Source organism: Streptomyces sp. CG 926, assembly GCF_003148825.1.
Taxonomy (GTDB): Bacteria; Actinomycetota; Actinomycetes; order Streptomycetales; family Streptomycetaceae; genus Streptomyces.
This window is the reverse complement of sequence record NZ_QGGZ01000006.1, coordinates 344330-399977: the sequence shown is the minus strand read 5'-3', so window position 1 is coordinate 399977 and position 55648 is coordinate 344330. Positions and strand designations below refer to the sequence as shown.

General features: G+C 72.1%; 54 protein-coding genes (2 of these 54 cut by a window edge). 22 read left to right on the top strand and 32 right to left on the bottom strand.

The annotated features are described in order from the left end of the window. The 4 genes from purB to BCL76_RS18740 all read right to left on the bottom strand — a co-directional run. Positions 1 to 1151, bottom strand: partial view of an adenylosuccinate lyase gene (gene purB, locus BCL76_RS18755; RefSeq protein WP_109780624.1) — the 5' portion only. Its footprint begins 283 nt before the window's first position; 1151 of the gene's 1434 nt are visible here — the first part of the coding sequence; the start codon lies at positions 1149 to 1151; its stop codon lies beyond the left edge, outside the window. A 71-nt stretch (positions 1152 to 1222) separates the two neighbouring features. Further along, positions 1223 to 2002, bottom strand: a complete 780-nt coding sequence (locus tag BCL76_RS18750) for an SGNH/GDSL hydrolase family protein (RefSeq protein WP_109780623.1) — start codon at positions 2000 to 2002, stop codon at positions 1223 to 1225. Positions 2003 to 2067: 65 nt separating this feature from the next. Continuing rightward, positions 2068 to 3093, bottom strand: coding sequence for a hemolysin family protein (locus tag BCL76_RS18745; RefSeq protein WP_109780622.1), 1026 nt, complete (start codon positions 3091 to 3093; stop codon positions 2068 to 2070). Next, positions 3090 to 4424 carry a hemolysin family protein gene (locus BCL76_RS18740; protein WP_109780621.1) on the bottom strand — a complete coding sequence of 445 codons (1335 nt, stop codon included), beginning with the start codon at positions 4422 to 4424 and terminating at the stop codon, positions 3090 to 3092. Before BCL76_RS18740 ends, BCL76_RS18745 begins: the two co-directional genes overlap by 4 nt. A 236-nt stretch (positions 4425 to 4660) precedes the next feature. Here BCL76_RS18740 and BCL76_RS18735 point away from each other — a divergent pair, with 236 nt between their 5' ends. Next, positions 4661 to 5083: a GNAT family N-acetyltransferase gene (locus tag BCL76_RS18735; protein ID WP_109780620.1), complete on the top strand. Its 423-nt coding sequence runs from the start codon at positions 4661 to 4663 to the stop codon at positions 5081 to 5083. A 160-nt stretch (positions 5084 to 5243) separates the two neighbouring features. On the opposite strand, the gene bioD is transcribed toward BCL76_RS18735, so the two are convergent. Genes bioD through bioB form a run of 3 tightly spaced genes read right to left on the bottom strand, consistent with a single transcriptional unit; the run spans position 5244 to position 8545 of the window. Next, the gene (bioD, locus tag BCL76_RS18730) at positions 5244 to 5978 is read right to left on the bottom strand and encodes a dethiobiotin synthase (protein ID WP_109780619.1); all 735 of its coding nucleotides are present in this window, start codon (positions 5976 to 5978) and stop codon (positions 5244 to 5246) included. 1 nt (position 5979) lies between these two features. Beyond that, a complete protein-coding gene (locus BCL76_RS18725; protein ID WP_109780618.1) occupies positions 5980 to 7302 on the bottom strand; it encodes an adenosylmethionine--8-amino-7-oxononanoate transaminase in 1323 nt (440 codons plus the stop codon). Continuing rightward, positions 7295 to 8545: a biotin synthase BioB gene (gene bioB, locus BCL76_RS18720; RefSeq protein WP_109780617.1), complete on the bottom strand. Its 1251-nt coding sequence runs from the start codon at positions 8543 to 8545 to the stop codon at positions 7295 to 7297. Before bioB ends, BCL76_RS18725 begins: the two co-directional genes overlap by 8 nt. A gap of 157 nt (positions 8546 to 8702) precedes the next feature. On the opposite strand from bioB, the gene BCL76_RS18715 reads away from it, so the two are divergent. Beyond that, entirely contained in the window at positions 8703 to 9884 is a 1182-nt protein-coding gene (locus BCL76_RS18715; protein ID WP_109780616.1) for an 8-amino-7-oxononanoate synthase, read from the top strand. A 104-nt stretch (positions 9885 to 9988) separates the two neighbouring features. Here the strand turns inward: BCL76_RS18715 and BCL76_RS18710 are convergent, their stop codons facing one another. Beyond that, the gene (locus tag BCL76_RS18710; protein ID WP_109780615.1) at positions 9989 to 10210 is read right to left on the bottom strand and encodes a DUF397 domain-containing protein; all 222 of its coding nucleotides are present in this window, start codon (positions 10208 to 10210) and stop codon (positions 9989 to 9991) included. 12 nt (positions 10211 to 10222) lie between these two features. Beyond that, complete coding sequence (locus BCL76_RS18705; RefSeq protein WP_109780614.1) at positions 10223 to 11107, bottom strand: helix-turn-helix domain-containing protein; 885 nt, start codon at positions 11105 to 11107, stop codon at positions 10223 to 10225. A gap of 196 nt (positions 11108 to 11303) precedes the next feature. On the opposite strand from BCL76_RS18705, the gene BCL76_RS18700 reads away from it, so the two are divergent. Further along, positions 11304 to 11753, top strand: a complete 450-nt coding sequence (locus BCL76_RS18700; RefSeq protein ID WP_109780613.1) for an ATP-binding protein — start codon at positions 11304 to 11306, stop codon at positions 11751 to 11753. Positions 11754 to 11813: 60 nt separating this feature from the next. Here the strand turns inward: BCL76_RS18700 and BCL76_RS18695 are convergent, their stop codons facing one another. Next, positions 11814 to 12206, bottom strand: a complete 393-nt coding sequence (locus BCL76_RS18695) for a VOC family protein (RefSeq protein WP_109780612.1) — start codon at positions 12204 to 12206, stop codon at positions 11814 to 11816. A 314-nt stretch (positions 12207 to 12520) separates the two neighbouring features. Between BCL76_RS18695 and BCL76_RS18690 the strand changes: the two genes are divergently transcribed. From BCL76_RS18690 to BCL76_RS18660, 7 genes are all read left to right on the top strand, one after another. Then, complete coding sequence (locus tag BCL76_RS18690; RefSeq protein ID WP_030011137.1) at positions 12521 to 12823, top strand: urease subunit gamma; 303 nt, start codon at positions 12521 to 12523, stop codon at positions 12821 to 12823. A gap of 16 nt (positions 12824 to 12839) precedes the next feature. After that, the gene (locus BCL76_RS18685; RefSeq protein WP_109780611.1) at positions 12840 to 13151 is read left to right on the top strand and encodes an urease subunit beta; all 312 of its coding nucleotides are present in this window, start codon (positions 12840 to 12842) and stop codon (positions 13149 to 13151) included. Beyond that, positions 13144 to 14865, top strand: coding sequence for an urease subunit alpha (locus BCL76_RS18680; RefSeq protein ID WP_109780610.1), 1722 nt, complete (start codon positions 13144 to 13146; stop codon positions 14863 to 14865). Before BCL76_RS18685 ends, BCL76_RS18680 begins: the two co-directional genes overlap by 8 nt. 28 nt (positions 14866 to 14893) lie before the next feature. Next, positions 14894 to 15568, top strand: a complete 675-nt coding sequence (locus BCL76_RS18675; protein WP_109780609.1) for an urease accessory protein UreF — start codon at positions 14894 to 14896, stop codon at positions 15566 to 15568. Positions 15569 to 15596: 28 nt separating this feature from the next. Next, positions 15597 to 16292 carry an urease accessory protein UreG gene (gene ureG, locus BCL76_RS18670; protein WP_109780608.1) on the top strand — a complete coding sequence of 232 codons (696 nt, stop codon included), beginning with the start codon at positions 15597 to 15599 and terminating at the stop codon, positions 16290 to 16292. A gap of 20 nt (positions 16293 to 16312) precedes the next feature. Beyond that, on the top strand, positions 16313 to 17122 hold the full coding sequence (locus BCL76_RS18665; protein ID WP_109780715.1) for an urease accessory protein UreD: 810 nt from the start codon (positions 16313 to 16315) through the stop codon (positions 17120 to 17122). Between the two features lie 182 nt (positions 17123 to 17304). After that, positions 17305 to 18978 carry an alpha/beta hydrolase gene (locus BCL76_RS18660; RefSeq protein WP_109780607.1) on the top strand — a complete coding sequence of 558 codons (1674 nt, stop codon included), beginning with the start codon at positions 17305 to 17307 and terminating at the stop codon, positions 18976 to 18978. A 36-nt stretch (positions 18979 to 19014) separates the two neighbouring features. On the opposite strand, the gene BCL76_RS18655 is transcribed toward BCL76_RS18660, so the two are convergent. The 6 genes from BCL76_RS18655 to BCL76_RS18635 all read right to left on the bottom strand — a co-directional run bounded on the left by BCL76_RS18655 (position 19015) and on the right by BCL76_RS18635 (position 24299). Further along, the gene (locus BCL76_RS18655) at positions 19015 to 19725 is read right to left on the bottom strand and encodes a lysophospholipid acyltransferase family protein (RefSeq protein ID WP_030767916.1); all 711 of its coding nucleotides are present in this window, start codon (positions 19723 to 19725) and stop codon (positions 19015 to 19017) included. A gap of 85 nt (positions 19726 to 19810) precedes the next feature. After that, positions 19811 to 19969 carry a hypothetical protein gene (locus BCL76_RS39005; RefSeq protein ID WP_030719054.1) on the bottom strand — a complete coding sequence of 53 codons (159 nt, stop codon included), beginning with the start codon at positions 19967 to 19969 and terminating at the stop codon, positions 19811 to 19813. A 32-nt stretch (positions 19970 to 20001) separates the two neighbouring features. Beyond that, complete coding sequence (locus BCL76_RS18650; protein ID WP_109780606.1) at positions 20002 to 20964, bottom strand: cytochrome c oxidase assembly protein; 963 nt, start codon at positions 20962 to 20964, stop codon at positions 20002 to 20004. 105 nt (positions 20965 to 21069) lie between these two features. Then, entirely contained in the window at positions 21070 to 22095 is a 1026-nt protein-coding gene (locus BCL76_RS18645) for a 6-phosphofructokinase (RefSeq protein ID WP_030767910.1), read from the bottom strand. A 216-nt stretch (positions 22096 to 22311) separates the two neighbouring features. After that, entirely contained in the window at positions 22312 to 23040 is a 729-nt protein-coding gene (locus BCL76_RS18640) for a type 1 glutamine amidotransferase (RefSeq protein ID WP_030767907.1), read from the bottom strand. A 20-nt stretch (positions 23041 to 23060) separates the two neighbouring features. Further along, a complete protein-coding gene (locus BCL76_RS18635) occupies positions 23061 to 24299 on the bottom strand; it encodes a MurT ligase domain-containing protein (protein ID WP_030719064.1) in 1239 nt (412 codons plus the stop codon). A gap of 123 nt (positions 24300 to 24422) precedes the next feature. Here BCL76_RS18635 and def point away from each other — a divergent pair, with 123 nt between their 5' ends. After that, entirely contained in the window at positions 24423 to 24989 is a 567-nt protein-coding gene (gene def, locus BCL76_RS18630) for a peptide deformylase (RefSeq protein ID WP_109780605.1), read from the top strand. A 207-nt stretch (positions 24990 to 25196) separates the two neighbouring features. Here the strand turns inward: def and BCL76_RS18625 are convergent, their stop codons facing one another. Continuing rightward, positions 25197 to 25841, bottom strand: coding sequence for a TetR family transcriptional regulator (locus tag BCL76_RS18625; RefSeq protein ID WP_109780604.1), 645 nt, complete (start codon positions 25839 to 25841; stop codon positions 25197 to 25199). Positions 25842 to 26057: 216 nt separating this feature from the next. Between BCL76_RS18625 and BCL76_RS18620 the strand changes: the two genes are divergently transcribed. Both BCL76_RS18620 and BCL76_RS18615 read left to right on the top strand, forming a co-directional pair. Then, entirely contained in the window at positions 26058 to 27287 is a 1230-nt protein-coding gene (locus BCL76_RS18620) for an acyl-CoA dehydrogenase family protein (protein ID WP_109780603.1), read from the top strand. A 171-nt stretch (positions 27288 to 27458) separates the two neighbouring features. Continuing rightward, positions 27459 to 28034, top strand: coding sequence for a GNAT family N-acetyltransferase (locus tag BCL76_RS18615; protein ID WP_109780602.1), 576 nt, complete (start codon positions 27459 to 27461; stop codon positions 28032 to 28034). Between the two features lie 26 nt (positions 28035 to 28060). On the opposite strand, the gene BCL76_RS18610 is transcribed toward BCL76_RS18615, so the two are convergent. Further along, positions 28061 to 28498: an SRPBCC family protein gene (locus tag BCL76_RS18610; protein WP_109780714.1), complete on the bottom strand. Its 438-nt coding sequence runs from the start codon at positions 28496 to 28498 to the stop codon at positions 28061 to 28063. 155 nt (positions 28499 to 28653) lie between these two features. On the opposite strand from BCL76_RS18610, the gene BCL76_RS18605 reads away from it, so the two are divergent. Next, complete coding sequence (locus BCL76_RS18605; protein WP_030011808.1) at positions 28654 to 28839, top strand: DUF5999 family protein; 186 nt, start codon at positions 28654 to 28656, stop codon at positions 28837 to 28839. Positions 28840 to 28991: 152 nt separating this feature from the next. Here BCL76_RS18605 and BCL76_RS18600 read toward each other — a convergent pair whose 3' ends face one another. After that, positions 28992 to 31091 carry an ATP-binding protein gene (locus BCL76_RS18600; protein ID WP_258309785.1) on the bottom strand — a complete coding sequence of 700 codons (2100 nt, stop codon included), beginning with the start codon at positions 31089 to 31091 and terminating at the stop codon, positions 28992 to 28994. A gap of 62 nt (positions 31092 to 31153) precedes the next feature. Next, entirely contained in the window at positions 31154 to 32164 is a 1011-nt protein-coding gene (locus BCL76_RS18595; protein ID WP_109780601.1) for a fibronectin type III domain-containing protein, read from the bottom strand. A gap of 238 nt (positions 32165 to 32402) precedes the next feature. Here BCL76_RS18595 and BCL76_RS18590 point away from each other — a divergent pair, with 238 nt between their 5' ends. Beyond that, positions 32403 to 32597, top strand: a complete 195-nt coding sequence (locus tag BCL76_RS18590) for a hypothetical protein (RefSeq protein ID WP_030767888.1) — start codon at positions 32403 to 32405, stop codon at positions 32595 to 32597. 127 nt (positions 32598 to 32724) lie between these two features. Then, entirely contained in the window at positions 32725 to 34290 is a 1566-nt protein-coding gene (locus BCL76_RS18585; RefSeq protein ID WP_109780600.1) for a hypothetical protein, read from the top strand. A gap of 47 nt (positions 34291 to 34337) precedes the next feature. Here BCL76_RS18585 and BCL76_RS18580 read toward each other — a convergent pair whose 3' ends face one another. Beyond that, positions 34338 to 35789, bottom strand: a complete 1452-nt coding sequence (locus tag BCL76_RS18580) for an amidase (protein WP_109780599.1) — start codon at positions 35787 to 35789, stop codon at positions 34338 to 34340. Between the two features lie 121 nt (positions 35790 to 35910). Here BCL76_RS18580 and BCL76_RS18575 point away from each other — a divergent pair, with 121 nt between their 5' ends. Continuing rightward, entirely contained in the window at positions 35911 to 36522 is a 612-nt protein-coding gene (locus BCL76_RS18575; RefSeq protein WP_109780598.1) for a TetR/AcrR family transcriptional regulator, read from the top strand. 60 nt (positions 36523 to 36582) lie between these two features. Here BCL76_RS18575 and BCL76_RS18570 read toward each other — a convergent pair whose 3' ends face one another. The 7 genes from BCL76_RS18570 to BCL76_RS18540 form a co-directional block, all read right to left on the bottom strand. Then, positions 36583 to 37722, bottom strand: a complete 1140-nt coding sequence (locus tag BCL76_RS18570; protein WP_109780597.1) for an LLM class flavin-dependent oxidoreductase — start codon at positions 37720 to 37722, stop codon at positions 36583 to 36585. 32 nt (positions 37723 to 37754) lie between these two features. Then, positions 37755 to 39143, bottom strand: coding sequence for an NtaA/DmoA family FMN-dependent monooxygenase (locus tag BCL76_RS18565; RefSeq protein WP_109780596.1), 1389 nt, complete (start codon positions 39141 to 39143; stop codon positions 37755 to 37757). Between the two features lie 59 nt (positions 39144 to 39202). Beyond that, positions 39203 to 40402, bottom strand: coding sequence for an LLM class flavin-dependent oxidoreductase (locus tag BCL76_RS18560; protein ID WP_375137942.1), 1200 nt, complete (start codon positions 40400 to 40402; stop codon positions 39203 to 39205). Between the two features lie 171 nt (positions 40403 to 40573). Continuing rightward, positions 40574 to 41689 (bottom strand): aryl-sulfate sulfotransferase, encoded by a 1116-nt coding sequence (locus BCL76_RS18555; RefSeq protein ID WP_109780594.1) that lies wholly within the window; start codon positions 41687 to 41689, stop codon positions 40574 to 40576. A 41-nt stretch (positions 41690 to 41730) separates the two neighbouring features. Then, positions 41731 to 42729 (bottom strand): ABC transporter substrate-binding protein, encoded by a 999-nt coding sequence (locus BCL76_RS18550; protein ID WP_109780593.1) that lies wholly within the window; start codon positions 42727 to 42729, stop codon positions 41731 to 41733. Positions 42730 to 42797: 68 nt separating this feature from the next. Beyond that, entirely contained in the window at positions 42798 to 43517 is a 720-nt protein-coding gene (locus tag BCL76_RS18545; protein ID WP_109780592.1) for an ABC transporter ATP-binding protein, read from the bottom strand. Then, entirely contained in the window at positions 43514 to 44293 is a 780-nt protein-coding gene (locus BCL76_RS18540) for an ABC transporter permease (protein WP_109780591.1), read from the bottom strand. The genes BCL76_RS18545 and BCL76_RS18540 overlap by 4 nt, the downstream gene beginning before the upstream one ends. 193 nt (positions 44294 to 44486) lie before the next feature. On the opposite strand from BCL76_RS18540, the gene BCL76_RS18535 reads away from it, so the two are divergent. Next, positions 44487 to 45056, top strand: coding sequence for a helix-turn-helix domain-containing protein (locus tag BCL76_RS18535; RefSeq protein ID WP_109780712.1), 570 nt, complete (start codon positions 44487 to 44489; stop codon positions 45054 to 45056). Here BCL76_RS18535 and BCL76_RS18530 read toward each other — a convergent pair. Both BCL76_RS18530 and BCL76_RS18525 read right to left on the bottom strand, forming a co-directional pair. Continuing rightward, positions 45040 to 49014 (bottom strand): nSTAND1 domain-containing NTPase, encoded by a 3975-nt coding sequence (locus tag BCL76_RS18530; RefSeq protein ID WP_181382606.1) that lies wholly within the window; start codon positions 49012 to 49014, stop codon positions 45040 to 45042. The two genes, BCL76_RS18535 and BCL76_RS18530, sit on opposite strands and share 17 nt — an antisense overlap. A gap of 150 nt (positions 49015 to 49164) precedes the next feature. Continuing rightward, positions 49165 to 49527, bottom strand: coding sequence for a hypothetical protein (locus tag BCL76_RS18525; protein ID WP_033220992.1), 363 nt, complete (start codon positions 49525 to 49527; stop codon positions 49165 to 49167). Between the two features lie 255 nt (positions 49528 to 49782). Between BCL76_RS18525 and BCL76_RS18520 the strand changes: the two genes are divergently transcribed. The 3 genes from BCL76_RS18520 to BCL76_RS18510 all read left to right on the top strand — a co-directional run bounded on the left by BCL76_RS18520 (position 49783) and on the right by BCL76_RS18510 (position 52815). Then, positions 49783 to 50331, top strand: a complete 549-nt coding sequence (locus BCL76_RS18520; RefSeq protein ID WP_109780589.1) for a DM13 domain-containing protein — start codon at positions 49783 to 49785, stop codon at positions 50329 to 50331. Positions 50332 to 50572: 241 nt separating this feature from the next. After that, positions 50573 to 51721, top strand: coding sequence for a right-handed parallel beta-helix repeat-containing protein (locus BCL76_RS18515; RefSeq protein WP_375137941.1), 1149 nt, complete (start codon positions 50573 to 50575; stop codon positions 51719 to 51721). 35 nt (positions 51722 to 51756) lie between these two features. Continuing rightward, positions 51757 to 52815, top strand: a complete 1059-nt coding sequence (locus tag BCL76_RS18510; RefSeq protein WP_033220996.1) for a methyltransferase — start codon at positions 51757 to 51759, stop codon at positions 52813 to 52815. A gap of 82 nt (positions 52816 to 52897) precedes the next feature. On the opposite strand, the gene BCL76_RS18505 is transcribed toward BCL76_RS18510, so the two are convergent. Together BCL76_RS18505 and BCL76_RS18500 are read right to left on the bottom strand one after the other, a co-directional pair. After that, complete coding sequence (locus BCL76_RS18505; RefSeq protein ID WP_109780588.1) at positions 52898 to 53149, bottom strand: acyl carrier protein; 252 nt, start codon at positions 53147 to 53149, stop codon at positions 52898 to 52900. Between the two features lie 13 nt (positions 53150 to 53162). Continuing rightward, entirely contained in the window at positions 53163 to 54347 is a 1185-nt protein-coding gene (locus BCL76_RS18500; protein WP_109780587.1) for a SchA/CurD-like domain-containing protein, read from the bottom strand. A gap of 106 nt (positions 54348 to 54453) precedes the next feature. Between BCL76_RS18500 and BCL76_RS18495 the strand changes: the two genes are divergently transcribed. Then, positions 54454 to 55648 carry the 5' portion of an FAD-dependent oxidoreductase gene (locus BCL76_RS18495; RefSeq protein WP_375137938.1) on the top strand. It continues 539 nt past the right edge of the window, so the window shows 1195 of its 1734 coding nt (coding positions 1-1195); its start codon is at positions 54454 to 54456; the stop codon falls past the right edge of the window.

The following is a 55648-nucleotide window of genomic DNA, read 5'->3' as shown; positions in this document are numbered from 1 at the left end:
GCCCGCACCGCGCCCATCAGGACCTTGGTGGTGGCGAGGAAGGGCAGGTAGCGGTCCAGCTCGCGGGCGACGACGGCCGGGAAGGCGCCGAACTCGTCGAGGACCGTCAGGAAGGTCTCCAGCAGACCGTCGAAGGCGAAGAAGGCGTCCGGCAGGGCCACGCGGCGGACCACGGAGCAGGAGACGTCGCCCTCGTTCCACTGGTCGCCGGCCAGCTCGCCGGTCATCGAGGCGTAGCCGCGCAGGATGACCATCAGGCCGTTCACGCGCTCGCAGGAGCGGGTGTTCATCTTGTGCGGCATCGCCGAGGAGCCGACCTGGCCGGGCTTGAAGCCCTCGGTCACCAGCTCGTGGCCGGCCATCAGGCGGATCGTCTTCGCGATCGAGGACGGGGCGGCGGCCAGCTGCACCAGCGCGGTCACCACGTCGTAGTCGAGCGAGCGCGGGTAGACCTGGCCCACCGAGGTGAAGGCCTCGGCGAAGCCGAGGTGGGCGGCGATGCGCTGCTCCAGGTCGGCGAGCTTGGCGGCGTCGCCGCCGAGCAGGTCGAGCATGTCCTGGGCGGTGCCGACGGGGCCCTTGATGCCGCGCAGCGGGTAGCGGCCCAGCAGGTCCTCGAGGCGGGCGTAGGCCACCAGCAGCTCGTCGGCCGCGGTGGCGAAGCGCTTGCCCAGGGTGGTGGCCTGCGCGGCCACGTTGTGGGAGCGACCGGCCATGACCAGCTCGGCGTGCTCGCCGGCCAGCTTGCCGAGGCGGGCGAGGACGGCGACCGTGCGGTCCCGCGCGAGCTCCAGCGAGAGCCGGATCTGCAGCTGCTCGACGTTCTCGGTCAGGTCGCGGGAGGTCATGCCCTTGTGGACGTGCTCGTGGCCGGCGAGGGCGTTGAACTCCTCGATGCGGGCCTTCACGTCGTGCCGGGTGACCTTCTCGCGCTCGGCGATGGAGGCGAGGTCGACGGTCTCCAGGACACGCTCGTAGTCGGCGAGGGCCTCGTCCGGGACCTCGATACCGAGGTCCTTCTGGGCGCGCAGCACGGCGAGCCACAGCCGCCGCTCCAGCGTCACCTTGTACTCGGGGGACCACAGGACGGCGAGCTCCGCGGAGGCGTAGCGGCCGGCCAGGACATTGGGGATGCGGGGCTTGGCAGTCACGTGGAGGGATTCTACTTGGGCCACGGCTGTGTCTTTACGCAGGTAGGGCGACCACTCGGGATTGTGCCTTGCTACGAGGCGGTGTCCCCGTACGGCAGCAGCTCGGGGCGCTTGGCCGGGCGGCCGTCCCCGGAGGAGCGGCCCGTCAGACGGCGGCCGATCCAGGGGAGCAGGTGCTGCCGGGCGAAGCTGAGGTCCTGGGCCCGGCGCACGCCCCAGCCGGGGGGAGCCTCGACCGGCAGTTCGGTGCGCCAGTCCAGTTCGGCGGGCAGGCCCAGTGACTGCCACACGGCCTCCGCCACCCGGCGGTGGCCCTCGGCGGTCAGGTGCAGCCGGTCGACGTCCCACATCCGGGGGTCCGCGAGCGCGGGGGCCCCGTAGAGGTCGACCACCACGGCGCCGTGCCGGGCGCCGAGCTCCTCGATGGTGGCGAAGAGCTCCTCCATGCGCGGGCGGAAGCGTTCCATCACCGGCCCGTTGCGCCCCGGGGAGCGCATCAGGACGAGGCGCTTGCAGGACGGGGCCAGGAGCTCCACCGCCGACTCCAGCTGGTCGCGGACCCGAGCCATGTCCACCTTGGGGCGCAGGGCGTCGTTGAGCCCGCCCACCAGGGTCACCACGTCGGCGCCCATCGCGGCCGCCACCGGGACCTGGTCCTCGACGATCTGGCCGATCAGCTTGCCGCGGACCGCGAGGTTCGCGTAGCGCAAGCCCGGCTCCCGGGCGGCGAGGCGGGCGGCCAGCAGGTCGGCCCATCCGCGGTAGGAGCCGTCCGGAAGCAGGTCGGACATGCCCTCGGTGAAGGAGTCACCGATCGCGACAAAACTGGTGTAAGAGGCATTCATCTCCATGGCGGAGTGATGTTACCGCGCGGTACCCCGGCCGCGCAGGGCCGGGGACCGCACACCTCCAACGATCACATGGACGCGGGCCTGCCGAACAGCTCCCGCAGTACGTCCTCCATCGTCACCAGGCCCGTCATGGCGCCGTCCGCCCCGAGCACCGCCGCGAGGTGCGTACGGCTGCGCCGCATCGCGGTCAGCGCGTCGTCCAGCGGGGTCTCCGCACGTACCTGGGCGATCGGCCGCAGCGCCGTCACCGGGAAGGGCTCGTCCCGCTCCTCGTCGTCCGCGTCCAGGGCGTCCTTCACATGCAGGTAGCCCAGGATCTTGTGCTCCGCGTCGATCACCGGGAACCGGGAGTACCCGGAGTCGGCCGACAGCAGTTCCAGGCCGCCCGGTGTGATGCCCTCGCGGGCCGTGACCACCCGGTCCGCCGGCAGCACCACGTCGATCACCGGCCGCCGACCCAGTTCCAGGGCGTCGTGCAGGCGCTCGCTCGCCCGGTCGTCGAGGAGCCCCGCGTCACTGGAGTCCTTGACCATCCGGGCCAGCTCGTCGTCCGTGAAGGTCGCGCCGACCTCGTCCTTCACCTCGACCCGCAGCAGCCGCAGCAGGGTGTTGGCGAAGGCGTTGATCGTGAAGATCACCGGTCGCAGCCCCCGGGTGAGGGTCACCAGCGGCGGCCCCAGCAGCAGCGCGGTGCGCACGGGCTCGGCCAGCGCCACGTTCTTCGGCACCATCTCGCCGAAGAGCATGTGCAGGTACGTCGCCAGCGTCAGCGCCACCACGAAGGAGATCACGTGGGTCACGCCCGCCGGTACCCCGACCAGGTCGAACAGCGGGGTCAGCAGATGGGCGATGGCCGGCTCGGCCACCACACCCAGCACCAGGGTGCACAGTGTGATGCCCAGCTGGGCCGCCGCCATCAGCGCCGATACGTGCTCCAGGCCCCACAGGACGGCGCGGCCGCGCCGGTCGCCCTGCTCGGCGTACGGTTCGATCTGGCTGCGCCGGACCGAGATCAGCGCGAACTCCGCGCCGACGAAGAAGGCGTTGACGACCAGGGTCGCCAGGCCGATCAGCAGCTGGATGACGGTCATCGGGCCTCCTCCGTTCCGTCGGCGGGTTCGGCCGGGGCGTGCAGCAACACACGCGAGGCCCGGCGCCCGACGGCGTCCACCACGTCCAGGCGCCAGCCGTTCAGTTCCATGCGGTCGCCGACCGTCGGGATCCGGCCCAGCTCGGTCGCTATCAGGCCGGCCAGGGTCTCGTACGGGCCGTCCGGCACGCGCAGTCCGATCAGCCGGAGCTGGTCGGTACGCGCCGCGCCGTCGGCGGAGTAGAGCAGGTTCCCGGCCTCGTCCGTACCGGCCGGGGCCAGGTCGGGCGTCTCGTGCGGGTCGTGCTCGTCGCGGACCTCGCCGACGACCTCCTCGACGATGTCCTCCAGCGTGGCCACGCCGGCCGTGCCGCCGTACTCGTCGATGACCACGGCCATCGTCTGCTTGCCGGACAGCCGGTCCAGCAGCCGGTCCACGGTCAGCGACTCCGGTACGAAGAGGGGCTCGCGCAGCAGCTGCGACACGGGACGGCGGCGGCGCTCCGCGGCCGGCAGGGCCAGGACGTCCTTGACGTGGACGGTCCCGACGACGGTGTCGAGGCTGCCCCGGTACACCGGGAAGCGGGACAGACCGGTGGCCAGCGTCGCGTTCGCCACGTCCTCGGCCGTGGTCTGCACGTCGAGGGCGGTGACCTGGACGCGCGGGGTCATCACGTTCTCGGCGGTCAGGTCGGCGAGGTTCAGGGTGCGGACGAACAGCTCGGCGGTGTCCTTCTCCAGCGCGCCCGCCTTGGCCGAGTGGCGCGCGAGCGCGACCAGCTCCTGCGGGGTGCGCGCGGAGGCCAGCTCCTCGGCCGGCTCCAGACCGAAGCGGCGCACCATGTGGTTCGCGGTGGTGTTGAGGTGGCTGATCAGGGGCCTGAACGCCCGGCTGAAGACCCGCTGCATGGTCGCGACGCGCTTGGCGATCGCGAGCGGCGAGGAGATCGCCCAGTTCTTGGGCACCAACTCGCCGACGACCATCAGGACGACGGTCGAGATTGCGGTGCCGAGGACCAGGGCGACGGAGGAGGCGGTGCCGGCCGACAGGCCCATGGCCTCGAAGGGGCCCTGGAGCAGGGCGGAGATCGACGGCTTGGAGATCATGCCGATGACCAGGCCGGTGACGGTGATGCCGAGCTGGGCGCCGGAGAGCTGGAACGTCAGGGTGCGGACGGCGGCCAGGGCGCTGTCCGCCCCGCGCTCGCCGCGCTCGACGGCTCGTTCGAGTTCGCTGCGTTCCACGGTCGTCAGCGAGAACTCGGCGGCGACGAAGACTCCACAGACGAGACAGAGCACGAATGCCGCGACGAGCAGGAGCACCTCGGTCATCGGTCGATCACCTCCGTCCCATGATCGGCCAGGAGGCGGGGGATCGCGCGATGTCGCGAAGGGGAAGACCGCGGACCGGTAGGTCGCGAACGGCTGTGTCGGGGACTGGGAGGCTCGCCCATGGGCGGACGCTCACACCTTTCACTCAAGAGGGACCTTTCACCACATGGTAAAGGAAGAGCAAAGGGAACGGATCATTCTTTTGGTGGAGCGCGGCCGGATGATGGGATTCAGCCATGAGTGATCTTCATATCGGCCCCGCGTCGACCACCGACCTGGCTGCGGTCCTGGACTTCTGGAAGGCCGCCGCGGAGGGAACGAGTATCAGCGACGATCTCGCCGGGGTCGAGCGTCTGCACGACCGGGACCCCGAGGCGCTGCTGCTCGCCCGGCGCGAGGGGGAACTCGTCGGCACGGTGATCGCCGGCTTCGACGGGTGGCGCTGCCACCTCTACCGGCTCGCCGTGCATCCGGGGCACCGGAGGCAGGGCATCGGGGCCGCGCTGCTGGCCGCCGCGGAGGAGCGGTTCGTGGCGCTCGGCGGGCGGCGGGGGGACGCGATGGTGCTCGACCGCAACGAGCGGGCGCACCGGGTGTGGGGCGCGGTCGGGTATCGGCCGGAGGAGCAGTGGACGCGGTGGGTGAAGCCGCTCGGCTAGCTGCGGCTGCGGCTGCGGTTGCGGGTGCCGGTGGGTGCGGGTGGGAGAACTGGGGCTCCGCCCCAGACCCCGCGCCTCAAACGCCGGCGGGGCTGGGGTTGGCGTCGGTGGCGCTGGGGTTGGCGCCGGCGGGGCTGGGATGGGCTCCGGGCTGTGGGCCTTAGGCGGTGAAGGGGGGTGGGGGCCAGGTGGTGAGGAAGGCGTTCGCCTGCCAGGTGCCCGAGAGGGGCTCCGCCAGCCAGGTCGGGGCCGCCGCGCGGAAGCGGTCCGGCGTGAGGGTTCCCGAGCCCTCCGGGACCGCGCCGAGCAGCGGCAGGCCCGAGGACTTCGTGAGGTCCGCCAGGTTGCAGCGGGCCGCCAGGTCCGGGTTCCGCGGCCAGCTGCCGACCACCACGCCCAGCCCGGTCAGGCCCCGGGCCCGCAGGGCCTCCGCCGCCAACGTGGTGGAGCTGAGCGTGCCGAGACCCGCCTGGGCGACGAGCAGCGTCGGCGCGCCGAGCAGGCGGGCCGCGTCGGCCAGCGTGTGGCCCGCCTCGTCGAAGCGCACGAGTAGTCCGCCCGCGCCCTCCACCAGAACCAGGTCGTGGTCCTGCGACAGCTGCTGCGCCGCCTCCGCGATCTGCGCCGGGGAGAGCGTCGCCAGCCCCGAGCGGCGGGCCGCCGTGTCCGGGGCCAAGGGCTCCGGATAGCGGGCCAGTTCCACCGCCGTGACCGAGGGGCCGGCCAGCCGGACCGCCTCCGCGGCGTCCCCCGGCTCCCGCGGGCCGACGCCCGTCTGCGCCGGCTTGAGCACGGCCACCGAGCGGCCGGCGGCCACCGCGGCGGCCGCGATCGCCGACGTGACCACCGTCTTGCCGATCTCGGTGCCCGTACCGGACACCATCAGTACGGACATCTCAACCTTCCTGCGCCGCCGCGCACACCGCACGGCAGATACGGGCCACGTCCTCGTCGCCGGTCACGAACGGCGGCATGACATAGATCAGGTCCCGGAACGGGCGCACCCACACGCCCTCGCGCACCGCCGCCCGGGTGGCCGCCACCACGTCGATCTCGTGGTCGAGCTGGACCACCCCGATGGCGCCCAGGACGCGTACGTCCTTCACCCCGGGGATGTCCGACGCCGCCGCCAGGCCTTCGCGCAGCCCCGACTCGATCCGCTTGACCTCCGTCGCCCAGTCCTGGCCGAGCAGCAGCTCGACCGAGGCCAGGGCCACGGCGGTGGCCAGCGGATTGCCCATGAAGGTCGGCCCGTGCGCCAGCACCGGGACCTCGCCCTGGGAGATGCCGCTCGCCACCCGCTCCGTGCACAAGGTCGCCGCCAGCGTGAGGTAACCGCCGGTCAGCGACTTGCCCAGGCACATCACATCCGGGGTGATCCCCGCGTGGTCGGCCGCGAAGAGCGCGCCCGTACGCCCGAAGCCCGTGGCGATCTCGTCCAGGATCAGCAGGACCCCGTACTCGTCGCACAGCTCGCGCAGCACCCGCAGGTGGCCCGGGTGGTGGAAGCGCATACCGCCCGCACCCTGCACCACCGGCTCCACGATGACCGCGGCCAGCTCGTCCGCGTGCGCGGAGATCGTGGCGCGCAGGTGGTCGGCGTACGCCGGGTCCACGGGCGTGTCGAAACCGGCGGGCGGCGCGTCCGCGAAGACCTGCCGCGGCAGGTGACCCTGCCACAGCTCGTGCATCCCGCCGTCCGGGTCGCAGACGGCCATCGGCTGCCAGGTGTCCCCGTGGTAGCCGCCGCGCCAGGTCAGCAGCCGGGTCTTGCCCGTCCGTCCCAGCGAACGCCAGTACTGGAGGCACATCTTCACCGCGACCTCGACGGACACCGAGCCCGAGTCGGAGAGGAAGACGTGCTCCAGCCCCGGCGGGGTGATCTCGACGAGCTTGGCGGCGAGCCGGACGGCGGGCTCATGGGTGAGCCCGCCGAACATCACGTGCGACATCCGCCCCAGCTGCGCGGTGGCGGCCTCGTTGAGCACCGGGTGGTTGTAGCCGTGGATCGCTGACCACCAGGAGGACATGCCGTCGACCAGCTCTTCGTGACCGTGCCCCTGGGACGGGTCGGCGAGCCGCAGCCGGACCCCCGAGGCGGAGGCGATGATCAGCGGCTCCTGCCGCCCGGGCATCGGGCCGTACGGGTGCCAGACGTGCTGCCGGTCCAGCGCGAGCAGTTCCGCGCCGGCCGACAGCGGTTCACGCCGGTCAGGCATTGGGGGCGACGTCCGTTCCCGCGCCGCGTCGGCGCACGGCCACCAGCTCGGGGCGGACCTCGCCGGCCTCGGCCTGGACCGGCGCGGGCGTCGCGGCCGCCGGCGCGTGGCCGGAGCAGCCGCCGCACGCGGAGCCGCAGCCCGCGGCCTCGTCGCCCTCGGCGGACGCGCCCGAACCGCAGAGCGAGGCGCCGCCGTTCGAACCGCAGCCCCCGCCGGTGGCGGCGGCCAGGGCGTCGGAGCGGTGCGCGGGAAGGGTCGTCGTACCGGCGCCCTCCACCTCGAAACCGGCGTCCGCGATCATGTCGAGGTCGGCCTGACCGGCCTGGCCCTCACTGGTCAGGTAGTCGCCGAGGAAGATCGAGTTGACGATGTGCAGGGCCAGCGGCTGCATCGAGCGCAGGTGCACCTCGCGCCCGCCGGCGAGGCGGACCTCGACGTCGGGGCAGACGAACCGCGCCATCGCCAGGATGCGCAGGCAGCGCTGCGGGGTGAGGTTCCACTCCTTGGCCAGCGGGGTGCCCTCGAACGGGATCAGGAAGTTGACCGGCACCGAGTCCGCGTCCAGCTCGCGCAGCGAGAAGACGACGTCGACGAGGTCCTCGTCGCTCTCGCCCATGCCCGCGATCAGACCGGAGCACGCGGACAGACCGGCGCCGTGCGCCTTCTGCACGGTGTCGACGCGGTCCGCGTAGGTGTGGGTCTTGGTGATCTGCCCGTACGTCGCCTCGGACGTGTTGAGGTTGTGGTTGTAGGCGTCCGCGCCCGCGTCCCGCAGCCGCTCCGCCTGGCCGTCCGAGAGCAGGCCGAGGCACGCGCAGACCTCGACGCCCTCGTTCTGCTCCTTGATCGCCGCGATCGTCTTGCCGACGCGGTCCACGTCCCGGTCCGTCGGCCCGCGGCCGCTCGCGACCAGGCAGACCCGCTTCGCGCCGCCCGCGACACCGGCGGCGGCGGCCTGGGAGGCCTCTTCGGGCTTCAGCCAGGTGTACTTGAGGATCCCGGCCGTCGATCCCAGGCGCTGGGAACAGTAGGAGCAGTCCTCGGGGCACAGGCCCGACTTCAGGTTGACCAGGTAGTTCAGCTTGACGCGACGCCCGAACCACTGGCGGCGCACCTTGCCGGCGGCGGCCACCACGTCGAGCAGTTCGTCGTCAGAAGTCGCCAGTACGGCGAGCGCTTCTTCGCGGGTCGGCAGCTCGCGCCGCAGCCCCTTGTCCACCAGGGTGTTCAGCAGGTCCATGGACCCGATCCTGTCCCACACCCCCGCCCCCGGCCAAGGAGAGATCGCACAACATGGCCGGATGGGTGTGTGTGTATCACCACACCTGGCGCAGCGGTCGCGCGAGCTAGGGTCGGGGCAGGTCTGTGGACTGCCGACAAAACACGAGGACGTGCCGATGCCCCAGCTCACTCCCGACCCGGTGGACGTCTTCGCGTGGATCGACGACGCGGAGCGCGCGCGGGAGGAAGCCGGCCTCGTCCGCACGCTGCGCCCCCGGCCGTCCGTGTCGCCGCTGCTGGACCTCGCGAGCAACGACTACCTCGGACTGTCCCTGCACCCCGAGACCGTCCGCGGGGCGCGGGAGGCGGCCGAGACCTGGGGCGCCGGAGCCACCGGTTCGCGGCTCGTGACCGGTACCACCGAGCTGCACACCGAACTGGAGCGGGAGCTCGCGGCCTTCTGCGGGTTCGAGGCCGCGCTCGTCCTGTCCTCCGGCTACGCGGCCAATCTCGCCGCGGTCACCGCCCTCAGCGGCCGGGGCACGCTGGTCGTGTCCGACGCCGGGAACCACGCCTCGATCGTCGACGGCTGCCGGCTCTCGCGGGCCGAGACCGCCGTGGTCCCGCACGCCGACCCGGACACCGCGCGCAAGACGCTCGCCGCGCACGAGGGCCGGGCGCTGCTGGTCAGCGATTCGGTGTTCTCCGTGGACGGGGACGCCGCCCCGCTGGCCGGGTACGCCGCCGCCTGCCGGGACGAGGGCGCCGCCCTGCTCGTCGACGACGCCCACGGGCTGGGCGTGCTGGGCGAGGGCGGCCGCGGCGCGCTGCACGCCGCCGGGCTCGCGGGGGCGCCCTACGTGGTCGCCACCTTGACCCTCTCGAAGTCCCTGGGCAGCCAGGGCGGGGCCGTGCTCGGTCCGGCCAAGGTGATCAGGCACCTGGTCAACACCGCGCGCACCTTCATCTTCGACACCGGGCTGGCCCCGGCCGCCGCCGGCGCGGCGCTGGCGAGCCTGCGCCTGCTCCGGCGGGAACCGGAGCGCGCGGATCGCGCCCGCGAGGTGGCCGCCCAGCTGTACGGGCGGCTCACCGCGTCCGGCCTGACCGCGGCCCGGCCGGACGCGGCCGTGGTGTCGGTACGGGCCCCGTCGGCGTCGGCGGCACTGCGCTGGGCCGCCGACTGCCGCGAGGCAGGTCTGTTCGTGGGGTGCTTCCGTCCGCCGTCGGTGCCGGACGGCATCTCCCGGCTGCGGCTGACCGCCCGGGCCGATCTCACGGGGGACGAGATCGATCGGGCGGTCGGGACGATCCTGGCGACCGCACCCGCCGGAGCCACGGACGGCCAGGGCCGGTAGGCCGTATCGGCCGAAGTCCTGGGCGTTGCAGGGGTCCCGGTCACTACCGGGTGCTCCCGGCGTCTCCGGATGGTCCCGGCGTTTCCGGGTGGTCCCGGGCGGGGCTACGCGTACACGTCGACCCGTACCGAGGCGAGGAAGCCGGTCCAGGCGGGCCCGGTGAAGAGCACGGCCGGGCCGTCCGTCCGCTTGGAGTCACGGACGGCCAGCAGACCGCCGTCCAGGACTGCCGCTTCCACGCAGTTGTTCATTCCGGTGCTGCGGCTGCTCCGCCGCCACCGCGCGCTGATCAGAAGTCCGCTGCTGGATAAGGGGGTTGCGGACACGGGGGTGCCTCCTTACGCGTCGTCAGCGAGTGAGCTGATGAGTTCCGACGAGTCCTGGGGCGGGAGGGCGTGCGCCTGGATGGTGCGGAACGCGGCGCCGTACGCCTCAAGGTCTTCCTTCCGCTCCAGATAGAGGCTACTCGTCAAATGGTCGAGTACCACCACATCCAGATCAGCGATGTCCGGAAAAGAAAAAATAACGAACGGTCCGGTCAGGCCGAGATGCCCTCCGACGCTGAACGGGAGTACCTGTAGGCGCACTTGAGGCAGTCTCGACACCTCCGCCAGGTGTCGCAATTGCTCGGCCATCACCCCGGGCCCGCCGATCTGCCGGCGTAGCACCGCCTCGTCCAGTACGGCGCTCAGCTCCAGCGGCGGATCGGTCCGCAGCACCGCCTGCCGGGCCAGCCGTACCTCGACCAAAGCGTCCACCTTCGGCTCCGGCAGCCCGCCCAGCGCGGCCCGGGTCACGGCCCGCGCGTATCCGGGGGTCTGCAGCAGCCCCGGCACCACGGACAGCTCCACGGTGCGGGCCGACCTCGCCCCCGCCTCCAGGCTGATGAAGTCCCGGTACTCCTGGGGCAACAGCCCCCGGTAGTCGTGCCACCACTGGCGCCCGCGCCCGGTGTCGCCCGCCGGACCGGGGCCCGCGGCCGAGGCGGACAGCGCCTCCAGCAGCGCGCGCTGCTCGGGGCTCACGATCTCCCCGTAGGCGTCGAGGAGCAGCCGGATGTCCTCCGGCTTCACGCCGCTGCGGCCTGTCTCGATGCGGCTGATCTTCGACTGGTGCCACCCCATGATCCGGGCCGCCTCACCACTGGTGAGTCCGGACCGGTCGCGTAGGGCACGCAGTTCCTCGCCGAGCTTGCGTCGGCGCACCGCGGGACCGTGCTGCACACCCGCCTCCTTCCACCGGCACAGCTCGCACCAGTCTGCCGTCCAAATACGCTCTTCCGTAGCAGAGTTCACCGCAACGAGCGACAGATATATGCATATCTTGGGGGAAAGGCAGATGTGACGGCACGATGGGTGGCACTCTGGCGTCCAGCACAGATCCGGGGCTTTTCGCCCCGGTGGGAAAGGGACGGTCGCCATGGCAGATCACCAGGAAGCATCCGTCACTCTGCCGAGCGATCCCGCCTCGGTCGCCACCGCCCGACGCTATGTCGCAGAGGTGCTGAGCGAGTGGGGACTCCCCCATGACGCCGACACCGCCGACAGCGTCCGCCTGATCGTCTCGGAGCTGGCCACCAACGCCGTGCAGCACACCTTCGGTCGGTCGCCCACCTTCACCGTCGACGTCCGCCTGGAGCGCCAGGAGTGGCTGCGGGTCGGGGTGACCGACAGCCACCCGCGCTGGCCCAAGCGGCTCCCGGCCGCCGTCCAGCAGGACAACGGCCGGGGCATGGTCATCATCCGCTGGCTGGCGGCGGAGGCGGGCGGCCGGCTCTCGGTCACGCCGACCGAGGACGGCGGCAAGACGGTGTGGATCGCGCTGCCCTGGAGCGTCGGCGCCCCGGCACGGAGCGTCTTCGGCTGCTGACGCCACCGGCATCGCTGACACCACCGGCATCGCCGGTGCCGCCGACCTGCCCGGGACGGCTCAGAGGAGGCCGCGTTCGCCCGCGCTGCGCTCGATGCACAGCTCGTTGCCCTCGGGGTCGGCGAGTACGACCCAGCCCGCCACGCCGTCCGCGTCGCGGCGATCGTCGACGAGCTTCGCGCCCAGGCCGATCAGGCGGTCGACGGTCTCGTCCCGGGTGCCGGTGGGCGGCTGGATGTCCAAGTGGACCCGGTTCTTGACGGACTTGGCGTCCGGGACCCGGATGAACAGCAGGGCCGGCACCCCGGGCACGCCCGGCTCCAGCATGACCTCGTCGTCCCCTTCCACGTCGTCGGGGTGGAACGTGTAGCCGGTCACCGCGGACCAGAACTCGGCGACCCGGTAGGGGTCGAGGGCGTCGAAGGTGATGTGTCGGACGGGGTTGATGAACATCTGTCTCCTCGATGCGGCGTCCGCGTGCGGAGCCGTATACGGAATCGGGCGCGTGGGGCACCGGAGTTGAACCGGGTACCTGTCTGAAACGTTGGTTAACCCGGCGGAAAAGCGCAGCGCTTAGCGTGGCGGCCACGTTCGACCGCCAATGATCACCCATGATCCGGTAAAGCGTCGGTGGTCGGGGTGGAAAGCCTTTCCCGGTGTTGGGCAAGACTCGCTTGGTTCGGATATGCGCAGGTCAACAAAGTGTTGAAGGCCGGTAGGGTCGCCCCGCCCCTTGTCGATCTTGTCCCGGAAGCTTGGTGATACGAGTGCAACTGACACCGCACGAGCAGGAGAGACTGCTCATCCACGTGGCCGCCGACGTGGCCGAGAAGCGGAGGGCGCGCGGGGTCCGCCTCAATCATCCGGAGGCGATCGCGCTGATCACGTCGCACCTCCTGGAGGGGGCCCGCGACGGCCGGACCGTGGCCGAGCTGATGGCCTCGGGCCGCACCGTCCTGACCCGCGAGGAGGTCATGGAGGGGATCCCCGAGATGATCCACGACGTCCAGGTCGAGGCGACCTTCCCGGACGGCACCAAACTCGTCACGGTCCACGACCCGATCGTCTGAAACGGAGTACCCCCGCATGATCCCCGGCGAAATCGCCTACGGGGACGGCCCGGTGCTCCTCAACGAGGGCCGTCCCGTCACCCGACTCACCGTGCTCAACGCCGCCGACCGGCCGGTCCAGGTCGGCTCCCACTACCACTTCGCCGAGGCCAACCCCGGCCTCGACTTCGACCGCGCCGCCGCCCGCGGGCTGCGGCTCGACATCGCCGCCGGTACGGCCGTCCGCTTCGAGCCGGGTATCCCGGTCGCGGTGGACCTCGTACCGCTGGGTGGACTGCGCGTGGTCTCGGGGCTGCGCGGCGAGACCGGAGGGCCGCTCGATGGCTGAGCTCTCCCGCCAGGTGTACGCCGACCTCTTCGGGCCGACCGCCGGAGACCGGATCCGGCTCGCCGACACCGACCTCTTCGTCGAGATCGAGCAGGACCTCAGCGGCGGCCCCGGGCGGGCCGGCGACGAGGCCGTCTTCGGCGGCGGCAAGGTAATCCGCGAATCCATGGGACAGGCCCGCACCACCCGGGCCGAGGGCGCCCCCGACACCGTCATCACCGGCGTCGTCGTCCTCGACCACTGGGGCATCGTCAAGGCCGACCTCGGCATCCGCGACGGCCGGATCTGCGGCATCGGCAAGGCCGGCAACCCCGACACCATGGACGGGGTCGATCCCGCGCTGGTCATCGGCCCCGAGACCGAGATCATCGCCGGCAACGGGAAGATCGTCACCGCCGGCGCCATCGACGCCCACGTGCACTTCATCTCCCCGACGATCATCGAGGAGGCGCTGGCCTCCGGGATCACCACCCTCGTCGGCGGCGGCACCGGACCGGCCGAAGGGTCCAAGGCCACCACCGTGACCCCCGGGCCCTGGCACCTGGCCCGGATGTTCGCGGCCCTGGAGGCCTACCCGGTCAACATCGGCCTGCTCGGCAAGGGCAACACCATGTCCCGCGAGGGGATGCACTCCCAGCTGCGCGGCGGCGCCCTCGGATTCAAGATCCACGAGGACTGGGGGGCCACCCCCGCCGTCATCGACGCCTGCCTCTCGGTGTGCGAGGAGACCGGCGCCCAGGTCGCCATCCACACCGACACGCTCAACGAGGCCGGATTCGTCGCCGACACCCTCGCCGCCATCGCCGGGCGGACCATCCACTCGTACCACACCGAGGGCGCGGGCGGCGGGCACGCGCCCGACATCATCACCGTGGTCTCCGAGCCGAACGTCCTGCCCAGCTCCACCAACCCCACGCGGCCGCACACCGTCAACACCGTCGAGGAACACCTCGACATGCTGATGGTCTGCCACCACCTCAACCCGGCCGTCCCCGAGGACCTCGCCTTCGCCGAATCGCGGATCCGGCCCTCGACCATCGCCGCCGAGGACGTGCTGCACGACCTCGGGGCCATCTCCATCATCTCCTCCGACTCCCAGGCCATGGGCCGGGTCGGCGAGGTCGTCCTGCGCACCTGGCAGACCGCCCACGTGATGAAGAAGCGCCGCGGCTTCCTCCCCGGCGACGGCCCCGCCGACAACCACCGGGCCCGCCGCTACGTCGCCAAATACACGATCAACCCCGCCGTGGCCCAGGGGCTCGCCCGCGAGATCGGCTCCGTCGAGAACGGCAAGCTCGCCGACCTGGTCCTGTGGAACCCGGCCTTCTTCGGGGTCAAGCCCGAACTCGTCATCAAGGGCGGCCAGATCGCCTACGCGCAGATGGGTGACGCCAACGCCTCCATCCCCACCCCGCAGCCCGTCCTGCCCCGGCCCATGTTCGGCAGCCACGGCCGCGCGCCCGGCCTCAACTCGCTGAACTTCACCGCGCAGGCCGCGCTCGACGACGGACTGCCCGAACGCCTCGGGCTGGGCAAGCAGTTCGTGGCCATCGAGAGCACCCGCAAGCTGAGCAAGGCCGACATGCGGGGCAACGACGCCATGCCGAGGGTCGAGGTCGACGCCGACACCTTCACGGTCACCATCGACGGCGAGGCCGTGGAACCGGCGCCCGCGGCGGAACTTCCCATGGCCCAGCGCTACTTCCTGTTCTGATTCCTTTTCCGAGAAGAGGTCCCTGACGATGAGCCGCGCCGCGCTGCTCGTCCTCGCCGACGGTCGTTTCCCCGCCGGGGGCCACGCGCACTCCGGCGGGGCAGAGGCCGCCTGCAAGGCGGGCCGGATCCATGACGCCGCCACCCTGGAGGACTTCTGCCGGGGCCGGCTGCACACCGCCGGCCTCACCGCCGCCGCGCTCGCCGCGGCCGCCGCCCTCGGGCTCGACCCGGCCGTCCTCGACGCCGCCGCCGACGCCCGTACCCCCTCGCCCGCGCTGCGCACCGCGGCCCGGCGGCTCGGGCGGCAGCTGCTGCGCGCCGCCCGGGCCACCTGGCCCGCCACCGAACTGGAAGCCCTGGCCGCCGAGTTCCCGCGCGGCGCCCACCAGCCCGTGGTGCTCGGCGTCACCGCCCGGGCGGCCGGGCTCGGACCGCTGGACGCCGCGCACGTGGCGGCGTACGAGAGCGTCGGCGGGCCCGCCACGGCGACCGTACGGCTGCTGGGGCTGGACCCCTTCGAGGCGAGCGGGGTCCTGGCCCGGCTCGCCCCCGAACTGGACGCCGTCGCGGCCCGGGCGGAGCGGGCCGCGCTGCGCGCCCGCGCACAGGGCCCGGACGCGCTGCCCGCGGCCTCCTCGCCGCTGCTGGACATCTCGGCGGAGGTCCATGCCGGCTGGCCGGTCCGCCTCTTCGCCTCCTGAGCTCCTGACCTCCTGAAGGAGAACCCGCATGCACCTCGACCACGCCGTGACCTACCCCCGACGACACACCCACAGCGCCGACCCGCTGCGCCCCGACGGCACCCGGCGGGCCCTGCGCATCGGACTCGGCGGACCCGTCGGCTCCGGCAAGACCGCCACCGTCGCCGCGCTGTGCCGCGCACTGCGCGGCGAACTGTCGATGGCGGTCGTCACCAACGACATCTACACCCGCGAGGACGCCGAGTTCCTGCTGCGCGAGGCCGTGCTGCCGCCCGAGCGGATCACCGCCGTCGAGACCGGCGCCTGCCCGCACACCGCCATCCGCGACGACATCTCGGCAAACCTGGAGGCCGTGGAGGAGCTGGAGGACGCCTTCCGGGAGAACGGCCGACTGGACCTGATCCTCGTCGAGTCCGGCGGGGACAACCTCACCGCCACCTTCTCCCGCGGACTCGTCGATGCCCAGATCTTCGTCATCGACGTGGCCGGCGGGGACGACATCCCCCGCAAGGGCGGACCCGGCGTGACCACCGCCGACCTGCTCGTCGTCAACAAGACCGACCTCGCCCCCCACGTCGGCTCCGACCTCGACCGGATGGCCCGCGACGCCGCCGAGCAGCGCGGCGAACTCCCCGTCGCCTTCCAGTCGCTGCGCGGCCCCGAAGGGGTCGGCCCGGTGGCCGCCTGGGTGCGCGAACGGATCGCCGCCTGGTCCTCGCGGTGAGCGCCGCGATCACCGAGGAGATCGAGGACACCGAGGAGACGGAGGAGACCGAGGAGACATCCCCGACCCCTCCTTCGGGCCTACGGGCCACCGCCCGCATCCACGCCGTGGCCGACGGACGCGGCGGCACCGCCCTGCCGCTGCTGGCCGGGGAGGGCCCGCTCGCGCTGCGCCGCACCCGCTCCTCGTCACGGGCCGAAGCAGGGGTCGTGCTGGTCGGCGCGATGAGCGCCCCGCTCGGCGGGGACCACCTCACCGTCGAGGCCGCCGTGGGCCCCGGGGCGCGGCTCTCCTTCGCCTCGGCGGCGGCCACCTTGGCACTGCCCGGCCGGACCGGCGCGCCCGCGCGGTACGACGTACACCTCACCCTGGAGGACGGGGCGTCGCTGCGGTGGCTGCCCGAGCCGCTGGTCTCGGTACGCGGCAGCGACCTGAGGGTGCGCACCCGGGTCCGACTCGCCCCCACGGCACGCCTGGTGCTGCGCGAGGAGCAGGTTCTGGGCCGCACCGGGGAGCCTCCGGGCCTGCTGCGCAGTCGCCTCGCCGTCGAGTGCGGGGGCCGTCCGCTGCTGGACCAGGAGCTCGCCTGCGGCCCCGGCGCGCCCGGCGGCTGGGACGGGCCGGCGGGCCTGGCCGGGCACCGGGCCCTCGGCCAACTCCTCGTAGTGGACCCGGCCTTCGGCGGGAACCCGCCCGCCGCGGCGGTCCTGGGGGAGTACGCGGCGGTGACGCCGTTGGCCGGTCCTGCCGTCCTCGTGACGGCCCTTGCCGCGGACGCCCTGCGGGTACGCGAGCTGCTCGACTCGGCCTGCCGTAGGTACGGGTGGTGAAAGCGGGACGCAGCAGGCACCGCTCAGCGGTACACGCCTTTCCGGTTATCGGGTTGGCAAAGAAGTCGATCCGGCCCTGTCGCCGGGTCCCGGTCAGACGACAGGATCCCCCTGCACGCCGACGACCGAACCCGACCAACCCGGCCGCCCACGGCGGCACCTGACGCAGGGGGAACAACCACGTGATACGCAACGCGGCGCTGGGGAGCGCCGCCACACTGATCACCGGCACACTCGCGGCGAGCCTGCTGCTGGCCCCGCCGGCCGCAGCGGCCTCCGCCGGCAGCGAGGGCAAGCTGCCGGAGGCGCTGGGCGTCCAGATCGCCGCGGCCCGCGCCGCCCGCACCGGGATCGACTGGAAGGACTGCCCGGCGGACTGGGGCTTCGAGAAGCCCATCCAGTGCGGCTGGGTGAAGGTCCCGCTCGACTACGCGAAGCCCTACGGCAAGACCATCGACATCGCCGTCGACCGGATCGGGAGCACCGGCACCAAGGAGGAGCGCCAGGGCGCGCTCGTCTACAACCCCGGCGGCCCCGGCGGCTCCGGCATGCGCTTCCCGCGCCGCGTCACCACCAAGAGCCCGCTGTGGGTCAACACCTCCAAGGCCTACGACTTCGTGGGCTTCGACCCCCGCGGTGTCGGCCACTCGGCGCCGATCTCCTGCATCGACCCGCAGGAGTTCGTCAAGGCCCCGAAGGCCGACCCGGTCCCGGACTCCGAGGCCGACAAGCGCGCCCAGCGCAAGCTCGCCGCCGAGTACGCGGACGGCTGCAAGGAACGCAGCGGCGAGATGCTGCCGCACATGACCACGCCGAACACCGCGCGCGACCTCGACGTGATCCGCGCCGGCCTCGGTGAGAAGAAGCTGAACTACCTCGGCGTCTCCTACGGCACCTACCTGGGCGGGGTCTACGCGACCCTCTTCCCGACCCACGTGCGCCGCATGATCGTCGACAGCGTGGTGGACCCCTCGCAGGACAACATCTGGTACGAGGCCAACCTCGGCCAGGACGTCGCCTTCCAGATGCGCTGGAACGACTGGCAGGACTGGGTCGCCAAGAACGACGCCGTCTTCCACCTCGGCGACACCCGCGCCAAGGTCGAGGCCCGCTACCAGAAGCTGCGCGCCAAGGCCAAGGCCGCCCCGCTCGGCGGGGTCGTCGGCCCGGCCGAGCTCATCGGCTTCTTCCAGGGCGCCCCGTACTACGACTCCTCCTGGGTGCCCGTCGCCCAGACCTGGGCCGCGTACGAGGCCGGTGACGAGCAGGCGCTGATCGACGCCATCGCCCCGGACATGACGGACCTCAAGGGCAACGCGGCGTCCGAGAACAGCAACGCCGTCTACACCGCGGTCGAGTGCGCCGACGCCAAGTGGCCCACCAGCTGGTCCAAGTGGGACCGGGACAACACCAAGCTGCACCAGAAGTACCCGTTCCTGACCTGGTCCAACGCCTGGATGAACCTGCCCTGCGCGACCTGGAAGGCCAAGCAGAGCACCCCGATCAAGGTCGGCGCCGAGCGCGGGCTGCCGCCCGTGCTGATCGTCCAGTCCGAGCGGGACGCGGCCACGCCGTACAAGGGCGCGGTCGAGCTGCACCGCAGCCTCGCCGGCTCGCGTCTGATCACCGAGAAGGGCGCCGGCTCGCACGGTGTCACCAGCCTGGTGAACCCCTGCATCAACACCCGGGTGGACACCTACCTGCTCACCGGCAAGGTCGATGCCAAGGACGTGACGTGCGCTCCGCACGCCACCCCCGTGGCCCCGGCCCCGGCCGCGGCGAAGTCCCTGTCGTCCGACGCCCCGGCCTCCTCCTCGGTCCTGCCGGCGCCGGAGGAGCTCCCCGCCGTCCGGTAAGGACCGGCGGTAGCGAACGGACGAGCGGGAGAAGGCTCAGCGCGCGGTGCGCCGGGCCTTCTTCCGCTCTTCCTCCTCCTCGGCCTTGACCTCGGCCGCGTACCGGTCGACGTACTCCTGACCGGACAGTCCGAGGATCGCGTACATGATCTCGTCGGTGACCGCCCGCAGGACGGCGCGCTCGCCCTCCATCCCGGCGTACCGGGAGAACTCCATCGGCTCGCCGAAGCGGATCGTCACCCGCCGGATCTTCGGGAGCTTCTTGCCGGGCGGCTGGATCTCGAAGGTGCCGACCATCGCGCAAGGGATCACGGGCACCCCGGCGCCCAGAGCCATCGCGGCCACCCCGACCTTGCCCTTGTAGAGCCGCCCGTCGTGCGAGCGCGTGCCCTCCGGATAGATCCCGAGCAGCTCGTCCTTGGCCAGCACGCCCAGGCCCTCGCGCAGGGCCGCCTGTCCGGCGTTCTTGCCGGAGCGGTCCACGGGGATCTGACCGGCGCTGCGGAAGAAGAACGCGGTGAGCCGGCCCTTCACCCCGGGGCCCGTGAAGTACTCGGCCTTCGCCAGGAAGGTGATCCGCCGCTTGAGGATGGCGGGCATCAGGAAGTGGTCGGAGAAGGACAGGTGATTGCCCGCGACGATGGCGGCCCCTTCCGCGGGGATGTTCTCCAGACCCTCGATCCGAGGTCTGAACAGCAGCCGCAGCAGAGGGCCGAGCAACACGTGCTTGAGCAAGTGGTAGAACACCAGGCCGCTCCTGTCGATATCCCGTTGTCACCACCATTTTACGAACGGTGAGCCGCGGGTTGCAGGGGGCGGGTAGGGACCTTACTCAGACATTGCGTGTCGCGGCCATCCCGGCGGTCAGCAGCCCCAGCACCACCCAGCCGAACCACAGCCAGCCGTTGCTGCCGAGGGCCACGGAATACGCGGCGACGGCCACCAGAGCGGCGAAGGTCATGACGCACATCGCCTTAACGGATCCGGTCATGCCCCATGGTGGCGCGCGAAGGCGGTATCGCGCTACCGGCCACGCGCTTGGAGCGAGGCGAGATACGCGTTGTACGCGGCCAGCTCCTTGTCACCGCTGCGGTCCTCGGCCCGGTCGGACCGCCGCGCGGCCCGCTGCTCGGAGTGGTACCACTGGTAGACGAGGGCGATCAGGACCAGGACCGAGGGGATCTCGCTGAAGGCCCAGGCGATACCGCCGCCCCACTGCTGGTCGAGCAGCGGGTCGATGCCGAGGGACGCCGGCGGGTTCTCGTACGTCTTGATCATCGGCTGGCTCGCCATCATCAGGGCGATGCCGAAGAAGGCGTGGAAGGGCATGCCGGCGAACAGCTCCAGCATCCGCATCACGTAACCCGGCCGGTGCGGGCCCGGGTCGATGCCCATGATCGGCCAGAAGAAGATGAGGCCGACGGCGAGGAAGTGCACCATCATCGCGATGTGCCCGGTCCGGCTCTCCATCAGGAAGTCGAAGAGCGGGGTGAAGTACAGCGCGTAGAGGCTCGCGATGAACATCGGGATCGTGAAGGCGGGGTGGGTGATCACCTTCATGTACCGGCTGTGCAGCAGCATCAGCAGCACCTCGCGCGGCCCCTTGTGACCACGGGCGGCGGGCGGCAGCGCGCGCAGCGCCAGCGTCACCGGAGCGCCCAGCAGTACCAGGATCGGGGTGACCATGCTGATCACCATGTGCTGCACCATGTGCACGCTGAACATGACCATGCCGTAGTCGTTCAGCTTGGTGCACATCACGAGGATCACGGTCAGCACGCCCACGGTGAAGGCGATGGTCCGGCCCAGCGGCCAGGAGTCCCCGCGCCGGCGCAGCCGCAGCACGCCCCACCCGTACAGGGCGAGCCCGACCAGCGAGCCGATCAGGAAGAAGGCGTCGAAGGAGAACTCCAGCCCGCGCCCGAGAGTGAACGGCGGCAGGTCCATGTCCATGTGCATGTCCATGCCGTGCCCGCTGTGATCCATCTGTTCACTCCCTTGACCGTGATGCCCCACCACAGTAGTGCCGCCCCCGAGCGCCGGTGCGCGCGGGGGCGGCCTGTCACAAAAGGGACGTCGGAGAAGGGGACGTCACAGAACGGTCTGCGCCTCGTCGTACCGCTCGGACGGCACCGTCTTGAGGGTCGAGGTGGCCTCGGACAGCGGCACCATCACGATGTCCGTCCCGCGCAGCGCGGTCAGCATGCCGAACTCGCCGCGGTGCGCCGCCTCCACCGCGTGCCAGCCGAAGCGGGTGGCCAGGACCCGGTCGTACGCGGTCGGCGTGCCACCACGCTGGACGTGACCCAGGATCACCGGCCGGGCCTCCTTGCCCAGGCGGTTCTCCAGCTCCACGGCCAGCAGGTTGCCGATGCCGGCGAACCGCTCGTGACCGTAGATGTCCTTGCCGCGCTCCTCGAAGTCCATCGAGCCGGGCCTCGGCTTGGCGCCCTCGGCCACCACGACGATCGCGAACCGCTTGCCCGCGGAGAACCGCTCGCCGACGATCGCCGTCAGTTCGTCGATGTCGAAGGGGCGCTCCGGGACGACGATCGCGTGCGCGCCGGCCGCCATGCCGGAGTGCAGGGCGATCCAGCCGGTGTGGCGGCCCATGACCTCCACGACCATCACGCGCTGGTGGGACTCGGCGGTGGTCTTCAGCCGGTCCAGGGCCTCGGTGGCGACCCCGACGGCCGTGTCGAAGCCGAAGGTGACGTCGGTGGAGGCGATGTCGTTGTCGATGGTCTTCGGGACCCCGACGATCGGCAGACCGGCCTCGGACAGCAGGTTCGCGGCCTTCAGCGTGCCCTCGCCGCCGATCGGGATGATCGCGTCGAGGCCGAGGTCCGCGACGTGGCCGCGGGCGCGCTCCACGCCGTCGCGCAGGTGCGCGGGCTGGACCCGGGAGGAGCCGAGGATGGTGCCGCCGCGGGCGAGGATGCCGCCGACGGCGTCGAGGTCGAGCTTGCGGTAGTCGGCCTCCAGCAGGCCCTTCCAGCCGTCGAGGAAGCCGATGACCTCGTCGCCGTGGTCGACCACGGCACGGTGCACGACGGAGCGGATGACGGCGTTGAGACCGGGGCAGTCGCCACCGGAAGTGAGCACACCTATGCGCATGGCAGGAACGGACCTTTGCAACGTGGGCCGACGACCGGACCACGTCGTCCGGTTGGAACTACGGCCACCCTACAAGCGGTGGAGAGGTGGACTGAACCATCCTCCACATGCTGGTCGCACTCGTCGTACGAAACCACGTCGGCCCGGTTCCCCCTAGGGAAAACCGGGCCGAACAGATGATGACGGGGCCGCCCCGATGAGCGCTCCGCAGGGCCTCTAGGCGGGCTGCGTCGCGGTGGCGATGCGCTCCGCGCGCAGCGCCTCGTACCACCGGTCGTCTATGGCCGGCAGCGCGTTCACATCGAGGGCCAGCTTCAGCAGCAGGTCCGCGATCTGCGGGTTGCGGGCCATCACGGGACCGTGCATGTACGTGCCGAACACCGTGTCGTTGTACGCGCCTTCGGTGCCGTCACCGGTGCCGTTGCCACGGCCCATGCTCACCCGGGCGAACGGCTTGGCCGTCGGGCCGAGGTGGGTCACGCCCTGGTGGTTCTCGAAACCCGTCAGCTGCGGCAGGCCCAGGCGCGGGTCGATGTCCGCGAGGACGTCGCCGACGCACCGCTCGCCCTCACCGCGCACGGTGACGACGTCCAGCAGGCCGAGGCCCTCCTGGCGCTGTCCCTGGTCGTTGACGAACTCCTTGCCGAGGATCTGGTACCCGGCGCAGACCGAGAAGACGATCGCCCCGTTCGAGACGGCCCGCTCCAGACCGCCGTCGCGCAGCAGGCGCTCCGCGGCCAGGCGCTGCGGCCGGTCCTCGCCACCGCCGATCAGGTAGATGTCGCCCGAGGTGGGGATCGGCTGGTCGCTGCGCACGTCCACGCGCTGCACGTCCAGGCCGCGCTGGCGCGCCCGGCGCTCCACCACGAGGGCGTTGCCCTGGTCTCCGTACGTGCTCAGCAGGTCCGGGTAGACCCACACCAGACGCAGGCTGTTGTCGCTCATGCTCTTGTCCTTTATGGGTACTAGTTGCCGACGCGGCGGCGCACGTCCTGGAAGGCGGTGTAGTTGGCGATCAGCTCGATCTGTCCGGGCGGCGCGAGCTGCACGGCCTCGTCGAGGGTGTCGCACACCCGGAACTCCAGGCCGGCGACCTCCAGGCGGACCGCGAGGTCCAGCTTGCGGTCACCGATCACGAAGATCGGGTGACCGGCCAGCCGCGGGTAGTCCACGTCCCACAGCCACGAGGTGTCGGTGCCGTCGGCGCCGCGCGCGTTCACCGAAAGGATCACCGGGGTCGGCGGGGGATCGATCAGCGAAAACGTTTCGAGCCAGCCCGCCGGGTTCTTCGCGAGCAGCAGCCGCAGCTCACGGCCCTGGAAGTTCACCACGTCGTAACGGCCGGCGACGGCCTGCACCTGGTACATCCGCTCCAGCGCGACCTGCGGCGGAACACCGAAGACGGCGGCCACGGCGGCCGAGGTCGCGGCGTTGGCCTTGTTGGCGCGGCCGGGCAGCTGCAGGTGGATCGGCCAGGCCGAGCCGTGCGGGTCCAGGACATGGTCGCCGGAGAGCACCCAGGTCGGGGTCGGGCGTCGGAATCCGCACTCGCCGCAGAACCAGTCGTCGCCGGGGCGCTGCATGACGCCACCGCAGGAGGGGCACGACCAGGCGTCGTCCTTCCACTCCTGGCCGGCCGCGACCCACACCACGTTCTGCGAGGAGGAGGCGGACCACACGATCAGCGGGTCGTCGCAGTTGGCGACGATGACCGCCTTGGAACCCTGGAGGCCCTCACGCCACTTCTCCGCGAGCATGCGGGTCTCGGCGGCGCGGTCCAGCTGGTCGCGGGAGAGGTTGAGCAGGGCGATCACCTTGGGGGTGACGTCCCGGGCCACTCCGGCCAGGTACTTCTCGTCCACCTCGATGACGCCGTACTTGGCGTCCGAGCCACCGGCCAGCGCGGAGGTGATGCCGGCCGGCATGTTGGCGCCGAGGGCGTTGGAGACGACCGGACCGCTGGCCCGCAGGGCCTCCGCGATCAGTCGGGTCGTCGTGGTCTTGCCGTTCGTCGCGGAGACGAGGACGACATCGAGATGTTGCGCCAGCGCGCCGAGAAGATCGGGGTCGAGCCTGAGTGCGACCTTGCCACCGATCACCGATCCGCTTCCGCGTCCCGCGGCCCGCGACACCGCCGCCGCGGCCTTGCCCGCCGTCACGGCCAGCTTGGCCCGCGGCGAAAGCGGCTCCGTGTTGCCTGCCATCGTCCCTTGTCCTCCTTGCGTCGGTCGGCCCCAGCCTATCCAGTACCGGCCGGAGCCTTGACCGCGGCGCCCCCGCCCCGCCGCGGATCTCCTCATATAGTCGCCCGTCGTAGGCTTACGGCCATGCGACAGCGCCCCATTCCCGGCACCACCGGTCTCGTCCGCACCATGAGCCTGCTGGGTGATCCGGTGCTCCACTCCGCGTGTGCGGAAGTCACCGAATTCGGCCCGGATCTCGACCGGCTCATCGAGGACATGTTCGCCACGATGTACGCCGCCGAGGGTGTCGGGCTCGCCGCGAACCAGATCGGCGTCGGACAGCGGGTGTTCGTCTACGACTGCCCCGACGACGAGGACGTCCGCCACGTCGGGCACATCGTCAACCCGCGGTTGGTGACGGCCGACGGGGACGAGTTCCTGGGGCCGGAGGGGTGCCTGTCCCTGCCGGGGCTGGAGGCGGGTACGGCCCGCTTCGACCACGCGGTGGTGGAAGGTGTCACCTCGGACGGGGCCGCGGTGCGGATCTCGGGGACGGGGTTCTTCGCGCGGTGCCTTCAGCATGAGTGCGACCACCTCGACGGGACGGTGTACGCGGACCGCGTGACGGGACTGCGGGCCCGTCGCCTGCGGCGGGCCATCCGCAAGACCCCTTGGGGTGCGGAGGGCATTTCCAGCCTCGCCGGCGTTTGAGGCGCGGGTCCGGGCGGAGCCCGGTGCCCGGCGGAGCCGGGTTCCCTGGGGCTCCGCCCCAGACCCCGCGCCTCAAACGCCGGCGAGGCTGGGATTGCCCGGGCGGAGCCGGAAGTGGCCCGGCGAGGCTGGGATTGCCCGGGCGGAGCCGGGAGTGGCTCGGCGAGGCTGGGATTGGCCGGCGGAGCCGGGGGTGGCTCGGCGGGGTCAGAAGCCCGGGCCGTCTTCGCGGTTGCCGGCGGTGGCCAGGCGGCCCCAGAGGAGGTCGGTGAGGCCCGCGACCAGCTCCGCCCGCTCGCAGGGCCGTTCGCCCAGCCACCAGTCACCGGCCGCGTGCATCATGCCGACGATGCCGTGGCCCCAGATCCGGGCGAGGCGTTCGCCCCCCGGGCCGAGGTCCACCCGTTCACCGATCACCTCGGCCAGCTCCTCGCCGAGCCGGCGCAGCAGCGGGGCCGAGTGCAGGCCGACGTCGAAGCCACGTTCCGCGGTGTGGGAGTCCTCGGCCGGGTGCATGAGGAAGCGGTAGACCTGCGGGCGGGCCTCGATGGCGGCGAGGTAGGTGTCGAGGGTCGCCTCCACCCGATCGCGCCGCTCGGCGGGGGCGTCGAGCGCGGCCCGTAGCGAGTCGAGCAGCGCGTCGGTGTGCCGGACGGCGAGGGCCTGGTAGAGGCCCGCCTTGTCCCCGAAGTGCCGGTAGAGGATGGGCTTGGTGATGCCGGCCTCCGCCGCGATCGCGTTCATGGAGGCCTTCGGGCCGTCCCTGAGCACGACCCGGTCGGCCGCTTCGAGCAGCTCCCGCCGGCGGCGTTCGGCCGCTCCCGGCTCACCGGCCTGTTGAGTGGTCTCCATGACGTGTTTCTCTCCCCGCCCTTGCGATGTGCGTGACGCCCACGCAACGTAACACCCCGCACACCCCGTCGTTCGATTCCGCGGTCGCCCCGGCCGGCGTCAGGGCCGGTGCGGGCGGTGCTTGACAGTGCCTACTCGCCGGTAACAGACTGTGGCCTTCGCGTAGGTTACCGCTAGTAACTTCCGCAGGGACGAGTACAGACAGGTGGAGGGGACATGGCGGAGTTCACCATGGAGCTGAACGACGACCAGAAGCAGGTACGGGACTGGATCCACGGCTTCGCCGCCGATGTGATGCGTCCCGCCGCCGCGGAATGGGACGAGCGCGAAGAGACTCCGTGGCCCGTCATCCAGGAGGCCGCCAAGGTCGGCATCTACTCCTTGGACTTCTACGCCCAGCAGTTCTTCGACCCGACGGGCCTCGGCATCCCGATGGCGATGGAGGAGCTGTTCTGGGGCGACGCGGGCATCGCGCTGTCCATCGTCGGCACCGGACTCGCGGCCATCGGCGTCGTCGCCAACGGCACCGAGGAGCAGATCGGTACCTGGATCCCGCAGATGTACGGCACCCCTGACGACGTCAAGGTCGCCGCCTTCTGCTCCTCCGAGCCGGACGCCGGCTCCGACGTCGGCTCGATGCGCACCCGCGCGGTCTACGACCAGGCCAAGGACGAGTGGGTACTGAGCGGCACCAAGACCTGGGCGACGAACGGCGGCATCGCCAACGTCCACATCGTCGTCGCGGTCGTCGATCCCGCGCTGGGGACCAAGGGGCACGCCTCCTTCATCATCCCGCCGAACACCCCCGGCCTGTCCCAGGGCCAGAAGTTCAAGAAGCACGGCATCCGCGCCTCGCACACCGCCGAGGTGGTGCTGGAGGACGTACGGATCCCCGGCTCCTGCCTGCTCGGCGGCAAGGAGAAGCTGGACGAGCGCCTCGCGCGGGCCCACGAGCGCGCCCGTAGCGGCGGCGGCGAGCGGGTGAAGAACGCGGCCATGGCCACCTTCGAGGCCTCCCGGCCGGCGGTCGGCGCGATGGCCGTCGGCACCGCGCGCGCGGCGTACGAGGTGGCCCTCGACTACGCGAAGACCCGTACGCAGTTCGGCCGCCCGATCATCGACAACCAGGGCGTGGCCTTCCAGCTCGCCGACATGCGGACGCAGATCGACGCGGCCCGGCTGCTGGTGTGGCGGGCGTCCTGGATGGCGGTCGCGGGCCGGCCGTTCGAGTCGGCGGAGGGCTCGATGTCGAAGCTCTTCGCGAGCGAGGTCGCCAAGAAGGTCACCGCCCAGGCGGTCCAGATCCTCGGCGGCAACGGCTTCACCCGTGAGTACCCGGTGGAGCGCATGCACCGGGACAGCGCCATCTACACCATCTTCGAGGGCACCAGCGAGATCCAGCGCCTGGTGATCGCCCGCACCATCTCCGGGATGCCGATCCGCTAGGACAGCCACGTACAGTGCGGTGGTCGGGGGGTCCGGGCCGGTGGGCGGGTGCCGGCCGGTGGGCTCCCCCTCGCCTCATGTCCGCAGACGTGTCCCGGGGGTGGCCCGATGCAGGAGACCGCACGATCGTGGGTCGAAGGATGGGCCGCCTGTCGGGGGATGCCCAGGCCGGTGGACGTGCCGTGGGGGTTGCGGATCGAGACCGGACAGCCGTCCCAGGTGGTCCGTCACGTCCTGCTCGACAACGATGCCGCGACCGCCCGTGATCTCATCGGCACCATCACCGAACCCACCACCTGCGTCAAGGCGTTCCTCCCGCAGGGCGAGATGGACCCTTGGTTCTCGTCCGCGTGGGAGCCCACCGAGCCCTGCTTCCTGATGGCCGTCGATCTCCGCCCGTCGCGCGTGCGCGTGCCGGACGGATACACCGTCTCCGTCGAGGCCGCCGACGGAGTCGTCCACGTGCGCGTCCTGAGCGCCGACGGGGACCTGGCCGCCGGCGGTCGGACCGGTTCGACCCGTGCCGGTACCGCCTGCGTCTTCGACCAGATCGTCACCGAAGCGGCACACCGGCGCCGTGGCCTCGGGACGGTGGTGATGGGCGCACTCACCGACGCGGCCGCCGGGAGCGGGGCGTCCGTGGGCATCCTGGGCGCGACCGTCCCGGGCCGGGCGCTCTACGAGGCGCTGGGCTGGAAGGTCCTCGCACCGCTGAACGGATTCGTCTACGAGCCCGTGGCCCCCTGACCGCACCGAGGCGCACCCGCGCGCCCTCAGGGCCGCAGCAGCCGCACCAGGGCCCGGCCGAAGAGGAGCCTGCCCGCCGCCGCGACCAGGGGATCCAGGGCGCGGGGGAGGCCGCGCAGACGCAGTTCCTCACGCCAGTGGACCTCCGAGCCGCCCGTGGCGAGGGGGCGGATCTCGATCTCCGCCCAGCCCGTCACCGCCCGGCCGCGCTTCTCCAGCCGGACTTCTCCCGGCGAACCCTCCGTGGGGGGTCGCCAGACGACGACTTCCATGCGGTCGTCGAATGTGATCCTGCTCACGCCCGTACGGGCTGTGAAGATCGTTCCGACGTGGGTCGGGGACGGCGTCTCGATGATCGTCCGGGTGAGGGGGACCTGTGCGCCGTGGCGCTCCCAGTCCGTGAGCATCGACCACGCCTCGACCGGCGGAAAAGACGTGCGATGAATGATCCGGATAGCGGGCATGAGCGCATCGTAAGCGGGCATACACACCCTGAACTGGACGGCGAATATGGGTTCCGTCCGGGGGCGGCGATCAGTAATACTCACCGCCACCGTGGATCGCGGATTCGACCGGGTGACCACCGGCGCTCCCGCCCCACTTCGCGAGGAGGTGCGCCATGTGCTCCCACCAGCCACCCTGCCCGACCGCCGACAGCGCCGATCACGACGCCGCCCGCATTGTGGCCTCTCACCCCGAACAGGGCTGGAGCCTGCTGTGCAACGGAGTCGTGGTCTTCGACGACACCGGTGAACTGCTCCCCGACAGCCGCACGGTGGAACCCCGCCGCCCGGCCCTGGTCTGAGCGAGGAGGCAGCATGCGCCAGCAGCTGATCCGTAAGCCCGTCCCGAAGCCCGCCCCCCGAGACCTGGACCTGCGCACACCGTCGGGCAGACCCCTCCCGTACTGACGGGAGCCCAGGATTTAGGCCGTACTCCAGTCCCACCGGCCGAGACTCAGCCGGTGGGCGCAGCCGCCCCGCCCAGGAACGCCGTCTCGTAGGCGGCGTCCCCGATCGCCGCGCGGGCCTGCCGCTCGCCCTGGTCCCGTAGGGCCGTCAGCGAGGGCGAGCCGCCCATCTGCGGCCGGCCCACCGTGCGCCACCAGGCGTGCCCGGTGCCCAGCAGCCGCGCCGCCAGTTCCCCGTCGCCCAGCCCGGCCACCGCCGCGGCCAGCAGGTCCAGGCCGAGCGCGATGCCGAAGCGGTCGCCCAGCAGCCGTTTCCCCGAGAGCATGGCCCGTACGTGCCGGGCCGCCTCCCCGTGATCGCCCAGGCCCAGTGCCGCCACGGCCAGGATGTAGTCCGCGTACGCCCGCAGCCAGCGATCGCCCAGCTCCACGCAGGACTCCCGCAGGGACCGCGCCTCCTCGGTCGCTTCCTCGAAACGCCGCAGGTCGCACAGGGCGTAGCCGGTGGCCAGCTTGCACAGGAGCCAGCCCGCGCCGCTGGTGCGTCCGCCGTGGCCCGCCCGGGCCCGGGGACCGGCCAGCCGCAGGGCCCGTCCCGGGTCGCCGGGCATCAGGACGGAGACCGCCTGCAGGTAGGCCGCGCGCAGCTCCCGCTCCGGGTCCGCGAGCCGGGCCGCGTCGCGCGTGCATTCGGCGCCGAGCTGCTGGGCCGCGTACATGTCGCCCTGGAGCAGCGCGGTGAGGCCGAGGGCCCACACGGCCTGGTTGTACGTGGCCCCTGTATGCGGAGCCGCCCTCAGGGCCCGTTCCAGGAAGCCGCGGCCCTCGTGCACGTGCCCGCACCCGAACCAGTAGAACCACAGCGCCCCGGCCATCTCCAGCGCCGCCGTCGGGTCGGCGGCGATCAGGTGTTCCAGGGCGGTACGCAGCTGCGCGTGTTCGGCGGTGATCCTGCGGTACCAGTCCACCTGTCCCGGGCCCATCCAGCCGCGGTCGGCGGCCTGGGAGAGCGCCGCGTACCAGTGGGCGTGCCGGTCGGTGACGATCTCCACCTCGCCGAGCTCGGCCAGCCAGTCCTGACCGTACTCGCGGATCGTGTCCAGCATCCGGTAGCGGGGCCCCGTCCCGCGTTCCTCGATCCGCAGCACCACGGACTTGGCGGCGAGGCCCGCCAGTACGCGCTCCACCCGGGCGGCGGGCAGCGGCCCGCCCGAGCAGACGGCGCGCGCCGCCGCGATGTCGAAGTCACCGGTGAAGACCGAGAGCCGGGCCCACAGCAACCGCTCCACCGGCTCGCACAGTTCGTGGCTCCAGCCGATCGTGGTCCGCATCGTCCGGTGCCGGCGGGGCAGCGCGGCCCGGGCGTCGGACAGCACCTCGAAGCGTTCGCCGATCCGTTCGGCCATGTGCTCCAGCGTCCACAACCGCATGCGGGCGCCCGCGAGTTCCAGCGCGAGCGGGATACCGTCCAGGCGCCGGCACACCTCGGCGGCCACCGCGGTCCGCGCGGGGTCCGCGAAGACGGCCGCCGCCTGCGGGGTGGCGGCCAGGGCGCGGGCCCGGAAGAGGGCGAGGGCGTCGCTGTCGGTCCCTTCGCAGGGCAGCGGCCGGACCTCGACGACCTCCTCGGTCGGCATGTCGAGCGGTTCGCGGGAGGTGACCAGGATCGTCAAACCGGGTGCGGACTGCAGGAGTTCGCCGACCAGATGGCGGCAGTCGGCCACCAGGTGCTCACAGGTGTCCAACACCAGGAGCAGCTCCTTGTCGGCCATCCACGCGCACAACTCCTCGTCGGGAGGGCGCGGGGAGTGGTCGGCGAGGCCGACGGTGTGGGCGACGGTGGCCGTGAGCAGGCTCGGATCGCGCAGGGGTGACAGCTCCGCCCACCACACCCCGTCGGGGCGCGCCTGACGGGCCGCAGCCACGGCGCGTAGGGCCAGTCGTGACTTGCCGACGCCGCCCACGCCCGTGAGGGTGACCAGTCTTCGTTCGCGCAAGAGACCGTCGAGCAGGTGGAGTTCGTGCTCCCGGCCGACGAAGCTCGCAGGTTCCGGGGGGAGGTTGCCGGGCACCGGGCGGGGGGCCGATCCGGGATGGTCGGCCGCGGAGTCTGCCTGATTGTCATGGAACGAGTACTCACCGAACACGGATGTATTGTGCGCGATCTTCCCGTGCGGCCGCGCCGTTCAAGCCGGATCGGTGTCTTCTTTCACGCGACGAGTGTGATCCGCCGCTCCGCCGAGAAGGATCCCCAGTTGCCGTCGGGGAGCCTGGCCCGCAGCTTCACGGCCCACACGGTGCCGGCCGGCTCGGCGACCGTGATCCGGTGCTCCGCCCGCCCGCTGGGCACCGCCCCCGCCCCGAACTGGATGACGGTCGTGGGCGTCCCGTTGACGTACAGCTCGTACTCGGTGGTCTCGCCACCGGTGTCCGGGGCGGTCCAGGTCAGGGTGACGGCGCCCGGGGAGGCGGCCGCGGCGAACTCGGCGGGGGCGGTGCTGGGGCCGTCGCCGGAGGCGGGCGGGGTCGTCACGTCCACCGCCGGGCCGTCGGGGGAGGAGTTGTCCGCCCCGTCGCGGGCCCGCACGGTGAACGTGTAGACGGTGTCGGGCCGGAGGTTGTCCAGGGCCGTGGCGCTCTCACCCGGACCGGCGGTGTGGATCCGGACGCCGCCCTGGTAGATGTCGTAGGCCGTGATGCCCGTGTCGTCGGTCGCCGCCGTCCAGGACACCTGGGCGGACCGGGGCCCGGTCGCCCGGGCGGTGGTGGTGGCCGGGGAGGTGGGGGCCGCGCGGTCCTCGGCCTTGGCGGCGGGTGTGGTCACCCGGGCGGCCGCCGCGGGTTCGGAGAGGTTGCCGGCGGCGTCCTCGGCCCGGACGGTGAAGGCGTAACCCGTCTGCGGGGTGAGGCCGGTGATGTCCACCATGGTCTTCTCGGCGGGGAGTTCGCGGACCAGGCGGTCGGCCTCGAACACCTGGTAGCCCGTCACCCCGTCCCGGTCGGCGGCCGCGTTCCACATGACGTGCACGCTGGTGGCGCTGCCGGCCTGGGCCGTCAGTCCGGCGGGGGCGGGCGGGGGCCGGGTGTCGGGCGTGGTGCAGGCCGCGAGGCCGGTGATGCCCGTGAGGGCCAGGTAGAGGGCGAGCGTGGGGGCGCTGCGTCGCACGGGGGTGCCTTCCTCGGCCTGCTCGGCCTGCTCGCTCCTTATTGGTCTAGACATATATGGCACGGCGGACGGGAGCCCGACAAGACCCCTGCGCCGACGGCCCGCGGTGTGCCCGGGTTCGTGTTCTTCTGTCCCGCCGGCGGACGCCAACTCCAAGATCTCCGACGGGTCGACGAGGTGATCGTCAAGGGCGACCGGCCGTCACGGACGGTCAACACCCGTACGGCGGACACGTCTTTCGCCCGAAGGCACCCCCTCCTGCGCCACCATGGCGGCGAGTAAGGAGGTTTCGATGGTGATTTCCCTCTCGGTGGTCGTCCTGCTCCTCATCCTGGCCTGGATCTTCCTGCGCAGCGGCGGGCTCAAGTTCTCGCACGCCCTCGTCTGTGCGCTGCTCGGCTTCTACCTCGCGAGCAGCAGCATGGCCACGACCATCCACAACGGCCTGACGGCCACCGCGAACGTGGTGTCCGGCCTCAATCCTTGATCGACTGTTGCGCCTTCATGAATCATCCGGCCCATCCATGGACTCCTCGTGCAGTGCGATCTAGCGTCCGGTGGCGGCGCGACATCAGACGCATTGTCAACAACGCAGAGACATGGAGGAAGCCCGGATGTTCCGAAGATCGCTGAACTGCGCCGTGCTGCCCGTCGTCGCCGCACTCACGGTGATGTACGGCGGCTCCTCGGCCCAGGCCGAGGAGATACCCAAGGCCCCCGGGCACCGCCTCGTCACCCACTACGAGGGCAGCCCCGCGGCCGCCGCCCCGCTGCCCGGCGAGGCGCCGCCGCAGCACCCCTTCCTCGCGCCCAACGGCCGCAGCGGCATGCACTCCGACGCGGCGGGCAGCGCCACGGCCCCCTGGTCGGGGCCGCTCGGCAAGAACCCGAAGGTGACCAGCGAGAAGATCGCCGCCCTCGGCGGGGAGTGCGCCACCGCGACCTTCGACTCGGCCGGCCGGCTCGTCACGGTGTGCGGCACCTTCTCCGGCTTCAAGGTCAAGCTCCTGGAGCCCCGTACGCTCGCCACGCTCGCGGAACACCAGCTCCCGCAGCGCTCCTCGACGGTCGAGGCGATCACCTCGCTCGACTTCGCGAAGATCTTCAAGGACACCTCGGGCGGCGCCTACTTCTACCTGGACGACCAGGACCGGGCCGTGCTGGCCGACTCCCGCCAGCACATCCTGCGCCTCGCCCATTCCCAGAACCCCGACGGCAGTTGGAAGTTCACCGTCGACGACGACTGGGACCTCACCGGGCAGGTCCCGCACGACTGCGTGACCTGGACCAACCTGCGGCCCAGCGGCACCTGCGACCCCGTCACCTCCGTGATGCCCGACTGGAACGGCCGGATCTGGTGGGTCACCCGCCAGGGCCGGGTCGGCACGGTGGACCCGGCGACCGATCGGATCCGCTCCGTCCAACTGCGGGGCGAGGAGATCCAGAACTCCTTCTCGGTCGCCGAGGACGGTGTCTCCATCGTCTCCGACCACGCGCTCTACAGCTTCCGCGCCGCCGCCGACGGCACCCCCGAGGTGCAGTGGCGCCAGACGTACGACCGGGGCACGGCGTCCAAGCCCGGCTCCGTCAACCAGGGCTCGGGCACCACCCCGGACCTCTTCGGCCAGGACTACGTCGCCATCACCGACAACGCCGACGACCGGATGAACGTCCTGGTCTACAAGCGGGGCGTGGACGTACCCGCCGACCGGCGGCTGGTCTGCAAGGTGCCGGTGTTCGGCCCAGGCGCCTCGACCACCGACAACTCCCTCATCACCTGGGGCAACAGCATCGTCGTCGAGAACAACTACGGCTACGAGAACCCCACCACCCTGCTGCTGGGCAAGTCGGTCGTGGGCGGAGTCGCCCGCATCGACGTGCGCGGCGACGGCAGCGGCTGCGACACGGTCTGGGAGAGCGCGATCCGCGCTCCCTCCGTGGTCCCGAAGCTCTCCACCGCGAACGGGCTGCTCTACTTCTACGAGAAGGAGCCCAACGCCTGGGGCATCGACGCCTGGTACCTCACGGCCGTGGACTTCCGCACGGGCGAGCGCCGCTGGCGGCAGCTGACCGGCACCGGTCCGCTCTACGACAACAACTGGGCCCCGATCACCCTCGGCCCCGACGGCACCGCGTACGTCGGTGTCTTCAACGGCATCGTCGCGGTGCGCGACAGCTGACGGACGAACCGCCCGCCGCCGGGTCGCCCGGCCGCGGGCGGCCCTCGTCAGGCGGGACGGGCCGCGCCGGCCCATACGGGAGGCCTCCGGTCCGCCCACGGAGCGGCCCGCTCCAGCTGTGCGGCGAGCCGGAACAGGGTGTCCTCGCGTCCGTGGCCCGCGGCGAACTGGACGCCGATCGGCAGGCCGGTGGCCTGGTCGAACCCGAGGGGCACCGACATCGCGGGCGTCCCGGCGACGTTGAAGGCGGCGGTGAAGGGCGAGCGGTGGAACAGGTGCTCCAGCCGGCCCACTCCGTCAGTGTCCTGCGCGCCGTGGCCGTAGGTGTTCAGGGGTACCGGTACCTCGGGGAGCGTCGGCGTCAGCACCAGGTCCTGGGTCTCGAAGTGGGCCCCGATCGAGCGGGCGACCCGGTTGCGTACGTCGAGGGCGTGCACGAACTCCGGGCCGCTCACCGTGCGTCCCCACGCGTAGCTCACGAGTATCTCGGGCTCGACGGTGGTCTCGTCGACGGGGCGACCGAACGCCTCGGCGAAGCCGTCGATCCACGTCACGAGGTTCGCGGACCACAGCCGGGCGTTGGCGAGGACGAACTCCTCCCAGCTCACCCCGAGATCCACGGTGGTGACGTCGACCCGGTGACCGAGTGATTCCAGCAGCCGGGCGGCTCCCAGGGTGGTCTTGAGCACGGCCGGTTCCACGGCGCGCCCGTTCCCGGGGGTGGTGACCAGGCCGACGCGCAGGCGGCCGGGCTCCTCGGCGATCTCCTCCAGGTACGGGCGGCGGGGGCGCTCCGCGAAGTAGGGGTCGCCGGTCTCCGGGCCCTGGATCAGGTCGAGCAGCGCAGCGCTGTCCCGCACGGTCCGGCTGAGCCCACCGTGCACCGCGAGGCCGTTGAAGACCTCGTCGGCGTCCGGGCCGAGGGAGACCCGACCCCGGGTGGGCTTGAGTCCGAACAGGCCGGTGCTGGAAGCCGGCACCCGGATCGATCCGGCCGCGTCGGTGGCGTGCGCGAGGGGGGTGATGCCGGCGGCGACGGCCGCGGCGGAGCCGCCGCTGGAGCCGCCCGCCGTCCGGGTGGGGTCCCACGGATTGCGGGTGGCGCCGTACAGGACCGGCTCCGTGGTGGTGCTGTAGGCGAATTCGGGCGTGGCCGTGCGGCCCAGCGTCACCAGGCCGGCCCGCCGGAACCGCCGCATCAGGAAGGAGTCCGCCCCGGCCACGTTGCCGGCGGCGAGGCGGCTGCCCAGCTCGACGCGCTTGCCGCGCATGGACACGGCGATGTCCTTGATGAGGAAGGGCACACCCGCGAGGGGGGTGCTGCCCGGGGTCGGGGCGTCCTCGGCGGGCCAGCTCTCCACGACGGCGTTGATCCGCGGATTCACGACCGCCATCGCGGCCTGGGCCGCACCGGTGAGTTCGGTCGTGGTCACCTCACCCCGGGCCACCAGCCCGGCCAGCCCCACCGCGTCGTACCGGGTGTATTCGTGCAGCTCCATGCGCTCTCTCCCTCACGGTCCCCATCGGTCCCATGTGATACCGATCGGTATCGCACGGGAGTGATCGGTAACGTAGCATGGGTGCGGAGACGTCGGCGGCGGGACCGAAGCGAGGCACACCATGACGAGCGGCACTCCGAGGCCGGGGCGGGACTCGAGGGTCGCCCGCCTCCCCCCGCGCGAGCGCATCCTCGACGCGGCCGAGGAACTCTTCCTCAGCGAGGGCGTCAGGGCTGTCGGGGTCCAGGCCATCGCCGAGCGGGCCAAGACCACCAAGATGGCGCTCTACCGGCACTTCGCCACCAAGGACGCGCTGATCGAGGAGTGGCTGAGGATCGTCGCGGCGGAGTACAGCACCGCCTTCGACCGGGTGGAGGCCGAGTACGCTGACGACGGCCGGGCCCAGGTGCTCGCCGTGGCCCGGTTCGTCGCGGAAGGGCTGCCCGACGTCGCCCGAAGGGGCTGCCCCTTCGTGAACTCCTTCGCCGGCATGCCCGACCCCGACCATCCGGCCCGCCGGCTGATCGAGGACCACAAGGCCCGTCAGCGGCGACGCCTTACGGCCATGTGCGAGCGGGCGGGCGCGCACGCGCCGGACGACGTCTCCGCGGAGCTCACCTTCCTCCTGGAAGGCGCCCAGATCAGCGCGCAGAACGGCAGCGTCGACCGCGCGGGCGACCGGCTCGTGGCCGCGGTCTCGGCAGCCCTCGACAGGGCGACCACGGAGCGCTGATCCGGCGGTCCCGCGGTCCCGCGGTCCCGCGGTCCTGCGGTCCTGCGGTCCTGCGGCCGGTCAGCGTGTCGACCGGCGGTGCCACTCCTCGGCCAGCAGCCGGTAGGAGTGGACCCGGTCCGCGTGTCCGTGCGTGATCGTGGTGATCAGCAACTCGTCCGCGCCCGTAGCCTCCTGGAGCCGCTCCAGATGATCGGCGACGGTCCGCGCCGAGCCGACGAACCGGGTCTCCACCCGGTCGGCCACCAACCGCCGGTCCGCTTCGGTCCACGGCAGGGCCCGCGCCTCGGCCGGCGTGGGGTACGGGATGGCTCCCTCGGCCGTCCGGATGCTGCGCACCCAGGCCCCGTACCCGGTGGCCAGCTCGCGCGCCGTCTCCTCGTCCTCGGCCACCACCACGTCGGCGGACACCGACAGATACGGCCGGCCCAGCTCGGCCGACGGCTTGAACGCGGCCCGGTACCCCTCGGCCGCCTCCAGCACCGTCGCCGGACTGACGTGGTAATTGGCCGCGAACCGGAGGCCGTTGCGGCCCGCGGTCTCCGCGCTCACCCCGCCGCTGCTGCCCAGGATCCACACCTCTACGTCGGCACCCTCGCCGGGGACGGCATGCGCCTGGACCCCCTCCGGGGAGCGGTACTCGCCCCGCAGCAGCGCGAGCACGTCGTCGACCTGCTCGCCGTACTCCTGCGGCCGGGCGCCCGGCAGGTTCAGCAGCCGCTGCTGGAGGGCCACCCGCGGATGACCCAGAAGCGGGGTGAAGGAGAACGGCTCCGGGATCCGCAACCCGTTCGGGGCGTACCCCGCCACCACCGGGGTGACCGGCAGCTGCGGGGCCGGCTCCCCGGACGGTCGGGGCCGGCCCGCCGAGCGGCCCAGCCCCAGGTCGATGCGCCCGGGGTGCAGCGCGTCGATCAGGCCGAACTCCTCGACCGTCGACAGCGCGGTGCGGTGCCCGAGCTGCACCGCGCCCGAGCCGAGCCGGATGGTCGAGGTCGCGGAGGCGGTCAGCGCGAGCACGACCGCCGGGGAGGTCCCGGCGACCCCGGGGTTGAGGTGGTGCTCGGCGAACCAGTGGCGGGCGTAGCCGAACTCCTCGGCCCGCCGCGCGAGATCGATGCTGTGCCGCAGGGCATCGGCGGCGGTGGAACCGGACGAGACGGGCACGAGGTCGAGGACCCCGAGGGGGATGCCGGGCATGGCCGGACTCCTTGCAGGTCGGGGAGGGAAGGTCACGGGGCCGGGACCGAGGCTGGGGCCGTTGCCCGAGCCGGGGCCGGAACCGCGAGACCGAGGTGGTCGCGCAGGGTGGTGCCCTCGTACTCGGTGCGGAAGACCCCCCGCTCCTGGAGCAGCGGTACGACGGAGTCCGCGAAGCCGTCCAGGCCACCCGGGGTGATGTGGGGGACCAGGACGAAACCGTCGGCGGCGTCCGCCTGCACCAGGGCGTCGATCGACTCGGCGATCGTGGCGGCCGAACCGATGAAGGTCTGGTCGGCGGTGGTCTCGATGACCAGCTCGCGGATCGACAGGTTCTTGGCCCGGGCCAGCTCGCGCCACTGTCGGGCGGTGGCGAGCGGATCGCGGAACTGCCTTACGCTCGCCCGCCCCAGGGCCACGGTGTTCTCCCCGACCCGGAGGTCGACCTCGGGGAGCGGCCCGTCCGGGTCGTAGGCGGACAGGTCCCGGTTCCACACGTGCTCCAGGAACTTGATCGCGGTCTGCCCGCTGACCTGGAGGCGGCGCACCTCGTGCGCGATCTCCCGGGCCTCCCCGTCCGTGTCCCCGAGGACGAAGGTGGCCGCGGGGAGGATCTTCAGCTGGTCGTGCGTACGGCCGTGCCTGGCGAGTCGGCCCTTGACGTCCGCGTAGAACTCCCGCCCCGCGTCGAGGGTTCCGTACCGGCCGAAGATCGCGTCGGCGCCGGCGGCGGCGAACTCCCGGCCCTCCTCGGAATCGCCCGCCTGGAAGATCACCGGTCGGCCCTGCGGGCTGCGCGGCACGTTGAAGCGGCCCTCGATGTCGAAGTGCCGGCCCCGATGGGCGAAGGCTCCGGCCCGCGCGTCGCGCAGGAAGGTGCCCGACCCCGCGTCGGCGGCGATCTCGGACCCGTTCCAGGAGTCGAACAGCTCGGTGGCGGTGGCCAGGAACTCCTGGGCACGGGAGTAGCGGTCCTCGCGCGGCAGGAATCCGCCGCGCCGGAAGTTCTCGCCGGTGAAGGCGTCCCAGGAGGTGACCACGTTCCAGGCGGCCCGGCCCTGCGAGAGATGGTCGAGCGTGGCGAACTGGCGGGCCACCTCATAGGGCTCGTTGAAGGTGGAGTTGATGGTGCCGGTCAGCCCCAGGCGATCGGTCACCGCGGCCAGGGCGGCCAGCACCGTGAAGGTGTCGGGGCGGCCGACCACGTCCAAGTCGTATATCTCACCGCCCTGTTCGCGCAGTCGCAGGCCCTCGGCGAGGAACAGGAAGTCGAACTTGGCGCGCTCGGCCGTCCGCGCGAAGTGGATGAACGAGTCGAAGTCGATATGGCTGCCGGCGGCCGGGTCGCTCCACACGGTGGTGTTGTTGACGCCCGGGAAGTGGGCGGCGAGATGGATCTGCTTGAGCGGCTTGCTGCTCATGGTTCGTCCTTCCGGATGGTCCGGGTCGGGCGGCGGTAGGGCGGCGGTCGGGCAGCGGATCAGGCGGCGGGCCGCGCGTAGCGGTTGGCCGGGCGCTCCAGCCCGAGCAGGCCGCGCAGCGTGTGCGCCCCGTACTCCCGGCGGAAGACCCCGCGCCGCTGGAGCTCCGGCACCAGGGACCGGGTGATGGCGGGCAGGTCGTGGGCGATCACGCCCGGCCGCAGCAGGAAGCCCGAGAGCCCCGCCGCCCGCCGCTCCAGCAGCAGGTCCGCCAGCTGCCCGGGGCTTCCGGCGAAGACCGGGCCGGTACCGTCCCCGTCGCCGTACGGGAGCCCCGCGAGCCCGTCGAGGCGCGCCAGGCGTGCGGCGGCGGCCGGGGCGTCCGCGTCGAGGAACACCGTGAGTTCCCCGAAGAGGTGCAACGGGTCCGCCGCGAGCCCGGTCGCCTCCCGGGCCCGGCGGATCGCCGCCACGGCGGCGCGCGTACCGGCGCCGTCGTGCGCGGCCACGTACCCGACCTCGGCGGACCGGGCGATGAGCGCGTACGAGGCCTCGCCGGCCCCCGACGCGCCGACGACGGGCTGTCCCTGCGGCGGGCGCGGGGTGATCGACGGTCCCCTGACGTCGAAGTGACGGCCCTCGAAGTCGATGTGGTGCAGCTTCTCGCGGTCGACGAACCGGCCCGTGGCCACGTCCCGGATCTCCGCGTCGTCCTCCCAGCTGTCCCACAGCCGCCGGATCACCTCGACGTGGTCGGCGGCCTCCGCGTACAGCTCCCCGTCCGAGAACGGGGCGGTCCGCCGCCCGAAGTGCCGCGCCTCGTGGGCGAGCCCGGACACCTGGATCCGCAGGCCGGCGCGGCCGCGGCTGACGTGGTCGAGCGTGGCGATCGCCTTGGAGACGTGGAAGGGCTCGGTGTGGGTGGCCGTCACGGTCGGGACGAGACCGATGTGCCGGGTCAGGGGCGCCACCCGGGCCGCGGTGAGCACCGCGTCCAGCCGCCCGCGGACCCGGTCCGTGCGCTCGTCGGCTCCGCCGGGCGAGGAGGACTGGAGGGCGAGGGCGTCCTCGAAGGTGATGAAGTCGAGCAGCCCGGTCTCGGCCTCGGCGGCGAGACCGGCCCAGTAGCGGGCGGTGAAGAGCTCGGCGGGCCGGGCGCCCGGCTCGCGCCAGGCGGCCGGGTGCTGGCCCGCCCCGTCGAGGGCGACGGCGAGGTGCAGGGGTGCCGGGGGTGATGAGGGAACGGACACGTGGAACAGCGCCTTCCTGCTCGGCGTTCGGAAAGGAAGCCGATGCGGGGCCACGTCTTCGGACCGCCATCGAATTCTCCCGAAAACGCTACGCCTGACGCCTGTGCCATACAATGACCGCAATATTAAGAGAAGTTGGCAGTGGTGTTGCCGGGGCTCCGGCCGGGGTTCGGGCCCGTCTCACAGCCAGGGGAACTGCTCGGCTGCGTACCGATAGGCGCGGAAGACCGAATTCTGGGCTCCTGCCGAGGACTCCAGGCCCACGCCCTCCCCGAAGGACCGGAATTGGGGGACCACGAACTCCCACACGACCTCCCCGCCGGACGTCACCTCGAAGAGCCGCCCGAAGGAGCCCTCGGCGATGAAGGTGTTGCCGTTCGGCAGACGCTGGGCACTGGACATGTACGGGCTGAAGAAGTTCTGCGGCGGGTTGTCCTCGTACGCCCACACCTCCTTACCGGTGCGCGGGTCGAGCTCCAGCACCCGCGAGTACGGCACCGATGTGGTGTCCCGGTAGGTGCCGTTGTCGAAGACCAGTACGGTGCCGCCGGGCAGTTCGTGCGGATGGTGCTGCTGGGCGAGCACGTCGGGGCCGATGCGCCACTGCACCGACCCGTCGGCGCGGTCGATCGACACCGTGGTGGAGGCGCTGCGGAAGCCCACCACGATGGAGCCGTCCGCGCTCTCGTTGACGGTGTTGGCCATCGGCCAGTGGTTGCGGGCGAAGTGCCGGTTCAGCGGCACCTCCTGCGGGTCCAGATGCTCGATGGCGGCCCAGCGCCACACGATCTCGCCGTCCCAGGTCAGCTCGTACATCACGTCCCCGTAGATCACCCCACCGGGTGCCTCGGACCCGGGGATGCCGCCCCGTATCCGGGCCGCGTCGGCCGGCTCCAGCGGCTCCACGGCCCCGATGAGCAGGTTTCCGTTGCGCAGGATCGAGGCGTCATGGTGGTGGAGGGGGTGGCGCACCTCGCGGAGCACCGTGGAGTCCGGTGCCAACTCCTGGAAGATGCCGCCGTGGTACACGTCCCAGATGGGGAAGAGGGTCGGGCCGCTCGTGTCCTTGGCCGCGTAGAAGAGGTTGCCGTTCGGCAGGATCTGCGCCTGACGGCCGGGCGGGTGCGGGGAGTTCCAGGTGTGGACCGGCCGGCCCTCGATGTCGACGAGGTGGATCTCGCCGGCGCTGGTGATCGGCGTGTAGAGGGTGAGGCCGCCGTAGCTGCGCTCGGGGTCGTGGGCGATCAGGCCGACGCCGCGGCGGCGCAGGGTGTTCTGGTCGACGGGCACGGTCATGGGGTCTCTCCTGGGTGCGTGTGCGTGTACGTGTGCGTGGTTCAGCGGACGGTGACGGCGGCCGGGTCGACGGCGGTCAGGGGGCCGGGGTTCAGGTACCGCAGCAGTGCGGCGCGGTCAGCGGCGCCGGGCAGGTTCTGGGTGGCCTTGGCCCAGGCGGCCTGCTCCTCCAGCTGGGTCAGCAGCTCGGGGGAGAGGGTGGCGCCGTACGTGTACCGGGGCTGGTAGGTCTCGACGTAGGCGGCCTGCAGGACGCCCTTGGACTGGGCGAGTACGGCCTTGCGTGCCCCGGCCGGGTCGGCTTCGAGCTCCCGCTGGGCGCGCAGCAGCGCACGCAGGACCGCGGTGGTGCTCTCCTCGTTCGCGGACGGGCCGGCGACGAGGAGGGTTCTGGCCGTGTATCCGGTGAAGGGGAGTTCGGCGTAGGCGGTGCCCAGGGCGGTGCGCGCGGCGTCGTAGAAGCTGGGGAAGGTGACCCCGGCGTCGATGTCGCCGCGGGCGAGGGCCGAAGTCACCTGATTCGGTGCCAGGTTCACCACGGTCACGTCCGAAGCGGTGAGCTGCGCCGAGGCGAGCATCCGCGACAGCGCGTACTCGACGTTCGTCCCTTGCGGGACCCCGACCTTACGGCCCTTCAGTGCGGCGAAGTCGGTGATCTGCCGGTCGGTCCGGGTGAGCAGCCGCCAGTCCGAGAAACGGGACAGGTCGGCGACGACCCGCAGCTCGCGGCCACCCAGCGCAGCCGTCACGGCCGGTAGATCGCCGACGACGCCGAGCTGGGCCTGGCCGCCGAGCACGGCGGTCAGTGCCTCCCGGCCGGTGGGTCGGGTGGTGACGGTGACCTCGATGCCCTCGGCCGACCAGAGGTCGCGCTCCTCGGCCACGTGCACGGGGGCGCCGCCGAGATGGTCGCTCGTGGCGAGGGTGACGGCCGGGCGGGCACCGTCCGGGGTGCCTGACGAGGATCCGGCGCAGGCGGTGGCGAGCGGGAAGAGCAGAACGGCGAGCAGTACGGCGGACACCGCGCGGGGTCTGGGCATGGTGAACAGTCCTTCCGTGGAGCGGATGGGGAGCGGAGGGCAAGGGGAGACAGGAGGGATCAGGCGGATCATTCGGAGCCGAGGTGGCGGGCGATCAGGGAGCGCAGGTCGGGATCGGGCGGGCCGGCGGGCACGGCGTGGTCGGCGAGCACCCGCCCGGGGCTCCCGCCGAGTACGATCACGCGTCCGGCGAGCGCCAGCGCCTCGTCGATGTCGTGCGTGACGAACAGGACGGTGGTGCCGCGGCGCTGCCACAGCTCCCGCAGCAGGGTCTGCATCCGGGTCCGGGTCAGCGCGTCGAGCGCTCCGAACGGCTCGTCCATCAGCAGCACTTCGGGCTCGGCGGCCAGCGCCCGGGCCAGCGCCACCCGCTGTTGCATCCCGCCCGACAGCTGGGCCGGGTACTTCTCCGCGCCGTCCGCGAGCCCCACCTCCGCCAGTGCCGCGAGTGCGCGCCGGCGGCGCTCCGTACGCGGCAGGCCGAGCCGCTTGAGGGCGAACTCGACGTTGCCGCGGGCCGTGCGCCAAGGGAACAGCGCATAGTGCTGGAAGACCACGCCCCGCTCCGGGCCGGGTCCGCGCACCGGCTCCGCCCCCGCCGTCACCTTGCCGGCGGTGGGCCGTACGAAGCCGGCCACCGTGTTGAGGACCGTGGACTTGCCGCATCCGCTGGGCCCGAGCAGCGCCGTGAACGAGCCCGCCGCGAACTCCAGGTCGGTGTGCTCCAGCACCGGGGCGCCGGCCTCGAAGCCCACCGACAGCCCCTCCAGCCGTACCTCCAGACTCATGACGCGCTCCAGTGCACGAAGCGGCGGCCCACGGCGGCCAGCACCAGGTCGACGGCCACCCCGAGCAGCCCGAGCACGAGGAGCCCGGCGAACATCCGGTCGACCCGCAGGAACTGGCCGTCCACCTGGAGCCGGTACGCCAAACCGCTGTCCGCGCCGCCCAGTTCGGCCGCCACCAGCGCGAGCAGCGCCACCGAGGCCCCGTAACGCAGCGCCGCGAGCAGGGCGGGGGCGGCGGCGGGCAGCAGCACCTCGGTGAACCGTCGGTGCAGCGGAGCCCCCAGCGACCGGGCCGCCCGCAGATGGGAGACCGGGACCCGGGACACCCCGTCGTGGACGTACAGCCAGACGGCGAGCAGGACGGCGTACGCGATGAGCAGGCGCTTGGCGCTCTCGCCGATGCCGAACCAGGCGGTCGCGAGCGGTACCAGGGCGATGGCCGGGATCGGCCGCAGGAAGGAGATCACCGGGGTGACGGCGGCGGACACCTTCGGCAGGTAGCCGGTGGTGAAGCCGAGCGCGCCGCCGATGACGGCGCCCAGCGCGAAGCCCTGCCCGGCCCTGGTCAGGCTGGCACCGAGGTCGGTGGCCAGGGTGCCGCTGCGGGCGCCGTCCGCCAGGGCGGCCAACGTCTCGCCGGGTGTGGGCAGCAGTCCCGGAGCGACCTCGCCGAAGCGGGCGAGGAGGTACCAGAGCGCGAGTACGACGCCGGCCGCGCCCAGGGCCGGGCCGAGCCCGGCGAGGGCCCGGCCTGGGGGTGAGGGGGTGGCGTGCACGGGGCGGCTCCTCGTCCGTTCCGACGACGTGTTCCGACGTCTTGCGACGCGTAACGACGTGTTCGGGGTGTTGAGTGGGGGTGTTGATAAGTGAGGTCAATAATTGACCACGCTTATTGCAGGAGTGTTGCGGCAGTACGAAACCTCCCTCGGCCCCCCGGCACACCGGACCCCATGGGGTACGTTCACCTGCGTGTCTCGCCCAGAACCCACGCCCGAGGCGATCGAGGTCGGACGGGTGATCCGCGGCTGCCGCAAACAGCGCGGCGTCTCCATGGCCGTCCTCGCCACCCGCTCAGGCCTCTCCCAGCCCTTCCTCTCCCAGCTGGAACGCGGACTCGCCACGCCCAGCCTCAGCTCGATCTACCGGATCGCCGAGGCCCTGGACGTCGCCCCCGGCACCTTTCTGCGGCCTCCCGCCCGGCCCGGCGCCGTCAGCCACGAGAGCGACCCCCAGGTGATCCGCGTCGACGAGGCCGCGGGTCAGACCGCCCAGGTGCTCATCCCCGGCGGGCGCAGCGCTCTGATGGAGGCCTACGAGCACCACTTCGAGCCCGGCCGGGGCGAGCGCGGCTGGTTCGAACACCCCGGCGAGGACTTCCTCTACGTCCTGGAGGGCGAGATCGTCCTGGAGGTGGAGGGCGAGGAACCCCTGACCCTGCGCGCGGGCCAGAGCGCCCACCACCGGGGCGAAGTCCCGCACCGCTGCCGCCTGTCGGGCCCGGAGGCGGCACGCACCCTGCTCGTCATCGCGAACGCCTGACCCCGAGGGGCGGACCCCCGTCCTGTCCCTCGGGCTCGGACGCCCGCAGCCGGTCGACCGTCGCGAGGCGCGCCCCGACGTCCAGGTCCCACAGCCGGACCGTGCCGTCCGTACTGCTGCTGGCCACCGTCCGCCCGTCGGGGGCGAACACCACGCCCCACACCGCGTTCGTGTGGCCGGACAGCGCGGCCAGCGGGCGGCGCCCGGCCACGTCCCACAACCGGACCGTGCGGTCGTTGCCGCTGCTGGCGAGCGTGCGGCCGTCGGGGGAGAAGGCGATGCCCCGTGCGGAGCCGGTGTGCCCGGTCAGCGCCGCCAGGAAGCGGTGGCGCCGCGCGTCCCACAGCCGCACGGTCCCGTCGTTGCCGCTGCTCGCCAGCGTCCGCCCGTCCGGGCTGAAAGCCACACCGCGCACCGCGCCCCGGTGGCCGGTGAGGACGGTCAGCGGGCGGCGGCCCGCCACATCCCACAGACGGACCGTCAGATCGTCCCCGGCGCTCGCCAGGGTGCGCCCGTCGGGGCTGAACACCACGTCGTTGGCGAAGTCCGTGTGACCGGCCAGGACGGCGAGCGGGCGGCGTCCCACCACGTCCCACAGCCTGACGGCGCCGTCGGATCCGGCCGAGGCCAGCGTCCGCCCGTCCGGGGAGAACGCCACCGAGAACACGGTCCCGCCCTGGCCGGTGAGGACCGCCGGCTCGGCGCCGCCCCCCGTGTCCCAGAGCCGGATCGTCCCGTCGGATCCGGCCGACGCCAGCGTCCGCCCGTCCGGGGAGAACGCCACCGAGAACACCGTCTCGCCGTGGCCCTCGAACGTGGCCAGGACCCGGCGCTCCGCCACGTCCCACAACCGGACCGCGTGATCGGCCTCCGCGGTCGCCAGCCGCTTCCCGTCCGGGCTGTACGCCGCGTCCCAGATCTCCGTGAACGGCCGCGAGATCAGCGCCGCGCCCCGCAGGTCCCACAGCACCACGGACGTGTCGAAACCGGCGGTGGCCAGCAGCGCGCCACGGCTGTCGACGGCCACCCCGAGGACGTAGTCGGTGTGTCCGGCGAGCGTGGCCACCGCCCGGCCCCCGGCCACGTCCCACAGCCGGGTCGTGCCGTCGCCGCCCGCGCTGACGACCGTCGTGCCGTCCGGTGTGTAGGCGACACCGTTCACGTCGTCGCTGTGCCCGGTGAGCGTGGCCGTCGTCCGGCGGCCCGCCACGTCCCACAGCCGTACGGTGCGGTCGACGCCCCCGGTGGCGACCGTACGACCGTCCGGGGCGAAGGCCGCGCCCAGCACCTCGTCGGTGTGTCCGGTGAGGACCGCGAGCGGACCCGCCGCCACCGGATCCCACAGCCGTACGGTCCGGTCGGCGCCGGCCGACACCAGCGTCCGGCCGTCGGGGGCGTACGCCAACGCGTTGACCCGCCCGGTGTGACCGGTCAGGGAGGTCAGCGCGCCGTGGTCCCCGGCGGCGTCCCACAGCCCGATCGTCCCGTCGGCACCGGCGACGGCCAGGCTCCGCCCGTCCGGCGCGAAGGCAACGGCCCGGGCACCGGCCGTACTCGCCGGGAGCGGTGTGCCACGGCCACCACCGGCGGCGATCTCCCAGAGCCGGGCCGGCCCGTCCGTCGACGTGGCCGCGAGCGTCGAGCCGTCGGGGCTGAAGGCCACCGCCCGCACCCGCCCGGGCAGGGTGAAGGTCGCGATCGTCCGACGGTCGGCCACCCGCCGCAGGGTCACCGTCCCGTCCGAACCGGCCGTCGCCAGCGTGCCGTTGTCCGGCGCGAAGGCCACCGCGTTGACCGGCCCGCCGTGCCCGCCGAGGCGGGCGACGAAGGGCTGGGACTGGGTGCTCAGCAGCGCCCCGCGGGCCTCGATCGTCGGCGAGGTCCGGTACGCCTGACCGGCGAGCCGCATCGAGGCCTCGGGCTGGCCCGCGGCCAGCGCCGCGGACTGCAGGGCCAGCGCCCGCGACCGGGCGACGCGCTCCTGGCCGAGCGCGCCGGCGCGCTGCTGGTACGCGAGCCCGCCCGCGCCCATGGCGAGGACCAGCAGGACCACGAGCGTGGCCAGCGTCCACTGTCGAAGCCGCACCTGGCGCCCGGCCTGCCGCTCACGGCTGCCCTGCGCGTCCTGGCTCGCCCGGAGGAAGGCGGCCTCCAGCGGGGCGAGCCGGCTCCGGCCGTCGTGCTCGTCGGCCCAGGCCCGGGCGTTCTCCAGCCGGGTCCCGCGGTGCAGGGCCGACGGGTCGCGCCCCTCGCGCTCCCATTCGGCGGCGGCGTGGGCCAGTTGCTGATGGACCAGGAGCCCGGCCCGGTCGGCGCGGATCCAGCCGCGCAGCCGTGGCCAGGCATGCAGCAGGGCCTCGTGGGTGATCTCGACGGTGTCGCTGTCCATGGTGATCAGACGGGCCCGGACGAAGGTGTCGAGCGCGGCCGCGGCGGGGCCCGCGTCGGCCAGTTGTTCCATCAGGGCGGTGCGGCTCATCCGGCGGCGCGTGGCACCCGTACCGTCCGCGACGTGCACCAGCCGCACCAGGACGCGGCGGAGCGTGTTTTGCTCGGCCGGGTACAGGCGGGTGAACACCTCCTCGGCGGTGCGGGCGATCGCCCCCTGGATGCCGCCGGTGCGCTCGTACCCGGCGACGGTCAAGGTGGCGCCTTCGCGCTGGTCCCAGGTGGCCAGCAGGGCGTGGGAGACCAGGGGGAGCACCCCGGAGGGAATGCGGTCGGGCGAATCGTCACGCAGCCCGACATCGCGCATCAGCAGCGGGAACAGGCCCGGTTCGAGGGTCAGGCCGGCGAGGTCCGCCGGGCGGGTGATCGATTCCCGCAGCTCGGCGAGGGACATCGGGGGCAGGACGAACAGCCCTCGGGTGAAGACCGGAGCCAGTTCCGGCAGGTCCAGGCAGTTCCCGGAGAAGTCGGCCCGTACGCCGAGCACCACGACGGCGGGGTCGAGACCCTCCGGTACCGGGCCGTCCGGTCCGAGACCCTCCGGTACCGGGCCGTCCGGTCCGAGACCCTCCGGGCCGGGGCCGTCCGGTTCGAGACCCTCCGGTTCGAGGCCGTCCTCCTCGGGTGGGGCGGCCGCCAGCGCGCACAGCACCCGGACGAAGGCGCGCCGCTCGTCCTCGTCGGCACATGACGTGAACAGCTCTTCGAACTGGTCCACGAGCAGCACCGGACGCGGGGGCGGCGGCCTGCGGTCGAGGCCGGCCGCCGGGGGAGCGTCCGAGCGTCGCCGGACGGCCGCGAGCAGCGCGTGCGGCCGGTCGCGCACCTCGTCCACGGTGACACCGAGACGGCCGCCCAGGGCCTTCGCGGCGCAGTCCAGCAGTTCCTCCAGCGGATGCGCGGTGGGCGTGAAGCGCAGCACCGGCCAGGTGTCGGAGCCCGGCATCGGGAAGTCGCCCCCGCGCAGCGCCGGCACCAGACCGGCGTTCAACAGGGAGGACTTGCCGGCGCCCGACGGGGCGAGCAGCATCAGCGGGCCCTCGCCGATCCGTTCGAAGACCCGCTCGATCAGCTCGGCCGTCGCCCGGTCCCGCCCGAAGAACCAGCGGGCCTCCCGCGCGGTGAAGGCCGGCAGGCCCCGGTAGGGACACTCGGTGTCCACCTGCGGACCGGCGCCGCCCGAGCGGTCGCCGCCGGTGCCCGTGCCGGTGCCGTCGCCGTCGGAGCCGCGCGGCCCCGTTTCCCTCACCATCCGCACCAGTTCACCCCCGGCCCGCAGTACGTCGTCGCAGCGTCGCGCGACGTCGACGGTGACGCGCTTCGAGCCGGTCTCGATCTTGCTCAGGTAGCCCTTGCTGTAGTGCGTCTGCCGGGCGAGGTCCGCGAGGGACAGGCCGCGTTGCACCCGCAGACGTCTCAGCTGCGCGGGAAAGTGCATCGCGGAGCCGTCGGACTCGGGCTGGCGATCGGTCTTGCGCCGGTGGTCCGGATCCCCCAAGACATCCCCCATGGCAGTGCGCGCCCAGGCAGCGGTACGGGAGTGCCCAGGCTACAGCGGGGGTGGGGCGGACGACCGCCTCTTCGGACCGGTACGACCGGCACACGAGCGTGCGGAGCCACGTGACGGGCGGCTCCGCACGCCGCCCTGACGGGGGCGCGGCTACCGGTTGAGCCGGATCGAGTTGATGGGCGTGAGGTCGGCGTAGACACCGGTCTTGGAGGCGATGGGGCTGCCGCAGCCCGAGCCTCCGGAACCCGTGCACAGATTTGCGGTCGCACCGCCGTACTGGTTGTTGAGCACCCAGTGGTTCCCGAACTGGTTGCTCAGATTGTGCGCGCCGTAGGAGTAGAAGACGTGCGTCGGCTTGACGGCGGGGTTCTGGTTCTGAGGGTAGATGCAGACCGCCCCGTCCGGGCAGCCGGCCCAGGCGTCGGCCGGCTTGGCCTCGACCGAACCGCTGAGGGCGATCACGGCGACGACGGCGGTGGCGAGCGCGGCGGCGCCGCGGAACATCTTGCGCATGGTTTCCCCTTGTGATGCTTGCCTCGTGCTGACGGCTTCAGCCTGCCCCCGGCCCGTACCGGGGTCGACGGGTTGCCCGTTGCCCATCGCCGCCGAACCCGGGAAACCCGCTGCCACCAGCCCGAACGCGCGGCGAGGGGCAACGGCCGGATGGGTCGGCGTAAGACTTTCGTCATCGGCTCGGGCATGGCGCACGGCGCCCCGGCCGCGTTGAATCCGTAGGGACAGGCACAAGGCGAGGAAGAGGGAACGGCAGTGACACGGACGAGGCGGCGCGGGCGACTGTTGGGCGGAGCATCGATCGCGGCGGCGGTGGTGTCGGCGGTGGCCCTGTACTGGCTGCAGCCGTGGAAGTTGTGGCAGGACGAGACCGTCCGCGAGGCGCTGCCGGCCGCCGCCGCGCCGTCGGGTCCGGGGGCGTCCGCGACCGTACCGGGTGCTCCGACGGCCCCGGTGACCGTGGCCCGCGGAACGCTGATCAGCCACGAGCACAGCACCACCGGCACGGTGGAGCTCATCCGGCTCCCCGACGGGTCCCACACGCTGCGGCTGGCGAACCTCGACACGAGCAACGGACCGGACCTGCGGGTGTGGCTGACGGACGCCCCGGTGAAGGAGGGCGTGGCGGGTTGGCGCGTCTTCGACGACGGCAAGCACACGAGCCTCGGCAAGCTCAAGGGCAACAAGGGGGACCAGAACTACCCCGTCCCCGCCGAGGTGAACGTCGCCGACTTCAGCAGCGTGACCATCTGGTGCGACCGCTTCGACGTCTCCTTCGGCGCGGCGAGTCTCGCCGCCGTGTGACGCGCCGCCGGGGACGTCCCGGACCGGGCGACACGCCGGGGGGCCGGAGCTGATCCGGCGTCACCCCGTTCGGCCGTCGCCCGGAGTACGACTATCCACTCCTCCGGACGTCAAAATGCGGCCGTTTGCCCACGGGCTGTATCCATCCGCTCGCGCAGTGTGGCGAGAGGCCGTGTTCGCCCATAACTTCGGCATCGTGACGAACCGACAAATCAAGTCCCTCACGTGCATCGCAGTCGTCATGGCCGCGGGTCTCGGCGTGCTCGCGCCCTCCTCGGCCGCGGCCGGACGCAGAGTGCACCCGGGCGACTCGATCCAGGACGCGGTGAACTACGCCAGGCCGGGCGACACCATCACCGTGATGCCCGGCACCTACTACGAGAACGTGCTGATCACCAAGCGGCTCACCCTGCGCGGGTACGGTGCCCGGACGGTGATCAGGCCGCCGGTCACGGCCGTCACGCCGGTCACGCCGGTCGCGCCGCCCGCCACCGGTGCCTCGGCCCAGGCGCCGGCCGCGAAGCCGCCCGCCACGCCTGCCACGCCCGCCACGCCCGCGACCTCCGCGACGCCCGCCACGCCCGCGACGTCCGGCCGGGCGCTCGCCTGCTCGCAGGCCGACACCGGCATCTGCGTCATGGGGACGGCGGAGCAGCCCGTCGTCGACGTGGACATCCACTCGCTGACCGTCTCGGGCTTCAAGCGCAACGGCATCTGGGCCTCCTACACCGACCGGCTGAGCGTCCAGCGGGTGATCTCCGAGAAGAACGGCACCTGGGGCATCGCCCAGGAGCGCTCCACGCGCGGGCTCTTCCGCGACAACACCGCCCGCGACAACGCCGAGTCGGGCCTCTTCATCGCCAACACCGTCGACCGGGAGGGCGGCGCCACCGACACCCTCGGCGCCGTGGTCCGCCGCAACACGCTGACCGGCAACCGGATCGGCGTCACCGTCAGGCGCGTCCGCAACCTCTCCGTCTACGGCAACAACCTCACCGGCAACTGCGGCGGCATCTTCGTCGTCGGCGACGAGGGCGAGCCCGGAGCCGGGGACATGACCATCCGCAACAACCGGATCCACGAGAACAACAAGTTCTGCAAGGGCAACAGCCGCCTCCCCGACATCCAGGGCGTCGGCATCGTCCTCACCGGCGCGGAGGAGACGGTCATCCGTTCGAACGACATCCGCGGCAACGTCGGAGCCTCCCCGCTGTCGGGCGGAATCCTGCTGTTCAAGAGCTTCGTGGGCGCGACGAACACCGACAACGTCATCCGGGACAACGTGGTGCGGGACAACAAGCCGGCGGACCTGGCCAACCAGGGGACCGGAACGGGCAACCAGTTCGTCAACAACCGGTGCGCATCCTCGGTGCCGGCCGGGATGTGCTGACGCGTGATCCCCCTGAACAGCAGAATCGAGGCCTCATGACCACGGTAAGTCCCACCCCCACCCCGATCCCGTCCCCCCAGCACACCCCCCAGCCGGCCATGCGCATGCGTGAGCTCGTCTTCGGCGCCGCCTGCGCCGCCGCCGTACGGGCCGCGGCCCGCCTGGGAGTGGCCGACGCCCTCGGGGAGTCGCCCGCCACCGCGGCCGAGCTCGCGACCGCGGTGAACGCCGAGCCGCTGCCCCTGCAGCGGCTGCTCCGCGCCCTGTCCTGCTACGGGATCTTCGCGGAGACGGAGGACGGGCGGTTCGTCCACACCGAGATGTCGCACCTGCTGCGCGAGGACGACCCGCACAGCCTGCGCTACATCGCCCTGTGGTGCACGGAGCCCTGGACCTGGCAGGCCTGGCCGCGGCTCGACGACGCCGTCCGCTCGGGCGGCAGCGTCTTCCAGGAGCTGTACGGCAAGGGGTTCTTCGACTACCTGCACCAGGACGCGCACGAGTCGGCCCACGTGTTCAACCGGGCCATGACCACCTCCAGCATGCAGTCGGCGCTGGACGTCGCGGAGCTCCTCGACCTCACCGGGATCTCGGTCGTCGCGGACATCGGCGGCGGCCAGGGGCACGTACTGGCGAGCCTGCTGGAGAAGCACCCGACGGTACGGGGCGTCCTGCTCGACCTGCCGGGCGTGGCGGCGAAGGCGGACCCGCGACTGCGGGAGGACGGGCCGCTCGCGGCACGGGCCGACATCGTCCCCGGGGACTGCCGCGAGGCCATCCCGGTCGACGCCGACATGTACATCATCAAGAACATCCTGGAGTGGGACGACGACAGCACGCGCAGGACCCTGCGCAACGTCGTCGAGGCGGCCCGTCCCGGATCCAGGGTCGTCATCATCGAGAACCTGGTCGACGACACCCCGTCGATGAAGTTCACCACGGCCATGGACCTGTTGCTGCTGCTCAACGTCGGCGGCGCGAAGCACACCAAGGCCAGTCTCTGCGCCCGTATGGAGGACGCCGGACTGGTGATCGGCGAGATCCGACCGGTCAACGCCTATCTGCACGCGTTCGAGTGCACCGTGCCCGGGTGATGCCGGCCGGCATAGGACCACACGCCTCGAGACCGGCACGAAGCCGGTCTCGAGGGCGTCGGTGGTGTCCCGGACGTCGCCGTCAGGCCGCCAGGGCGGCGTTGACGAGGTCGAGGAACTCGCGCGGGGACTTGCACCGGTCCGCGTCGGCCGGCAGCGGCCGGCTGTGCCGGTTCTCCAGCTCACCGACGATGCCGAGGAGGCCCAGGGAGTCCAGGCCCCACTCGTCGAAGCCCGAGTCGGGGCGGCTCGCCATGGCCGCGGGGTCGACGGTGACGCCGGCCCCCTTCTTCATGAGGGCGGCCAGTTCTTCCATGGTCAGTCGAGCGGTCATGACGGACAACTCCTCAGGCTTGGACCGGCGAGCGCCGGTCGGTGATCAGGCGCATTTCAGAGCGCGCGAGGAAGCGGGAGATCTCCTGGTCGGTGGTGGGGACGCCGTCCTTGGCGCTGTCGAGCAGCCGGGCGAGCACGGCCGCCTTGTGGCCGCCCTCGACGCCGAGGGCCAGTGCGGGGCGCGCGTCGAGCGGGCCGCGCAGGTCGAGGAGGCGCACGACGATGTCGTCGCGCTGGAAGACGGTGCTGCCCTCGATGGGGCTCGTCGGGTCGTCCACGGCCGCTTCGTCCTGCCCGGCGAGCAGCCGGGCGAGCGCCGTGCCGCATCCGTCCTTCGCGGGGTAGAAGAGGGCGTGCCGCCCGAGGTCCGCGCTCTCGCGGCCGCCGGCCGCCACATGGTGCACCGCGGGCAGCGCCGCGCGGGTGAAGAACATCCGCGCGGATCCGGGATCGCTGAGGTCCCGGTCCTGTTCCAGGTACGGGTTGATGGCCTCCTCCAACGCCTGTACCTCGGGCTGCTGGGCCACGTGGCGCAGGGCCGCCAGCAGGTCGCCTTCCACCTCGACCGCCCGGACGACGCGGTTGCCGTGCATGAACAGCGAGGTGCGGCGCAGCCGGGTGTTCTCGTCGACCTGGGCCTGCGGGGAGGTGTACCCGGCCAGGAGCTCCGCCACCACCGGCTCGCTACCGGGTTTCACGGTGAAGGTGAGCGCGTGGCGGACCACGCCGTCACCGCGCCGGGGAGCGACCTGGAGGCTGCCCCGGGCCGCCCGGGCCGCTCTGTCCGCGGCGTCCGGTGAAGCGGCGGCGGTGGAGGGCGGGCCGGTGCGGGAGGGGGAACCGGGCCCCGGCCCCTTGCCGATCTCCCGCAGCACACTGAAACGCAGCGAGCGGGTGTCCCGTACACAGCCGTGCAGCGGCTGCACCGACGCGACGTGTTCCTCGCTGTTGATCCAGGCCAAGAACCGCGGTGCGCTCTCCCACTCGCTGGTGATGAGCCACTGCGACGGATTCTCGATCGACTGGCACAACTCGTCACTGATGTGTCCGGGGACGGAGGACACCTGTGCCTGGAGATGTTCGTACACCTCGAGGAACTGATTCTGGGCACCGTCGTACAGATCCAGCAGCAGTACGACCCGAAGCCTCGAGCCGTCGAAGGCGGACTGGGATATCCGTTCCGACAAGGTCGTCATCTTCACACTCCTTCGAGACCACACGGTCGGGTCGCCACGGGGCGGCGCCACCCGAACCGATCGTTGTCCCGTAATCCCTGCGGCGCGAGAGGAGAGAACCAAGCGGGTGAACGAGCGAGGGAACCGGCCTCGTACAGGGCATGGAAGAGCCATGAAGGAAAACGTCGACCACCACGTCCCGGTCCTCATCGTGGGCGGCTCGCTGGTGGGTCTGTGCACCTCGCTCTTCCTCGGCCGGCATGGCATCGCGCACATGGTGGTCGAGAAGCACGCGGGTACCTCGATGCACCCACGCGGACGCGGTATCAACGTACGGACGATGGAACTGTTCCGGGTCGCCCGTGTCGAGGACCGGATCCGTGAGGCCGCCTCGGTCCTGGCGGACAACCACGGCATCCTGCAGGGCGGCTCGCTGACCGGTGACGACCAGGAGTGGCTCTTCGAGGAAATCGACCCGGGTGGCGCGCTCGCGCGCTTCAGTCCGGCGGCATGGTGTCTGTGCAGCCAGAACGACATCGAGCCGGTCCTGATGTCCGTGACCCCGACCCTCGGGGCCGACCTGCGGTTCTCCACCGAACTCCTCTCCTTCGACCAGGACCCGGGCGGGGTCACCGCGATCGTGAAGAACCGGGAGACCGGGGAGCACAGCACGGTGCGCGCGGACTACCTCGTCGCCGCCGACGGGCCGCGCAGTCCCGTGCGGGAGGCGCTCCGGATCGGCCAGAGCGGCTCCGGGGACCTGTTCCACAACGTGAGCATCACCTTCCGGTCCCGGATGCTGTCCCACGTGGTCGGCGACCGGCGTTTCATCGTGTGCTACCTGACGAAGCCCGACGCCGACGGGGCCCTGCTGCCGGTCGACAACGCCGAGCGGTGGGTCTTCCACGCGCCCTGGCACCCGGACCGGGGCGAGACGTTGGAGGACTTCACCGACGAGCGCTGCGTCGAGCACATCCGCCGGGCCGTCGGCGCCCCCGACCTGGACGTCGAGGTCACGGGGAAGGCCCCGTGGCACGCCGCCGAACGGGTCGCCGAACGGTATGCGGTCGGCCGGGTCTTCCTGGCCGGCGACTCCGCCCACGAGATGTCGCCCACCGGCGCGTTCGGCTCGAACACCGGCATCCAGGACGCCCACAACATCGCCTGGAAGCTCGCCGCGGTGCTGGGCGGTTCGGCCGGGCCGGGGTTGCTGCAGACCTACGAGGCCGAGCGGTTGCCGGTGGCCCGCGCGACGAGCGAACGCGCCTCCGCGCGTTCGGCGGAGCACAGCCACCCGGGCTACGAGCCCGACGCCGAGCCCA

Excerpts from the sequence above, each read along its gene's own strand:
- BCL76_RS18750 (WP_109780623.1), bottom strand. The coding sequence starts at position 2,002 with ATGGAGATGAATGCCTCTTACACCAGTTTTGTCGCGATCGGTGACTCC.
- BCL76_RS18745 (WP_109780622.1), bottom strand. The coding sequence starts at position 3,093 with ATGACCGTCATCCAGCTGCTGATCGGCCTGGCGACCCTGGTCGTCAAC.
- BCL76_RS18740 (WP_109780621.1), bottom strand. The coding sequence starts at position 4,424 with ATGACCGAGGTGCTCCTGCTCGTCGCGGCATTCGTGCTCTGTCTCGTC.
- BCL76_RS18735 (WP_109780620.1), top strand. The coding sequence starts at position 4,661 with ATGAGTGATCTTCATATCGGCCCCGCGTCGACCACCGACCTGGCTGCG.
- bioD (WP_109780619.1), bottom strand. The coding sequence starts at position 5,978 with ATGTCCGTACTGATGGTGTCCGGTACGGGCACCGAGATCGGCAAGACG.
- BCL76_RS18725 (WP_109780618.1), bottom strand. The coding sequence starts at position 7,302 with ATGCCTGACCGGCGTGAACCGCTGTCGGCCGGCGCGGAACTGCTCGCG.
- bioB (WP_109780617.1), bottom strand. The coding sequence starts at position 8,545 with ATGGACCTGCTGAACACCCTGGTGGACAAGGGGCTGCGGCGCGAGCTG.
- BCL76_RS18715 (WP_109780616.1), top strand. The coding sequence starts at position 8,703 with ATGCCCCAGCTCACTCCCGACCCGGTGGACGTCTTCGCGTGGATCGAC.
- BCL76_RS18700 (WP_109780613.1), top strand. The coding sequence starts at position 11,304 with ATGGCAGATCACCAGGAAGCATCCGTCACTCTGCCGAGCGATCCCGCC.
- BCL76_RS18695 (WP_109780612.1), bottom strand. The coding sequence starts at position 12,206 with ATGTTCATCAACCCCGTCCGACACATCACCTTCGACGCCCTCGACCCC.
- BCL76_RS18685 (WP_109780611.1), top strand. The coding sequence starts at position 12,840 with ATGATCCCCGGCGAAATCGCCTACGGGGACGGCCCGGTGCTCCTCAAC.
- BCL76_RS18680 (WP_109780610.1), top strand. The coding sequence starts at position 13,144 with ATGGCTGAGCTCTCCCGCCAGGTGTACGCCGACCTCTTCGGGCCGACC.
- BCL76_RS18675 (WP_109780609.1), top strand. The coding sequence starts at position 14,894 with ATGAGCCGCGCCGCGCTGCTCGTCCTCGCCGACGGTCGTTTCCCCGCC.
- ureG (WP_109780608.1), top strand. The coding sequence starts at position 15,597 with ATGCACCTCGACCACGCCGTGACCTACCCCCGACGACACACCCACAGC.
- BCL76_RS39005 (WP_030719054.1), bottom strand. The coding sequence starts at position 19,969 with ATGACCGGATCCGTTAAGGCGATGTGCGTCATGACCTTCGCCGCTCTG.
- BCL76_RS18650 (WP_109780606.1), bottom strand. The coding sequence starts at position 20,964 with ATGGATCACAGCGGGCACGGCATGGACATGCACATGGACATGGACCTG.
- BCL76_RS18645 (WP_030767910.1), bottom strand. The coding sequence starts at position 22,095 with ATGCGCATAGGTGTGCTCACTTCCGGTGGCGACTGCCCCGGTCTCAAC.
- BCL76_RS18640 (WP_030767907.1), bottom strand. The coding sequence starts at position 23,040 with ATGAGCGACAACAGCCTGCGTCTGGTGTGGGTCTACCCGGACCTGCTG.
- BCL76_RS18635 (WP_030719064.1), bottom strand. The coding sequence starts at position 24,299 with ATGGCAGGCAACACGGAGCCGCTTTCGCCGCGGGCCAAGCTGGCCGTG.
- def (WP_109780605.1), top strand. The coding sequence starts at position 24,423 with ATGCGACAGCGCCCCATTCCCGGCACCACCGGTCTCGTCCGCACCATG.
- BCL76_RS18625 (WP_109780604.1), bottom strand. The coding sequence starts at position 25,841 with ATGGAGACCACTCAACAGGCCGGTGAGCCGGGAGCGGCCGAACGCCGC.
- BCL76_RS18620 (WP_109780603.1), top strand. The coding sequence starts at position 26,058 with ATGGCGGAGTTCACCATGGAGCTGAACGACGACCAGAAGCAGGTACGG.
- BCL76_RS18610 (WP_109780714.1), bottom strand. The coding sequence starts at position 28,498 with ATGCCCGCTATCCGGATCATTCATCGCACGTCTTTTCCGCCGGTCGAG.
- BCL76_RS18605 (WP_030011808.1), top strand. The coding sequence starts at position 28,654 with ATGTGCTCCCACCAGCCACCCTGCCCGACCGCCGACAGCGCCGATCAC.
- BCL76_RS18595 (WP_109780601.1), bottom strand. The coding sequence starts at position 32,164 with ATGTCTAGACCAATAAGGAGCGAGCAGGCCGAGCAGGCCGAGGAAGGC.
- BCL76_RS18590 (WP_030767888.1), top strand. The coding sequence starts at position 32,403 with ATGGTGATTTCCCTCTCGGTGGTCGTCCTGCTCCTCATCCTGGCCTGG.
- BCL76_RS18585 (WP_109780600.1), top strand. The coding sequence starts at position 32,725 with ATGTTCCGAAGATCGCTGAACTGCGCCGTGCTGCCCGTCGTCGCCGCA.
- BCL76_RS18580 (WP_109780599.1), bottom strand. The coding sequence starts at position 35,789 with ATGGAGCTGCACGAATACACCCGGTACGACGCGGTGGGGCTGGCCGGG.
- BCL76_RS18575 (WP_109780598.1), top strand. The coding sequence starts at position 35,911 with ATGACGAGCGGCACTCCGAGGCCGGGGCGGGACTCGAGGGTCGCCCGC.
- BCL76_RS18570 (WP_109780597.1), bottom strand. The coding sequence starts at position 37,722 with ATGCCCGGCATCCCCCTCGGGGTCCTCGACCTCGTGCCCGTCTCGTCC.
- BCL76_RS18565 (WP_109780596.1), bottom strand. The coding sequence starts at position 39,143 with ATGAGCAGCAAGCCGCTCAAGCAGATCCATCTCGCCGCCCACTTCCCG.
- BCL76_RS18555 (WP_109780594.1), bottom strand. The coding sequence starts at position 41,689 with ATGACCGTGCCCGTCGACCAGAACACCCTGCGCCGCCGCGGCGTCGGC.
- BCL76_RS18550 (WP_109780593.1), bottom strand. The coding sequence starts at position 42,729 with ATGCCCAGACCCCGCGCGGTGTCCGCCGTACTGCTCGCCGTTCTGCTC.
- BCL76_RS18545 (WP_109780592.1), bottom strand. The coding sequence starts at position 43,517 with ATGAGTCTGGAGGTACGGCTGGAGGGGCTGTCGGTGGGCTTCGAGGCC.
- BCL76_RS18530 (WP_181382606.1), bottom strand. The coding sequence starts at position 49,014 with ATGGGGGATGTCTTGGGGGATCCGGACCACCGGCGCAAGACCGATCGC.
- BCL76_RS18525 (WP_033220992.1), bottom strand. The coding sequence starts at position 49,527 with ATGCGCAAGATGTTCCGCGGCGCCGCCGCGCTCGCCACCGCCGTCGTC.
- BCL76_RS18515 (WP_375137941.1), top strand. The coding sequence starts at position 50,573 with ATGGCCGCGGGTCTCGGCGTGCTCGCGCCCTCCTCGGCCGCGGCCGGA.
- BCL76_RS18510 (WP_033220996.1), top strand. The coding sequence starts at position 51,757 with ATGACCACGGTAAGTCCCACCCCCACCCCGATCCCGTCCCCCCAGCAC.
- BCL76_RS18505 (WP_109780588.1), bottom strand. The coding sequence starts at position 53,149 with ATGACCGCTCGACTGACCATGGAAGAACTGGCCGCCCTCATGAAGAAG.
- BCL76_RS18500 (WP_109780587.1), bottom strand. The coding sequence starts at position 54,347 with ATGACGACCTTGTCGGAACGGATATCCCAGTCCGCCTTCGACGGCTCG.